Source organism: Gordonia lacunae, from assembly GCF_002149015.1.
Lineage (GTDB): Bacteria > Actinomycetota > Actinomycetes > Mycobacteriales > Mycobacteriaceae > Gordonia > Gordonia lacunae.
The window spans coordinates 57,672-115,342 of sequence record NZ_NGFO01000005.1; the positions used below are offsets into that span (position 1 = coordinate 57,672).

Annotated in this window: 19 protein-coding genes (2 of these 19 cut by a window edge); 8 read left to right on the top strand and 11 right to left on the bottom strand. The window is 70.6% G+C overall.

The window, feature by feature from the left end; translation table 11 throughout:
• The 4 genes from CA982_RS05730 to CA982_RS05745 all read left to right on the top strand — a co-directional run.
• Positions 1-21,229, top strand: the 3' portion of a protein-coding gene (locus CA982_RS05730) for a non-ribosomal peptide synthetase (RefSeq protein ID WP_086534392.1). 18,998 nt of this gene lie to the left of the window's left edge; only the last 21,229 of its 40,227 coding nucleotides appear in the window; the start codon falls outside the window, past its left edge; its stop codon occupies positions 21,227-21,229.
• 93 nt (positions 21,230-21,322) lie between these two features.
• Positions 21,323-35,173, top strand: coding sequence for a non-ribosomal peptide synthetase (locus tag CA982_RS05735; RefSeq protein WP_086534393.1), 13,851 nt, complete (start codon positions 21,323-21,325; stop codon positions 35,171-35,173).
• Positions 35,174-35,294: 121 nt separating this feature from the next.
• Positions 35,295-35,522 carry an MbtH family protein gene (locus CA982_RS05740; protein WP_086534394.1) on the top strand — a complete coding sequence of 76 codons (228 nt, stop codon included), beginning with the start codon at positions 35,295-35,297 and terminating at the stop codon, positions 35,520-35,522.
• A gap of 304 nt (positions 35,523-35,826) precedes the next feature.
• Positions 35,827-36,144: a hypothetical protein gene (locus CA982_RS05745; RefSeq protein WP_086534395.1), complete on the top strand. Its 318-nt coding sequence runs from the start codon at positions 35,827-35,829 to the stop codon at positions 36,142-36,144.
• A gap of 107 nt (positions 36,145-36,251) precedes the next feature.
• Here the strand turns inward: CA982_RS05745 and CA982_RS05750 are convergent, their stop codons facing one another.
• Positions 36,252-36,887 (bottom strand): hypothetical protein, encoded by a 636-nt coding sequence (locus CA982_RS05750; protein ID WP_086534497.1) that lies wholly within the window; start codon positions 36,885-36,887, stop codon positions 36,252-36,254.
• Between the two features lie 80 nt (positions 36,888-36,967).
• Complete coding sequence (locus CA982_RS05755; protein ID WP_086534396.1) at positions 36,968-37,501, bottom strand: MTB12 C-terminal domain-containing protein; 534 nt, start codon at positions 37,499-37,501, stop codon at positions 36,968-36,970.
• A gap of 119 nt (positions 37,502-37,620) precedes the next feature.
• On the opposite strand from CA982_RS05755, the gene CA982_RS05760 reads away from it, so the two are divergent.
• Positions 37,621-38,751: an LLM class flavin-dependent oxidoreductase gene (locus tag CA982_RS05760; protein WP_086534397.1), complete on the top strand. Its 1,131-nt coding sequence runs from the start codon at positions 37,621-37,623 to the stop codon at positions 38,749-38,751.
• On the top strand, positions 38,748-39,422 hold the full coding sequence (locus tag CA982_RS05765) for a CE1759 family FMN reductase (RefSeq protein WP_086534398.1): 675 nt from the start codon (positions 38,748-38,750) through the stop codon (positions 39,420-39,422). Before CA982_RS05760 ends, CA982_RS05765 begins: the two co-directional genes overlap by 4 nt.
• Positions 39,423-39,438: 16 nt before the next feature.
• Here CA982_RS05765 and CA982_RS05770 read toward each other — a convergent pair whose 3' ends face one another.
• Together CA982_RS05770 and CA982_RS05775 are read right to left on the bottom strand one after the other, a co-directional pair.
• Positions 39,439-40,452, bottom strand: coding sequence for a pirin family protein (locus CA982_RS05770; RefSeq protein ID WP_086534498.1), 1,014 nt, complete (start codon positions 40,450-40,452; stop codon positions 39,439-39,441).
• A 67-nt stretch (positions 40,453-40,519) separates the two neighbouring features.
• A complete protein-coding gene (locus tag CA982_RS05775) occupies positions 40,520-41,275 on the bottom strand; it encodes an acetoacetate decarboxylase family protein (RefSeq protein WP_086534399.1) in 756 nt (251 codons plus the stop codon).
• Between the two features lie 327 nt (positions 41,276-41,602).
• On the opposite strand from CA982_RS05775, the gene CA982_RS05780 reads away from it, so the two are divergent.
• Both CA982_RS05780 and CA982_RS05785 read left to right on the top strand, forming a co-directional pair.
• The gene (locus tag CA982_RS05780) at positions 41,603-42,319 is read left to right on the top strand and encodes a DNA-binding response regulator (protein WP_086534499.1); all 717 of its coding nucleotides are present in this window, start codon (positions 41,603-41,605) and stop codon (positions 42,317-42,319) included.
• Positions 42,320-42,605: 286 nt separating this feature from the next.
• A complete protein-coding gene (locus CA982_RS05785; RefSeq protein ID WP_086534400.1) occupies positions 42,606-42,968 on the top strand; it encodes a response regulator transcription factor in 363 nt (120 codons plus the stop codon).
• A gap of 58 nt (positions 42,969-43,026) precedes the next feature.
• Here CA982_RS05785 and CA982_RS05790 read toward each other — a convergent pair whose 3' ends face one another.
• The 7 genes from CA982_RS05790 to CA982_RS05820 form a co-directional block, all read right to left on the bottom strand.
• Positions 43,027-44,079 carry an alpha/beta hydrolase gene (locus CA982_RS05790; protein ID WP_425269035.1) on the bottom strand — a complete coding sequence of 351 codons (1,053 nt, stop codon included), beginning with the start codon at positions 44,077-44,079 and terminating at the stop codon, positions 43,027-43,029.
• 142 nt (positions 44,080-44,221) lie between these two features.
• On the bottom strand, positions 44,222-45,166 hold the full coding sequence (locus tag CA982_RS05795) for an anti-sigma factor (RefSeq protein WP_086534401.1): 945 nt from the start codon (positions 45,164-45,166) through the stop codon (positions 44,222-44,224).
• A gap of 7 nt (positions 45,167-45,173) precedes the next feature.
• A complete protein-coding gene (gene sigK, locus CA982_RS05800) occupies positions 45,174-45,782 on the bottom strand; it encodes an ECF RNA polymerase sigma factor SigK (protein WP_086534402.1) in 609 nt (202 codons plus the stop codon).
• 91 nt (positions 45,783-45,873) lie between these two features.
• Complete coding sequence (locus tag CA982_RS05805; protein ID WP_086534403.1) at positions 45,874-46,656, bottom strand: ABC transporter permease; 783 nt, start codon at positions 46,654-46,656, stop codon at positions 45,874-45,876.
• Complete coding sequence (locus tag CA982_RS05810; protein ID WP_086534404.1) at positions 46,646-47,899, bottom strand: ABC transporter ATP-binding protein; 1,254 nt, start codon at positions 47,897-47,899, stop codon at positions 46,646-46,648. Before CA982_RS05810 ends, CA982_RS05805 begins: the two co-directional genes overlap by 11 nt.
• Complete coding sequence (locus CA982_RS05815) at positions 47,877-48,134, bottom strand: MbtH family protein (protein WP_004020520.1); 258 nt, start codon at positions 48,132-48,134, stop codon at positions 47,877-47,879. The genes CA982_RS05810 and CA982_RS05815 overlap by 23 nt, the downstream gene beginning before the upstream one ends.
• Positions 48,131-57,671, bottom strand: partial view of a non-ribosomal peptide synthetase gene (locus CA982_RS05820; protein WP_086534405.1) — the 3' portion only. It continues 4,343 nt past the right edge of the window; only the last 9,541 of its 13,884 coding nucleotides appear in the window; the start codon falls outside the window, past its right edge; its stop codon occupies positions 48,131-48,133. The genes CA982_RS05815 and CA982_RS05820 overlap by 4 nt, the downstream gene beginning before the upstream one ends.

Sequence of the window (57,671 nt, forward strand, 5' to 3'; positions counted from 1 at the left end):
CGAGCCCGGCGCACGCCTGTACCGCACCGGTGACCTCGTACGGTGGCGTGCCGATGGCACCTTGGAGTACCTGGGCCGCACCGACTTCCAGGTGAAGCTGCGCGGTCAGCGCATCGAGCTCGGCGAGATCGAATCGGTGATCGCCACCGTGCCGGGTGTCGTGCACACAGCGGTGACCGTGGCCAAGGCGCCCACCGGCGCCGACCACCTCGTCGGCTATGTGGCGCCGGAGGACGTCGACCTCGACGGGATCAAGTCGACGGTGGCCGCCGAACTGCCCGAGTACATGCGACCCACCATCTGGGTGCGGTTGCCTCACCTGGAACTCAACACGGCGGGCAAGATCGACCGGAAGGCACTGCCCGAACCCGACTTCGGGGTCCACACCGACGTCCACGTGGCACCCGCCACCGCGACCGAGGAAGTCCTGGCCTCCATCGTCGCCCACCTGATCGGGCTCGACCGGGTGTCCGTCACCGAATCCTTCTTCGCGCTCGGCGGCGACTCGATCATGTCCATCCAGCTCGCGTCCGCGGCCCGGGCCGCCGGACTCGACCTCTCGCCGCGCGAGATCTTCGAACACCGCACGATCCGCGCGATGGCGGCCGCTGCCGACGACGACGCCGCCCGGCTGCCGATGCTCGAGGAGTCCGAGGACGCCGGCGCCGGTTCGCTCGCCGTGTCGCCGGTCGTGCACTGGATGATCGAACACGCACAGGACGCGTCGGACTTCGCCGACTTCGTGCAGGCCGCGGTTCTGCGGGCACCGGACGGACTCGACGTCGCGTCCCTGGCGAGTCTGCTCTCGGCGGTCGTCGAACGCCACCCGATGCTCAGTGCGACGCTGGAACTCGTCGAGGGGCAGTGGCGATCGTCGGCCGGTGGCCGGTTCGACGCCCCGGATGCGGTCATCGAGGTCACGAGCACCGCCGCGACCGGTACCGAAGCCTTCGCCGCCGATGTCCGTACCGCGTTCGAGACCGTCTCGGCCACCTTGGATCCGAGCGTCGGGCGACTCGTGCGCGCTGCGCTGATCCACGACCGGGACGGCGTCGGCCGGGTGCTGCTGGTCATTCACCACCTCGGCGTCGATGCCGTGTCATGGCCCATCCTCATCGAGGATCTGATCACCGGGTGGGCACAGCTCTCCGGTGGCCGGGGGATCGAGCTGCGCGCCGAACAGACCAGTGCGCAGGCGTGGACGAACACCCTCGCCGCGAGGTCCGCGTCCTGGGCTGACCAGGTGGATCACTGGTTGGACCGGTTGCCGTCCCGACCGACTCCGCTCGGCGTCGCGCTGGACCCCACGCAGGACCGGATGTCCACCGAGCGTCACATCTCCCACGAGATCTCGCCGATGGTCACCCGATCGGTGCTGACCGCGGTGCCGGAAGCGTTCGGCGGCAACGTCAACGACGTGCTGCTCGGCGCATTCGCCCGGGCGGTCCGATCGTGGCAGGCGCGCCGGGAGATCAGCGATTCGGCACCGATCACCGTCCTCACCGAGGGACATGGCCGGTACGAGGAGGTGCTGGCCACCGGTGAGTCGGCGCGACGCGCAGACCTGTCCCGGACGGTCGGCTGGTTCACCGCGCTCGTCCCGGTGCGCCTCGATCCCGGTGTGGACGTCGTGCACGCGGTGAAGGCGGCCAAGGAGGAGCGACTCGCGCAGCCGGACAACGGTATCGGTTTTGGTTGGCTCCGGTACGGACAGTCCGCCGAACTGGCCGCACGTCCGCTCCCGACCATCAGTTTCAACTACTTCGGGGCCGGCGGCGCTGCGGCTGCCGACTCCGAGCCGCTGCCGTTCACCCACGCGCCGGACGCGCCGATCCTCGGGTCGTCGGCATCCGGACGGATGGTGGCGCTGAGTGCCCTCGGTGTCAGCGTGACCACCGCGCACGACGAGCAAGGCAATCGCCGGCTCGTCGCCGGGGCGAGCTTCCCGCGGGCGCTGTTCGCGGCCGACGAGGTCGCGGACCTGTTGGATCTGTGGGCGGCCGAGCTGTCGGCGCTCACCGACCTGGTGACCCGCGGTACCCGCGTCGGCCTGTCCCCGTCGGACGTGCCGGGCACCCATGTCACGCAGCGCGACCTCGACGATCTGGCCCGCACGTACCCGGGTTCGGCGGTGTGGCCGCTGACCCCGTTGCAGCAGGGTCTGTACTTCCAGGCCCAGCTGGCAGCCGCCGGCCAGGACGCCGGTGCGGTCGACGTCTACGTGACGCAGGTCGTCCTGACTCTCGGTGGCCGGGTCGACGGCGAGCGCCTGCGCGGCGCGGCCGAGCAGTTGTTCGCCCGGCACCGGGTCATGCGGTCGGCCTATCTCCGCACCGGTAGCGGTGCGGTCGTCGCGGTGATTCCCGCCGCGGTCGAGATCCCCTGGCGGGTCGTCGATCTCCCGACCGGCGAAACGGACGGGACGGTGGCCGACGAGACGGGGGCCGCGGAGATCCAGCGGATCGTCGACGCCGAACGTCTCACGCGTTTCGACCTCGCGCGGCCGCCTCTGGTGCGATTCGTGCTCGTGTGGCACGGCGATCAGGCGCACCTCGTGGTGACCAACCACCACATCCTGATGGACGGCTGGTCCGGTCCGCTCGTCCTGGCCGACCTCCTCGCGCTCTACGCGACCGGTGAGACCTACACCGGTCAGACCGGCGCCACCGGCCTCGACTTCGCCGCCCACGTCCAGCGACTGGCGGCCTCGAATCGCGATGCGGGACTTGCCGCATGGCGCACGGTGCTCGCGCCCGTCGAGGGGCCGACGCTCGTGGCCCCCGGCCTGGAGGCGACCGACGACGAGCTCCCCCGTCAGTACCGGGTGTCGCTCGACGAGGAGACCACCGCGGGGCTGGAGGAACTGACCAGGACCGAGGGCGTCACCGTCGCGACGGTGATGCAGTTCGCGTGGTCCGTGCTGCTCTCGCGCCTGACCGGCAGTCGCGTCGTCGTCTTCGGCGAGACCGTCTCCGGACGTCCGGCCGACCTGCCCGGCGTCGAGACGATGGTCGGGTTGTTCATCAACACGCTGCCCAGCGTCGTCGACGTCGACCCGGCGTCGACGATCGTCGAGGTGCTCCGCCGGTTGCAGGCGTCGAAGGTGGCGGTGATGGATCACCAGCACCTCGGTCTGGCCGACCTGACCGCGCTCACCGGGACGAACCAGCTGTTCGACACGCTGACGGTCCACGAGTCGTTCCCCATCGACACCGATGCGCTGTCGTCGCCGGACACGGTGCCCGACGGACTGACCGACGGCCTGGTCGTCGCGGACGTCGACTCACGCAGCACCACGCACTACCCGATCAACCTGATCACCGCCGCGGCGGGCGGTCGCGTGTCGCTCCAGCTCAAGTACCTGCCCGCGGCCTTCGGCGACGACCAGATCCGGGTCTTCGGCGACGTGCTGGTGCACATCCTGGAGACGGTGGCCCGCAGGCCCCGCGACCTCACCGCCGACATCGCCCTGGTGGCCGACACCGAGGGTCTGGATGTCGCGACGTTCGCGCGCGGGACCGATGTCGAGATCGCCGGCGACCACACCGTTGTCGACCTGGTCGCCGACGCCCGGGCGCGCGCGGCCGACCGGCCCGCGATCCTGTTCGACGATCGTGTCGTCGACTACACCGAGTTCTCCGCTCGCGTGAGTGCGCTTGCGCGCGAATTGATCTCGCAGGGAGTCGGTCCCGACGTCGCGGTCGGCGTCTGCATCGACCGGTCGGTCGAGGTGATGGTCGCCGTGCACGCGATCGTGGCGGCCGGCGGCCAGTACGTGCCGATCGACACCGAGTCGCCCGTCGAGCGGACCCGGTACATGCTCGACACGGCCGGTGTCGCCCTGGTCCTCATCGGTCGGGAGCGTCCGGATGCGCTTGCCGACGTCGACCTGCCGGTGGTCGTCGTCGACGCCTCGGGACCCGTCGACCTCACGGTCACCCCGGTCGGGGACACCGAGCGCAGGCAGCGGGTGCTGCCGGGTCACGCCGTCTACACGATCTTCACCTCGGGTTCGACGGGCCGTCCCAAGGGTGTGACCGTCACCCACGGTGCACTCCGCAACACCCTGGAGTGGTTCAGTGAGTCGAACGGACCGGGGGAGCACGTCTTCCTGCTGAAGACGCCGTATACCTTCGACGCCTCCGTGTGGGACTACTTCGGCGGCGTCCATGCGGCGTCACCGACAGTCGTCGCCGAACCCGGCGGGCACCGGGATCCCGTCTACATGGCGCGGCTCATCGAACGTCACCGCGTCACGACCGCCAAGTTCGTCCCGTCGATGCTGGCGGCGTTCCTGGACGGCGCCACCGGTGCCGGCGATGCCGACCTCGGGTCGATGCGACGGATCTTCTCCGGCGGCGAGGCGCTCAGCCCCGCTCTGGCCGGCGGCCTGCTGCGACTGCTGCCGGATCTGGGGTTGTACAACCAGTACGGCCCCACCGAGGCGACCGTCGACATCACCTACGGACGCGTGGACGCGCCGGCGCCGAACATCCCCATCGGTTCGCCGGTGTGGAACTCGACCGTGCATGTCCTCGACGACCGCCTGCGGCCTGTTCCGGCCGGCGTGCCCGGCGAGATGTACCTGGGCGGACCGCAATTGGCACGAGGCTACGCCTCCCGTCCGGGACTCACCGCCGAGACCTTCGTCGCCGATCCCTTCGATCCGGACGGTGGACGGCTCTACCGCACGGGTGACCGCGCGCGGTGGAACGCCGACGGCGTCCTGGAGTACCTGGGGCGCGCGGACTTCCAGGTGAAACTCCGCGGACAGCGGATCGAGCTGGGCGAGATCGAGTCGGTGCTCGCCTCCGCACCCGGTGTCGTCCACGTCGCGGTCGTCGTCGCGAGCGCGCCCGGCGGGGGAGAGCAGCTGGTCGCCTACGTCGCCGGCCGTCCGGGAGACGACGTCGATCTCGACGCCGTCCGGTCCGCCGCGGTACGCGGACTGCCGGAGTTCATGCGTCCGACGGTGTGGATGGCGCTGCCCGAGATGCCCCGTACGACGTCGGGCAAGGTGGACCGGCGGGCGCTGCCACAGCCCGAGTTCGCCGCGGGTGAGTACGTGGCCCCCGAGTCTCCCGAGGAGACCGCGGTCGCCGACGTGTTCGCCGAACTGCTGCAGGTCGATCGTGTCGGTGTCACCGACAGCTTCTTCGAGTTGGGCGGCAACTCACTGTCGGCCATGCGGGTGAGCGCCCGCGTCGGCGACGCCCTGGGGGTCGAGGTGTCGGTCCGCGACGTCTTCGAGGCGCCGTCGGTTCGCGAACTGGTGGCGGCGCTGACCGGCCGCGGTTCCCGGATCGCGCCCGTGGTGGCGGTGTCGCCACGGCCCGAACGGATCCCGCTGTCGTTCGCCCAGCAGCGCATGTGGTTCCTCAACCGGCTGCACCCGAGTGCGCCGACCCACAACATGACCATCGTGCTGCGACTGTCCGGCGACCTCGACGTCGAGGCGCTGCACACCGCACTGGGCGACGTCGTGCGCCGGCACGAGGTCCTCCGGACGACCTTCCCCGACGTCGAGGGTGTCCCCTTCCAGCTCGTGCATCCGCAGGACTCGGTCGCCGACCGGCTCGACTGGCAGGTCGTCGACTCCGAGGACGAGATCTTCGCAGCGGTGACACGGGGATTCGACGTCACCGAGGAGTGGCCGTTCCGCACGCGGCTGTGGCCGGTGGAGCCCGGCGAGTTCGTGCTCGCCGTCGTGTTCCACCACATCGGCGCCGACGGCGAGTCCATGGCGCCGCTGGTCGCCGACCTCGTCACCGCCTACAGCGCCCGCGTCGCCGGACACGAGCCACAGTTCGCGCCGTTCGCCGTGCAGTTCGCGGACTACGCGATCTGGCAGCACACCGTTCTCGGCTCGGTCGACGACCCCGATTCGGTCGTCGGTCGTCAATTGGCCTACTGGGCAGAGCAACTCGCCGGTGTTCCCGACGTACTCGAGTTGCCGGCCGACCGTCCGCGACCGCCGGTCGCCTCCGGGCGCGGAGCCCGCGCCCGGGTCGACATCCCGGCCGCGATCGGCGAGCGCGTCACCGAGGTGGCACGCGGCGCCGACGTGACGCCGTTCATGGTGCTCCACTCGGCCGTCGCGGTCCTGCTGGCACGGCTGTCGGCCACCGACGACATCGTGGTCAGCACCCCCATCGCCGGCCGTGGCCAGGCCGAGCTCGACCCGCTGGTCGGCATGTTCGTCAACACCCTGGTGTTGCGCACACTGATCGACGGCGCGCAGCCGTTCGAGCAGCTCCTGTCCGCGGTCCGAGACGTCGACCTGAACGCGTTCGCGCATGCCGACGTCCCCTTCGAGACGGTGGTCGACCGGCTCAGTCCCGTGCGCTCGGAGGCCTTCGCCCCGCTCGCCCAGGTCATGTTCTCGTTCAGTCCGTCGGCCACCGCCGCCGAGGCGCTCGGCGACGCGGCCGGGATCACGGTGACCCCGTATGCCGACGTGATGGTCTCCTCGCAGATCGATCTCTGGATCACGGTCTCCTCCCGTCCCGCCGGGCAGGCCTGGCCGGTCAATCTCGACTACGCGACCGATCTGTTCGACGAATCGACGGTGCTCGAATTCGGTGAACGCTTCATCCGCCTGCTCGACGCCCTGACCTCGGCGCCCGAGCGGTCGGTGGGCGACGCGCCGTTCGTCGCCGCCGACACGACGGCCGCCATCGAGTCCGCCGAGTGGGGCGAGCATGTGGACCTGCCGCCGGTGCAGACCGTCAGTGACGCCGTCGCGGCACAGGCCCGGCGCACCCCCGATGCCACCGCGCTCGTCTTCGGTGACCGCGAGGTCTCCTACGCCGAGTTCGCCGCCCGGGTCAACACCCTGGCCCGCGATCTGATCGGCGCCGGAGTCGGCCCCGATGTCGCTGTCGCGCTGTGTGTTCCGCGTTCGGTCGAGATGATGGTCGCGATCCACGCGGTCATCGCGGCCGGCGGCCAGTACGTGCCCGTCGACGTGGCCGCCCCCGCCGATCGCGTGCGGTACATGTACGAGACCGCCGGTGCCGCGGTGCTGCTGGTCGCCGACGCGGACGGGGTTCGGAACGCGGTGGGCGCCGCGACCGAGGCCGGTGTGCGGGTCATCACCGTCGACGCCTCGGCGCTCCTGGACGTCGACTCGGCAGCCGCGGCCCCGGTGTCCGACGACGAGCGGCTCGCGCCGCTGCGCGCCGACGACGCCGCCTACACGTTGTTCACCTCGGGGTCCACCGGACGTCCGAAGGGCGTGACGCTGTCCCACGCGGCCGTGCTGAACCGACTGTGGTGGGGCCTGGACGCCCTGCCGATCGGTCCGGACGACGTCGTGATGCAGAAGACGCCCTACACCTTCGACTGTTCGGTGCCAGAGCTGTTCGCGCCGTTGGCGATCGGTGCGCGCGTGGTGATCCTCGCCGACGGCGGTCACCTCAACCCGCGGCAGGTCGCCGACGAGATCGCCCGGACGGGTACGACGATGGTGCACTTCGTGCCGTCGATGCTCTCGGTGTTCCTCGAGGTCGTCGATCGCGAGCAGCTCGCCGCGCTCGACACCATCCGCATCGTGTCCACCACCGGCGAGGCGTTGCCGCCGGCGGTCGCGGCGCCGGTGCGGGAACTGTGGCCGGACGCCTGGTTCTTCAACCTCTACGGGCCGACCGAGGCCGCGGTGGAGATCACCTTCGAACGCATCCATTCCGCCTCCCCGGACGACCCCACCGTGCCGATCGGCATCCCGGTGTGGAATTCGTCTGCGGTGGTGCTGGATTCGCGTCTTCGCCGGGTGCCGCCCGGGGTGCCCGGGGAACTCTACCTCGGGGGTGTCCAGCTGGCCCGCGGGTACGCCGCGCGTCCGGATCTGACCGCCGAACGGTTCGTGGCCGATCCCTATGGTGAGCCCGGTTCACGTCTGTACCGCACGGGCGACCTGGTGCGCCGCCGCCCAGACGGCGTGCTGGAGTACTTGGGCCGCACCGACTTCCAGGTGAAGCTGCGCGGTCAGCGCATCGAACTCGGCGAGATCGAGGCGGTCATCGCCTCCGCGCCGGGCGTCGTGCACGCCGCGGCCACCGTGGCGACCGTCCCCGGCGGCGGTGAACACCTCGTCGGCTACCTCGCCGGCGTGCCGGGCGAGAGCATCGACCTCGACGCGGTCAAGGCCGTTGTCGCCGAATCGCTTCCCGGTTACATGCGGCCCACGGTGTGGATGCCCGTCGAGGACATCGCCCTCAACACAGCGGGCAAGATCGACCGCCGCGCGCTGCCCGAACCCGTGTTCACCGCGGGTGAATACGTCGCGCCGGCCGACGAGCCGGAGGCCGCGGTCGCGGAGGTCTTCGCCGACATCCTCGGCGTGGACCGAGTCAGCGTGACCGACTCGTTCTTCGACCTCGGCGGCAACTCGCTGGCGGCGATGCGCCTGGTGGCCCGCGTCGGTGAGGTCACGGGTGCCGAGATCTCGGTACGCGACCTGTTCAACGCGCCGAGCGTCCGCGAACTGATCCGTGCCAGTACCGATCTCGGTGCCGCGCGCGCTCCGATCGTCGCGGTCGCGCCACGACCGGAGCGGGTGCCGCTGGCATTCGCCCAGCAGCGGATGTGGTTCGTCAACCAGGCCGACACCACCTCGTCGGCGTACAACCTCCCGGTCGTGCTGCGGCTGTCCGGGGCACTGGACACCGAAGCGCTGCACGCCGCGCTGATCGACGTGGTCTCGCGTCACGAATCGCTGCGGACCACGTTCCCGTCCGCCGACGGCATGCCGTACCAGAAGATCAACCGCGCGTCCTCGGTCGCCGCACGTCTGGACTGGCAGGAGGTGTCCTCGCAGGCGGAGATCGAGGCCGCGGTGTCCGCGGGCTTCGACGTCTCCACCGAGTGGCCCATCCGCGCGCGGATCTGGGAGGTGGCCCCGGACGAGCACGTCTTCGCCGTCATCACCCACCACATCGCCTCGGACGGTCAGTCGATGATGCCGCTCGTGCGCGACGTGGTCACGGCCTACCTGGCCGAGTCGGCCGACACCGATCCCGACTTCGCGGAGCTGGAGGTGCAATTCGCCGACTTCGCGATCTGGCAGCACGAGGTGCTGGGCTCGCCGGACGACCCCGAGTCGGTCGTCGGGCGTCAGCTCGCCTACTGGACCGACCGTCTCGCCGGGCTGCCCGACGTGATCGAACTGCCGACCGACCGACCGCGCCCGGCACGCGCCAGCCAGCGAGGCGGGCGGGTGTCGTTCACCGTGCCGGCCGACGTCGGCGACCGGATCGTGACCGTCGCGCAGGAAACCGGCACGACCCCGTTCATGGTCGTGCACGCGGCCCTGGCCGCAGTGCTCGCGCGGCTGTCGGCGACCGAGGACATCGCGATCGGCACGCCGATCGCGGGTCGCGGTCAGCGCGTGCTGGATCCGCTGATCGGCATGTTCGTCAACACACTCGTGCTGCGTACCCGCGTCGACCGCGACCGCGGCTTCGCCGACCTGCTCGAGGCGGCGAAGGACGCCGATCTCGAGGCCTTCGCCAACGCCGACGTCCCCTTCGAGGTGGTCGCCGACGCAGCCGGGGCGCAGCGGTCCGCGGCCTTCGCGCCGTTCACCCAGGTGTGGCTGACCTTCGATCGTTCCACCCTGCCCGAACTGGCCGGATCCGATCTGTCGGTGGGCGAGATCGCCGGCCTGCAGGTGAGTCCGGTGACCACCGAGCGGATTCCGGCGCGCGTCGACCTGCTCGTCGGGCTGTCCCAGCCGGAGGGGACGGGTACGGACTGGTCGGGCACCATCACCTATGCGGCCGACCTGTTCGACGAGTCGTCGATCTCGCGGATGGCCGACCAGCTCACCGCCCTGCTGGACGGTGCGCTGACCGACCTGGAGACCCCGCTGGCACAGATCGCCCTCGGCGACACCGTGTCGCTGGCCGAACTCGCCCGCGCGGCAGCGCAACCCGAGCCGGAGCGCAAAACGGTGTCGATCGCCGACTCCGACGCGGTCGTCACCGGGGGACCGGGAACCGAGCCGGTCGTCCTGGGCGATCTGTTCGCCCGGGCCGCCGCGAAGTGGGGTCCGCGTCAGGCCGTCGTCGACGCCGACAACGTCTGGCTGTCCTACGCCGATCTCGACGGGCGGTCGAACCGCCTGGCGCGCTGGCTGATCGGTCAGGGCATCGGCCCGGAGAAGCTGGTCGCCCTGGCGATCGGCCGCTCGGCGCAGCTACTCACCGCGATCTGGGCGGTGGCCAAGACCGGTGGTGGGTATGTGCCGATCGACCCGGACTATCCCGCCGAGCGGGTGGCGAACATGGTCGAGGACTCGGGCGCGATCCTGGGCCTGGCCGTCGAGGCGTCGGGAACCCTGCCCGGGGAACGCTTCTCGTGGCGCAGTCTCGACGATGCCACGCTGTCCGCCGAGATCGAGGCGCTGTCCGACGCGCCGATCACCTCATCGGATCGGCGTGGGCCGGTACGGGTGGACAACGTCGCCTACGTCATCTACACCTCCGGCTCCACCGGGCGCCCGAAGGGTGTCGCCGTGACCCACTCGGGTCTGGCGAACTTCGCGGCCGAGGAGATCCGCCGGTCGGGCGCCGACGAGTACTCACGGGTGCTCGGCTTCGCCTCGCCCAGCTTCGACGCGTCGGTGCTCGAGTACCTGCTCGCGATCGTGTCCGGCGGCGTGTTGATCTATCGTCCCGCCGACGCGGTCGGCGGTCCGCCGCTGCAGGACCTGATGATGCGGCAGGCGATCACCCACACGTTCCTGACTCCGACCGTGCTCGCGACCATCGAACCGCAGGCGGTCCCGGCCCTTCGGGTCGTCTACGCCGGCGGCGAGGCCGTGCCGCAGGCACTCAAGGACAGCTGGGCGCCGTTCCGTCGCATCCAGAACCTGTACGGCCCCACCGAGACCACGATCGGCGTCACCATCAGTGCGCCGATGGCGGTGGGCGAGCCGGTCTCGCTCGGCGGCCCGCTCGCCGGCGTGGGCCTGATGGTGCTCGACGCGCAGTTGCGTCCGGTCCCCGTCGGTGTCGCCGGTGAGCTGTATGTCAACGGCGGCGCACTGTCGCGCGGATACCTCGACCGCCCGGGCCTGACCGCCGAGAAGTTCGTGGCGAATCCGCACGGTCACCCGGGCGACCGGATGTATCGGACCGGCGACATCGTGCGCTGGAGGCAGGACTCCACCGGCGCGCCGGTCATCGAGTACTCGGGCCGTAGCGACGACCAGGTGAAGCTGCGTGGTCTGCGCATCGAACTCGGCGAGATCGAGGCAGTCCTCGCCGACCATCCGGCGGTCCGCTCGGCCGTGGTCGTCGGTGTCGGCGGTTCGGTCGCCACCGCGCTGGCCGCCTACGTGGTCTCCACCGGCGCCGAGGTCGATCCGGCAGAGTTGCGAACATTTGTCGGCGAACGACTTCCGGCCCACATGGTGCCGGCGTCGGTGGCGGTGCTCGACGAGCTCCCGCTCACCCCGGTCGGCAAGCTCGACAAGGCCGCACTGCCCGAACCGGTCATCGAGGTCGGCGAGATCGTAGCCCCGGAGACCGAGCAGGAGGCCGCGGTCGCCGCGGTGTTCGCCGAGGTCCTGGGCATCGACCAGGTCAGCGTGACCGAGTCCTTCTTCGACCTCGGTGGCAACTCGCTGTCGGCGACGCGGGTCGCCGCCCGGGTGGGCGAGGTGCTCGGCGTCGAGACCTCGGTGCGCGACCTGTTCGAGGCGCCGACGGTGCGTGCGCTGGTGGCCGAGGTGTCCGGACACGCCGAGGCGTTACCGCCGATCGTCGCCCGAGCCGATCGTCCGGAACTCGTACCGTTGTCCTTCGCCCAGCAGCGGATGTGGTTCATCAACCAGTTCGATACGTCGCTGCCGACCTACAACATCCCGTTCGTGCTGCAGGTGCGAGGCACTCTGGACACCGAGGCGCTGCGGCTGGCGATCGTCGACGTCGTCGAACGCCACGAGGTCCTGCGGACCACCTTCCCGTCTGTCGACGGGGTCGCCCATCAGCTGGTCCATCCGGCCGAGCAGACCGCCGACCGCCTGGACTGGGGGATCGCCTCCGACCAGCGCGCCTTCGAGCGTGCGGTGGTCTCCGGGTTCGACGTCGCCGCCGACTGGCCGATCCGCGTGCGGGTCTGGCACGTCGACGCCGAGCGTGCGGTGGTCGCGGTCGTCGTCCACCACATCGCCGCCGACGGCGAGTCGATGAACCCGCTGCTCGTCGACGTCCTCACGGCGTACGACGCCCGGGTCTCGGGGAACGAGCCCGACTTCGAGCCCCTCGAGGTCCAGTTCGCCGACTACGCCCTCTGGCAGCACGAGGTCCTCGGCGACGGATCCGATCCGACCTCGGTCATCGGCTCCCAGCTGGCCTATTGGACAGACAAACTCGCCGACCTTCCCGAGGTCCTGAACCTGCCGTTCGACCGGCCCCGGCCGCTGGTGGCCTCGCAGCGCGGCGGCCGCGTCGGCGCCGCGATCCCGGCCGAGATCGGGAACCGGGTCCGCGAACTCGCCCGCGAGGTCGATGCGACCCCGTTCATCGTCGTGCATGCGGCGCTGGCCGTGTTGCTCGCGCGGCTGTCGGCCGGCGAGGACGTGGCGATCGCCACCCCGGTCGCCGGACGCGGACAGCGCGTACTCGACCCGCTGGTGGGCATGTTCGTCAACACCCTCGTCCTGCGGGCGCAGGTGGATCCGTCGATGTCGTTCGCCGAGTTGCTGGAGCAGGCCCGCGACACCGACCTGGAAGCGTTCGCCAACGCCGACGTGGCCTTCGAGATGCTCGTCGAGAAGCTCAACCCGGTCCGGTCCGAGGCGTTCGCGCCGCTGGCCCAGATCATGCTCACGTTCGGTCAGACGGCACTGCCCGAGATGGCGGAGACCGCGCCGGCCGCGGTCGCGGGCCTGGAGATCGAACCGATGCCGCCGGCCGATCCGCCGGCGAAACTGGACCTGACGATCGGTGTGTCCGTTCCCGACGGGGACGGGGACTGGCCGCTGTCGCTGGTGTTCGCACGGGATCTCTTCGACGAGGACACCGTCGCCCAGCTGGCGCGCAGGTTCGTCGGGCTGCTCGACCAGCTCACCGCGCACACCGACGACCCGGTGGCCGACGCCGCGCTCCTCGAACCCGCCGAGGTCGAGGAGATACTCCGGCGATCACGGGGCACGGAGACCGCCATACCGGCGGGATCGGTGGCCGATGCGCTCTCGTTTCGCGGGGCGCGGTCGCTCGACTCGATCGCGCTGACCTTCGCCGACCGTGAGCTGACCTACCGCGAATTCGGCGCTCGTGTCGCCGAACTCGCCCGGGAACTCCTCGCGCTGGGCGTGGGACCCGATGTCGCGGTGGCGGTCTGCATCGACCGCGGCGTGGACATGGTCGTCGCCGTCCACGCGGTGACCGCGGCGGGTGGCCGGTACGTGCCCATCGACACCGCGGCCCCGGGCGACCGGGTGCGCTACATGGTCGAGACCGCGGGCGCGCGCGTCCTGCTCGTCGGACCGCGGCCCGTGGCCGCCGATCTGTCCGGACTGGACGACGGCGTCCGGCGCGTCACCGTCGATTCGACCCGTCCGGTGGATCCGGCGACACCACCGGTCACCGATGCCGAACGCGTCCGGCCGATCCGCGGCGACGACGCGCTGTACACGCTGTTCACGTCCGGCTCGACCGGACGGCCCAAGGGCGTGACCGTCTCCCACGCCGCGGTGGCCAACCGGCTGTGGTGGGGACTCGACGAGTACCCGTGGACCGTCGGAGACCGGATCATCCAGAAGACGCCGTACACCTTCGACGTCTCGGTGCCGGAGCTGTTCGCGCCCTTGCTGACCGGTGCGACGATGGTGATCGCCGAGCCGGGCGGCCACGCCGATCCGCTCTACATCGCCGACCTGATCGCGTCCAGCGGTGCCACCTCGGTGCACTTCGTCCCGTCGATGCTGTCGGTGTTCCTCGATGTCGTACCGGCCGAGACGATCTCGCGCCTGGGTACGCTCCGCTGGCTGTTCGCCTCCGGTGAGGCGCTACCGCCCGCGGTGGTGGCCCGTGCCCACGAGCTGCTGCCACACGTCCGGATCGTGAACCTGTTCGGTCCCACCGAGGCGGCTGTCGAGGTGGCCTACGCCGACGTGACCCGGGCACCGTCGATCGTGCCGATCGGCGTGCCGGTCTGGAACACGACCACCCATGTGCTCGACGCGCGACTGAATCCTGTCCCGACGGGAGTCCCGGGCGAGCTCTACCTCGGTGGCGACCAGGTGGCACGCGGGTATGCCGCGCAACCGGGATTGTCCGCCGAGCGCTTCGTGGCCGACCCGTTCGGCCGGCCCGGCTCGCGGCTCTACCGAACCGGTGATCTCGTGCGGTGGAACACCGACGGGGAGATCGAGTACCTCGGCCGCACCGACTTCCAGGTGAAGCTGCGCGGCCAGCGCATCGAACTCGGCGAGATCGAGTCCGTCGTCGCGGCCGCGCCCGGCGTCGTGCACGCCGCGGTGACGGTGGTCGACGCGCCGGGTGGCGGACAGCATCTGGTCGCCTATGTCGCGCCGTCGACCGTGGACCTCGAGGTCCTGCGCGACGCGGTGACACAGGCACTCCCGGAGTACATGCGTCCGACACTGTGGATGCCGATCGACGACGTCGTGCTGAACAGCGCGGGCAAGCTCGACCGCCGCGCCCTGCCCGCCCCCGACTTCGCGGGGCTCGACGCCGATCACGTCGCGCCCGCCAACGCGACGGAGGAGACCCTGGCGAGCATCGTGGCGGGTCTGCTCGGACTGGAGCGGGTCTCGGTCACCCAGTCGTTCTTCGCGCTCGGCGGCGACTCGATCATGTCGATCCAGCTCGCCTCGGCGGTTCGCGCGGCCGGGTTCACGCTGACACCGCGAGACATCTTCGAGCAACGGACCATCCGGGCGATGGCCCGCGTGGTCGCCGGCGAGGCCCACCGCCTGCCGGCGCTCGACGAACCCGCGGGCGGTGCGCACGGCGCTCTGCCGCTGCTGCCGGTGATGTCGTGGATGATCGAACACTCTTCGGAGCCGGGCGATTTCGCGGACTTCTCGCAGTACCGGGTGCTTCATGCACCGTCGGGGCTCACCGTGGACGCGTTGTCGGAGTTGCTGTCCGAGCTCATCGCGGTGCACCCGATGCTGTCCGCGCGTCTCACCCGCAACGGTGACCGCTGGCAACTCGTCACCGGATCGGACGAGAACCCCGATGGTTCGCACATCGACAGTCCGGGCGCAGCGCCATACGTGTTCGCCCGGTCCTCGGCCGCACCGGTGGGTACCCCCGGCCACGACGCCGATGTGCGCGCCGCGCATGCCGAGGCGCTGGCACATCTCGATCCGTCGACCGGTGTGCTCGTCGCGGCCGGCATCGTCACCGACGTCGACGGCCTCGGTCGGGTCGTCCTGGCGATCCACCATCTCGGTGTCGACGCGGTGTCCTGGCCGATCCTCGTCGAGGACATGGTCACCGGATGGGCTCAACGGGCAGCAGGGCAGCCGATCGCCCTGCGTGCCGAGGCGACGTCCGAGCGGGCGTGGGCCCATGCGGTCGGCGCACAGGCCGACCGGCGCGCCACCGAGCTGCCGTACTGGCTCGAGCGGCTCCCGGCCCGGCCCACCGATCTCGGGATCGACTTCGACGCGTCACGGGACCGGTTCGCCACCGAGGTGTCGGTGATCCACGCGTTCGACGCGCAGGTGACCGAGGCGGCGCTGACCTCGGTGCCGGAAGCGTTCCGCGGCAACGCCAACGACGTCCTGCTCGGTACGTTCGCACGTGCGGTGCGCGCGTGGCAGGCCGCGCGCGGCATCGCCGACGTCGCACCCGTGACGGTCCTGGTCGAAGGTCACGGTCGCAAGGACGAGATCGACACCGCCGACGGCGAACGCGCAGTCGACCTGTCCCGTACGGTCGGCTGGTTCACCACCATCGCCCCGATCGCCGTCGATCCGTCCACCGACGTCACCCATGCGGTGAAGTCGGCCAAGGAGGAACGACTCGGGCAACCCGACGGCGGGCTCGGTTTCGGTGTGCTGCGCTATGGCGCCGACACCGAGCTGTCCCAGCGTCCGCTGCCGACCATCGGGTTCAACTTCTTCGGCGCCGGACGTGCGGGACGCCCCGCGGCCGAACCCGCGCACGACGTCATCCCGTTCACCGGTGCGCCCGGCGCGCCGGGGATGCCGCCGTCGGTGTCGGGCGCGATGGTCGCGCTGAACCCGTTGAGCGTCAACGTCGGCACGCGGAGCGACGGCGATGCCCGGCGCCTGACGGCCAACTTCACGTTCCCGTCGGCACTGTTCGGGACCGACGACATCACCGCGCTCGCCGACTTGTGGGCCGATGAACTCGCCGCGCTCGCGCAGCACGTGGCCGTCGTCGGCGATCCGGGCCGCTCGCCGTCGGACGTGCCCGGTACGCCCGTCACCCAGACCGAACTCGACGCACTGGCGGTGCGATTCCCGGGTGCGGACGTCTGGCCGCTCACGCCGCTGCAGGCCGGTTTGTACTTCCAGTCGCAGATGGCCGACCGGGCCGGCTCGGCGGGGGCCGACGGTGTGGACGTCTACGTCACCCAGGCGGTGCTGCATCTCGGCGGTGAGGTCGACCGGGCGCGATTGCGTTCGGCGGCCGAGGAACTCGTCGCGCATCATCGCGTGCTGCGCAGCGGGTATGTGCGCACGGCGGGCGGTGCCCTGGTGGCCGTCGTACCGCCGCGCGTCGACCTGCCGTGGTCCGAGGTGTCCCTGGAACCGGGCCTCGACGGTGACGGCGCAGCGCGACGAGTGCGCGAGATCGCCGACACCGAACGGATCGAACCGTTCGATCTCGCGGAGCCGCCGCTGGTGCGGTTCGTGAGCGTCGAGCACGGCCCCGGGTCCGACACGACGCTGAGCCTGATCGTGACCAACCACCACATCCTGCTCGACGGCTGGTCCGGTCCGCTGGTTCTCGCCGACCTCCTCGCGCTCTACGCCGGGGTCGGTCCGTACACGGCGACGATCGCCGCGGACACCGACTTCGGCGACCACGTCCGGCGTCTCGCCGCCGCCGACCCGGCCGCGGGTCTCGCCGCCTGGCGGGATGTGCTGGCGCCGCTGGCGGAACCGACGCTGGTGTCCGGCGCCGAGGAGGCCACGACCACGTCGTTGCCGCGCGACCACGAGGAGTGGATCGATGCCGAGACGACGGCGGCGATCAGCCGCCTGGCGCGCGAACGCGGTGTCACCGTCAGCACGATCCTGCAGTTCGCCTGGGCGGTGCTGCTGTCGCGCATGACCGGCAACCAGGTGGTCGCCTTCGGGGAGACCGTGTCGGGACGCCCGTCGGACCTCGACGGTGTCGAGGGCATGGTCGGCCTGTTCATCAACACGGTCCCGAGCGTCGTCGACGTCGACCCGGCTGCCCCGATCGGCGACGTGCTCGCCGCGATGCAGGCCGACAAGGTCGCGGTGCTCGACCACCAGCACGTCGGTCTCGCCGACCTCACCGCGCTGGCCGGGATCGGTGCGCTCTTCGACACGCTGACCGTGTTCGAGTCGTTCCCGGTGGACTCCGACTCGCTGTCCACGGCGGACACGTCGCTGGCCGGCGGGCTGCAGATCGTCGGCGTGGACGCCGGCGACTCGACGCACTATCCGCTCAACCTCGCGTCCTCTCCGTCCGGTGACCGCCTGCTGCTGAAGCTGAAGTACCTGCCGTCGGCCTTCGCCGACGACCAGGTGCGGGTGTTCGGTGCGGCGCTGCGCGAGATCCTGCGGACGACCGTCGACGACGTGGATTCGCCGACCTCGTCGATCGCGCTCCTCGACGTCGCTACAGCTGCCGAGCTCACGCCGGTGAACGGTCCGGCGGCGCCGGAACCGCGTCTGCTCGGCGAGGTGTTCGCCGACGTCGCGGCGGCACACGCGGGGATCGTCGCGGTCACCGACGGCGACGGCGCGTCGCTCACCTACGCCGAGCTCGACGAGCGCTCGAACCGGCTCGCGCGGTGGATGATCGGCCGTGGGATCGGCGTGGACTCGGTCGTGGGGCTGGCGCTCGGTCGCACTGTCGACCGTCTCGCGGGGCAATGGGCCCTGGCGAAGCTGGGCGCGGCGTACCTGTCCATCGACCCGACGCTGCCCGCCGACCGCATCGCGCACATGGTCACCGATTCCGGTGTGCGCCTGGTGATCGCGTCGGCATCGGGAAGTCCGGAACAGGGCGGCCCAGGGCCGGAAGCGGGTGCCCGCGGTGACGTCGAATGGATCGACGTGTCCGCCGTCGCCGACGCCGTGCGCGGCATCGAGGGCACCGCCCTCGCGCCGGACGAGCTGGTGGGCACCCCGCGTCTGGACGCACTCGCCTACGTCATCTACACCTCCGGGTCGACCGGTGTGCCCAAGGGCGTGGCCGTCACCCAGCGCGGTGCACACGCCTTCGCCGTCGCCGAGGCGCACCGGTTCGGCATCGATCCGGGCTCGCGCGTACTCGGTTACGCCTCACCGAGTTTCGACGCCTCGGTGCTGGAGTGGCTGCTGGCCTCGACCTCGGGTTCGACGCTGGTGTACCGGCCGGACGACATCGTCGGCGGCGAGGCGCTGACGGCCTTCCTCCGCGAGCACGAACTGACGCACGTGTTCCTCACGCCGAGTGTGTTGGCGACCGTCGACGCCGACGACCTGCCCGCACTGCGGATGCTGGCGTCGGGTGGCGAGGCGGTCTCCACCGCACTCGTCCGCACCTGGGCGGGCCGGGTCGCGTTCCACAACGCGTACGGGCCGACGGAGACCTCGGTGGCGGTCACGATCAGCGGTCCGCTCGATCCCGACGAGCCGGTGACGATCGGCGCCCCGGTCGCGGGTACCGGCCTGCTGGTCCTCGACGAGCGGCTGGCCCCGGTACCGGTCGGCATGGCCGGTGAGCTGTACGCCACCGGTGTCTCGCTGGCCCGCGGCTACCTGCGGCGCCCGCAGCTGACCGCCGAACGCTTCGTCGCGTCGCCGTTCGGCGGACCCGGCGATCGCATGTACCGCACGGGCGACCGCGTCCGGTGGGTGCGCTCGGCATCCGGCGAGCTGGTGCTCGAGTACCTCGGTCGTTCCGACGACCAGGTGAAGCTGCGCGGCCTGCGCATCGAACTGGGCGAGATCGAGAACGCGCTGTCCACGCATCCGGCGGTGAAGACCGCAGTGGTGCTCGGGGTCGGCGGGTCGGTCGCGTCGTCGTTGGCCGCCTACGTGGTGCCGGCGTCGGAGGCGTCTGCCGTCGACACCGGTGCGCTGCGGGACCATCTGGCGGATCGACTGCCGTCGTACATGATCCCGGCGACGGTCACGGTCCTGGCCGATCTGCCGCTCACCGCGACGGGCAAGCTGGACAAGCGGGCGCTGCCGGCTCCGGACATCGAGGCCGACGACCTCGTCGCACCGGAGACGGCGGCGGAGGCGCGCGTGGTCGCCGTCTTCGCCGACCTGCTGGGCGTCGACGCGGTGTCGGTGACCGGTGACTTCTTCGCCCTGGGCGGCAACTCGCTGTCGGCGACCCGGCTGGCGGCCCGCGTCGGCGACGCACTGAACGCCGACATCGGCGTGCGGGACGTGTTCGAGTCGCCGACTCCGCGGGCGCTGGCCGCTCTCGGTCAGCACCGCGGCGGGTTGCGTGCGCCGGTCACCCGGGTCGAGCCGAGGCCGGCGGAGATCCCGCTGTCGTTCGCACAGCAGCGGATCTGGTTCATCAACCGCCTCGAGCCGGCCTCGGCCGCCTACAACCTGCCGATCGGTGTCGAACTCGGTGGGCAGCTGGATGTCAAGGCGCTCGGTGCGGCGATCGGCGACGTCGTCGCGCGGCACGAGATCCTACGGACCACGTTCCCCGCCGTCGACGGCCGGCCGACCCAGGTCGTCCACGACGCGGACGGCCCCGCGGCACTGCCCCGCCTCGTCGAATGTGCATCGGAGGCCGAGCTGCTCGACGCGCTGTCCGCCGGATTCGACGTGACCACCGAGGTGCCCGTCCGGATCCGGTTGTGGCAACGCGGCGAGGGGTCATGGGTCCTGCTCGCGGTACTGCATCACATCGTGGGTGACGGTGAGTCCATGCGACCTCTGATGGCCGACGTCGTGACGGCCTACCGGGACCGAGCCGCGGGCCGGGCACCACACCTGCCGCCGCTGCCGGTCCAGTTCGCCGACTACGCGCTGTGGCAGCACCGAGAGCTCGGCGCGGTCGACGACCCGACGTCGGTGGTCGGACGGCAGCTGTCGTACTGGTTGCGTCAGCTCGCCGGGGTGCCCGACGTGCTGGAGCTGCCCGCCGACCGCCCGCGCCCGACCGTGGCGTCGATGCGGGGTGCGCGGGTGGACTTCGAGATCCCGCACGAGGTCGCCATGCGGATCTCGGCGCTGGCGCGCGACCGCGGGATGACGCCGTTCATGGTGGTGCACGCGGGCCTGTCGGTGCTGCTCGCCCGGGTCACCGCGACCGACGACATAGCGGTTGCCACTCCCATCGCGGGCCGGGGACGCGCCGAGATCGACCAGCTGATCGGCATGTTCGTCAACACCCTGGTCCTGCGGTCCGAGGTGGACCCGGCGATGAGCTTCGCGGAACTGCTCGAGGACACCCGGGTCGTCGACCTCGACGCGTTCACCAACGCCGACGTGCCGTTCGAGACACTGGTCGAGCGGCTGAACCCGACCCGGTCGAGGGCGTTCTCGCCGCTCGCCCAGGTCATGCTGACGCTGACCAATGCGGGCAACGCCGCGCCGGTGTTCGAGGCGGAGGGTCTGCGGGTCGCGGCGCTCGAGTCGCCGGTGACGTCCGCCCAGCTCGACCTCACCGTCGCGGTGGTCGCCCGTCCGGATCGGTCCTGGTCGGCGTCGATGGTGTACGCGACGGACCTGTTCGACGAGGGGACCGTCGAGCTGCTCGCGCAGCGCCTGGTTACGCTCCTCGACGGGCTCACGGCTTGGCCGGACGCCGCGGTCGGGGAGTGTCCGCTGGTGACACCGGCGGAGCGGGATCGTGTACTGGCATGGTCGGCGGGTGCCGCGACGCGGCCGACCCGCGGCACCCTGCCGGGCATCGTCGGATCCCGGCAGTCCGGCGCGGGGGAGCCGGGAGTCGGCGAGAACGGTGTGGCCGACCGCGAGGTCGGGTACAACGGTCGCGGTGGGGACGAGAGTCGCTACGGTGACGATGGTTCCGATGGCAGTGGTCCCGGTGGGGATGACTGAGCGGAGAGAACACCCGGGGAGCAGCGAACACACGGGGGGAATGGGGAACGCAGGACGAGACGGCAGGCGACGAGGCGAGATGGAGGCCCAACGGTGACCGATGTGGTGCATGTGGCGACGAGGTCCGACGTACCGGCCATCGTGTTCGGTCCGCGTCGCGTCAGCTACGCCGAGTTCGGGGCACGGGTCGACGCACTGGCTCGTCATCTGATCTCCGTCGGAGTCGGACCCGACGTCGCCGTGGCGGTCGCCATTCCCCGCTCGGTCGAGCTCCTCGTCGCCATCCACGGCATCGTCGCCGCGGGCGGTCACTACGTCCCGCTCGACATCGACGCGCCGTCTGACCGCACCCGGTACATGCTCGACACCGCGGACGCCCGGCTGGCCCTCGTCGCCGCCGGCTCGGCCGTCGAGCTGCCGGCGGACGTGACCGCGGTCGTGGTCGACACGACCACCGAGATCGACCTCGCCACCGCGCCGGTCACCGATGACGAACGCCGGGCGCCGCTGGCGCCCGCGGACGCGGCCTACACCCTGTTCACCTCGGGGTCGACGGGCCGGCCGAAGGGCGTGACGGTGTCGCACGCGGCGATCGTGAACCGCCTGGAGTGGATGCGGGACTGGTATTCGATCAAGGACTCGGATGTCTTCGTCCAGAAGACCCCGGTGACCTTCGACGTCTCCGTGTGGGAGTTGTTCCTGCCGTTCGCGGTGGGGGCGACGCTGGTGGTGGCCGAACCCGATCGACACGGTGATCCGCGGTATCTGGCGGAGCTGATCACGGCCGAGAAGGTATCGGTCATCCACTTCGTGCCGTCGATGCTGTCGGTGTTCCTGGATGTCCTCGGCGATCGGGTGGGTGACCTGTCGTCGCTGCGACTGACCTTCACCTCCGGCGAGGCACTGACCGCACCGGTGGCACAGGCGCTGGTGACGGCGCTGCCGCACAACGAGGTCCACAACCTGTACGGCCCGACCGAGGCGGCGGTGGACGTGACCGCCCATCAGGTGCGGGCGGGGGAGACGTCGGTGCCGATCGGCGTGCCGGTCCCGAGCACCACCACCTTCGTCCTCGACTCCCGACTGCAGCTCGTGCCCTCCGGCGTGCCCGGTGAGCTGTACCTCGGGGGCGTGCAACTCGCCCGCGGTTACGCCTCGCAGCCCGCTCTGACCGCGGAACGCTTCGTCGCCAGCCCGTTCGCAGCTCCCGCACGCGGCGATGCACCGGACGACGGGTCGGCCGGCGGCACCGAGGGCTTCGGCGATCCCGGCGAGCGCCTGTACCGGACCGGCGACCTCGTGCGGTGGAATGCGCGCGGCCAACTGGAGTACTTGGGCCGCACGGACTTCCAGGTGAAGCTCCGCGGCCAGCGACTCGAGCTGGGTGAGGTCGAGTCCGTGCTGATGTCGGCGCCGGGTGTGCTGCATGCGGCTGCCACCGTGGCGAAGGTGTCCGGGCAAGCCCACCTCGTCGCCTATGTAGCGCCGGCGTCGGTCGACATCGACGTGGTGAAATCGGTTGTCGCGCAGACGCTGCCGGCCTACATGCGGCCCACGGTGTGGATGGCGCTCGAGCAGCTGCCGTTGAACAGCGCGGGCAAGGTCGCCCGGCGTAAGCTGCCCGTTCCCGAACTCACCGTCGAGGAGTTCGCAGCACCCGAGTCCGACGCCGAGACCTCGATCGCGGCCATCGTCGCCGATGTGCTGGGCACCGATCGCGTCAGCGTGACGCAGTCGTTCTTCGACCTCGGCGGCAACTCGCTGTCCGCGGCTCGGGTTGCCGCGCGTGTGGCCGACCTGCTCGACGTCGACGTGTCGGTGGGCGACCTGTTCGACGCGCCGTCGGTGCGGGACTTGGCCGGCCTGGTGTCCGGACGCGGCCGGAGCGTCCCGCGCGTCACCGCCATGCCGCGACCCGAGCGGTTGCCGTTGTCGACGGCGCAGAGTCGCATGTGGTTCATCAACCAGTTCGACACCGCCTCGGCGGCCTACAACATCCCGATGGCGCTGCGTCTCACCGGCACTCTCGACCTCGACGCGCTCGAGGCCGCGGTCGGTGACGTGGTCGCCAACCACGAGATCCTGCGGACCACCTATCCCAGCGACGAGCAGGGGCCGCTTCAGCTCGTCACCGATCCCGACACGGCCCGCGCCCGCCTCGACTGGCGGGCGGCGGAGACCGATGAAGAGCTGTTCGTCTCGGCGACAACCGGTTTCGACGTCGCCGCCGACTTCCCCCTGCGGGTCCGGTACCTGCGGAGGGACGAGACCGTGGTGGACGTGGTCGTCACCGTGCATCACATCGCCTTCGACGGTGAGTCGACCCCGGTGTTCGTGCGCGACCTGCTCGGCTCCTACCTGAGTCGGACGAACGCCGCGCCCCCGGTCGCCGCGCCTGCAGTCCAGTATGCGGACTTCGCCCTCTGGCAGCGCGAATACCTCGGCGCCGCCGACGATCCGGGCACGCCGATGGGCCGCCAGCTCGATCACTGGCGCACAGTCCTCGCGGATCTTCCCGCGGTGACCGACCTGCCGATGGACCGGCCGCGACCGGCCGTCCTCGACACCGCGGCGGCGGTCGAGTCGGTGACCGTGGACGACGCGCTCGTCACCGCCCTGGACGACCTGGCGCGACGCCGTGACGTCACGCTGTTCATGGTTCTGCACGCCGCGCTCGCCGTCACCGTCGCCCGGCTCGCCTCCACCCGTGACGTCGTGATCGGCACACCGATCGCGGGCCGTCCCGACGCCGCGCTCCACGACCTCGTCGGCATGTTCGTCAACACACTGGTGCTGCGCACCGCCGTCGACCCGGCATCGACGATGGACGACCTCATCGCCACGATCCGCGCGACCGACCTGGACGCCTTCGCCCACGCCGACGTGCAATTCGACGACCTGATCGAAGAACTCGCGCCGGAGCGGTCGACGGCGTACCCGCCGCTGGTGCAGATCGCCTACACCCTGGCCGCCGCCGGCGGCCGGCCGGAGGAGATCGACCGGGCGGAGTTCTCGGGCCTGAGCGCAGAGCCGCTGGGGGTCGCCGCCCCGATCGCCAAGTTCGACCTCACGGTCTCGGTGACCGAACGCACCGGGACGTCGCCGATGCGGGCCGACTTCCTCTACGCCACCTCGTTGTTCGACGCCGCAACCATCCGCCGCGTCGCCGAGGTCTGGCTCCAGGTGATCGCCGCGATGGCCACCGATCCCGCGCTGCCGGTCGGCGACATCGACATCGTCGGCATCGACGCCGCGGCCCTCAGTGCACCGAGCCGCAACTCCGTCGGCGAGGTCGTGCCCGCTCCCGACGGCGGGGTGACCGAACCGGTGACCCTCACCGAACTCCTCACGCGACGCGAACTCGATCCTCACCGTCCGGCTCTGATCCACGACGGGGTCGAGATCTCCTACGCGGAGTTCGAGGAGCGAACCAACCGTGTTGCGCGCCAATTGATCTCGCGTGGGGTCGGGCCCGGCGACGTGGTGGCCGTCGGCCTCGAGCGGTCCATCGGATCGGTGGTCGCGGTGTTCGGTGTCATCAAGGCGGGTGCCGCGTACGTGCCGATCGACCCGGCCTATCCGACTGATCGCATCGACTTCATGGTGGCCGATTCCGGTGTCCGGCTCGGTGTCACCGACGGCGCGACGCGGGCCCGGCTCGGCGAATCATCCTGCGAGTGGCTCGAACTCGGTTCGCTCGACGATCCGGCCGACGCCGGCGGACCGGTCACCGACGCCGACCGTCGCCGGCCCGTCCGGCTCGACGACCTCGCCTACCTCGTCTACACCTCCGGTTCCACCGGACGGCCGAAGGCCGTCGGGGTCCCGCATCGCGGCATCGCGAACTTCGTCGCCGCACTGACCGAGGTCACCGGCACACCGGCCGAGGCCCCCGACACCCGTGTCCTACATGTCGCCTCACCGAGCTTCGACGCCTCGGTGCTGGAGATGATGTGGTCGATAGCGGTCGGGCACACCCTCGTCGTCGCGCCTGCCGCCGAATACGCCGGCGACGCACTCGGGCGCATCCTCGAACGTGACCGGGTCACCGACACCCTCATCACCCCCACGGTGCTGGCGACCGTGGACCCGCGGCGGGGCCGCACCGTCCGGAACCTCGTCACCGGCGGCGAGACGTGCCCGCCCGAGCTGATCGCGCGTTGGACCACACCGGGCTCCGGGCGCCGCATGTTCAACTTCTACGGCCCGTCGGAGGCCACCGTCTGGGCGACCACCGGACGATCCGAGCCCGGAGCGCCGGTGACGATCGGGCGACCGGTCCGCGGCTTCGCCGCCTACGTGCTCGACGGCCGTCTGCACCCGGTCCCGCAGGGCGTGGTCGGCGAGCTCTACCTGTCGACCGGCGACTCGCTGGCCCGCGGTTACCTCGGCCGCCCCGGCCTCACCGCGGCGTCCTTCGTGGCCGATCCGTTCGCCCGTGAACCGGGCCGGCGCATGTACGCCACCGGTGATCTCGTGCGGATCACCGCGACCGGTGAGATCGAGTTCGCCGGGCGCGCGGATCACCAGGTGAAGATCAACGGCCAGCGAGTCGAACTCGGCGAGATCGAGTCCGTGCTCGGTGATCAGCCGGGCGTCGGCTCGGTCGTCGTGACCGGCGTCGACGACGACCACGGGCGTACCCGGCTGGTCGCCTACCTCGTGCCCGACGACACCACCGGCGACCGGCGCCTCGATGCCGACGCGGTTCTCGCCGGGGCGGCCGACCGCCTTGCCGGACACATGATCCCGCACTCGGCGATGGTGCTCGACGAACTGCCCGTGACACCGGGCGGCAAACTGGACCGGCGTGCGCTGCCCGCGCCCGAGTTCACCACCCCCGCCGACGGATACGTCGCGCCGGCGACGACCGCCGAGGAGACCCTCGTCGCGATCGTCGCGGGGCTGCTGGGCCTCGACACCGTCTCGGTGACCGAGTCCTTCTTCGCACTCGGCGGCGACTCGATCATGTCGATCCAGCTCGCCTCCGCCGCTAAGGCGGCCGGGTTGCCCCTGTCGCCCCGAGAGATCTTCGAACAGAAGACCATCCGCGCGATGGCGCGCGTCGCGTCGGCGGGCGGGGATCATGCCCCGATGCTCGCCGAACCCACCGGCGACCCCGCCGGACGGGTCGACCTCCCGCCGATCGTGTCCTGGCTCGTCGACGCCGCGCCGACACCGGCCGACCTCGCCGACTTCAACCAGTCGATGGTGCTGACCGCGCCGGCCGGGCTCACCGTCGCCCACCTCGGCGACGTGCTCGGGGCGGTCGTCGACGCTCATCCGATGCTCGGCGCACGCCTGGAGTCCGCCGGTGACCCCCAGACCGGGTACACCTGGACCCTCACTGCCGGAACGCCGTTCGACGCCGACGCCTCGATCGTCGCACTCTCGACCGACACGGCGGCCGGCGAGCCCGGGTTCGCCGACGCGCTGGTCGAGGCGCACGCCCACGCCGCGCGCCGCCTCGATCCGGCCGCCGGGCGGCTGGTCGCCGCGACGATCGTCACCGGCGCCGCGGAAGAGCCGTCCCGGGCGGATTCGGGCCGAATTGTTCTGGTGATCCACCACCTCGGCGTCGACGCGGTGTCGTGGCCGATTCTGATCGAGGATCTCCTCACCGTCCACGCCCAGCTGACCGCCGTACAGCCCGTGGCGGTGCGGGCCGAGGAGACCTCGCAACGGGCGTGGCAGGGCGCACTCCGCGCGCAGCTCGACGCCCGCCGGGCCGAGGCCGGGTACTGGCTCGACCGCTCGCCGGCCCACCCGACCGACTTCGGTGCGCCGCTCGACCCCGACCGCGACCGGTACGGCACGCTGACCTCGATTGTCCACCGCGTCGAGCCGGCCATCGTCGATCCGCTGACGACGACTGTGCCCGAGGCGTTCTCGGCGTCCGTCGTCGACGTCCTGCTCGGTACCCTCGCGCGGGCGGTGCGATCCTGGCAGCGCGATCGCGACATCACCGACGCGGCACCGGTCACCGTGCTCACCGAGGGGCACGGTCGATACGAGGACGTGCTGCTCGCCGGCCCGGAGCCGCGTCGCGCGGACCTGTCGCGCACGGTCGGCTGGTTCACCTCGGTCGCCCCGCTCGCCGTCGACCCGGCCGACGACGTCGTCCACGCGGTCAAGGCGGCCAAGGAAGAACGCCTCGGCATGCCCGACTCCGGGATCGGTTTCGGTCTGCTGCGTTACGCCGGACACTCCGGTGACACCGCGGGTGACGCTGCGGCACAACTGCGTTCGCGTCCGCTGCCCACGATCGCGTTCAACTACCTCGGTACCCGCGGCGCGACCGGGCGCACCGACGCCGAGCCGTCGGTGTCCGGCCGGGACGACACCGCCGCACCCGCTGAAGCGGCGTTCCTGCCGGCACCCGGGGCGCCGTTCCTGCCCGCGACCGTGTCCGACGGGGTGGCCGCGATGAGTGTGCTGACGGTCAACGCGAGCACCGGCGCCTCGCCCGAGGGCCGCGTGCTCTCGGCCGACCTGCAGTTCCCCGAGGCGATCCTGTCGCCGGAGGACGTCCGCGACATCGCGGGACGCTGGACAGCCGAACTCGCCGACGTGGTCCGCCTCGTCGCCGAGGGCGTCGACGTCGGCCGGTCGCCCGCGGACGTCCCGGGTGCCGAGGTGACCCAGCTCGACCTCGACACGGTGGCGGAGCGGTTCCCCGGCGCCCAGGTCTGGGCACTCTCGCCGTTGCAGCGCGGACTGTACTTCCAGTCGCAGCTCGCCGGTACCGACCAGCTCGACGTGTATGTGACACAAGCGGTCCTACACCTCGACGGTGATGTCGACCTGGAGCGACTGCGGACCGCTGTGGTCGCACTGCTCGATCACCACCGCACGCTGAAGTCCGGCTTCGTACGGGTGCCCAGCGGACACGTGGTCACCGTCGTGCCCGAGACGGTGCCCCTGCGCTGGCGCGTGATCGACGTGCCGGCAGCCGGTGACGAGGATCTCCGGGCAGCCGTCGACGAGGTGTCGGCGGCCGAGCGCACCGAACCGTTCGACCTCGCCGACCCGCCGCTGCTGCGTGCGGTGGTGGTGCGGCACGCGCAGGGGACGAGCGTGGTCATCACCAACCACCACATCCTCTTCGACGGTTGGTCGGGGCCGCTCGTGCTGGCCGACCTGCTCGCGCTGTACGCGACCGGGTCCCCGTTCACCGGTCAGGGGACGGGCGAGCGCACCGACTTCGCCGACTACCTCGCCCGCATCGCCGACACCGACCTCGACGCCGGACTCGCCGCGTGGGCACGGGTCCTCGAACCGGTCACCGAGCCCACCCTGGTCGCCCCCGGCCTCACCGGCACCTCCGTCGAGGACGGCGAGAACGACACCGCGGCGGCGCATCTGCCGCGCGAACACCGCTGGGTCCTCGAACCCGAGCTCGTCGCGGCGCTCGAGCGCACGGCACGGCAGTCGGGCTCGACCATGGCCACGACGCTTCAGCTCGCGTGGGCGGTCTTGCTGTCCCGCCTCACCGACAACCGGGTGGTCACCTTCGGTGAGACCGTGTCCGGGCGGCCCGCCGGCCTCGACGGGGTCGAGTCGATGGTCGGCCTGTTCATCAACACCCTGCCCGCCGTCGTCGACGTCGGTCCGGACGCCACGATCGCCGAGGTCCTCGGCCGGTTGCAGTCGGACAAGACCGCCGTCCTCGATCACCAGCACATCGGCCTGCCCGAGATCCTCACCGCCGTCGGTCATCCGCAGTTGTTCGACACCCTGACCGTGCACGAGTCCTATCCCGTGGACAACGATTCGCTGGCCGGCGGTGCCGCCAGTGCCGCGGTGGGACTGGCGATCCGGGACGTCGAGGTGTCCGACGCCACGCACTATCCCCTCAACCTGGCGACCTCGCCGACCGCGTCGGGTATCGCGGTCCGGTTGACCTATCTCCCCGACGCCTTCGCCGACGACCAGGTCGCCGTCTTCGCGCGGTCGCTCGTGCGGATCCTGCAGACGATCGCCGACGACGCGCAGACTCCCATCGCCGACATCCCGCAGATGTCGCCCGACGACGAGGCCCGCCTCGACGCGTGGTCGGCCGGCCCGGACCTCACTCCCACCGGCACCCATGTCGCCGACCTCCTCCTCGAACGCGTGGCCGCGTCTCCCGACGCGATCGCCGTGCAGGGTCCGGCCGGGCAGTCGACCTACGCCGAACTGGGCAGCCGGGTGAGCGTTCTGGCCCGGCGGCTGGTCGGTCTGGGTGTCGGGCCGGAAGTCGCGGTCGGCGTGTGCATCCCGCGGTCGACGGAGATGATCGTCGCCGTCCACGCGATCCTCGCCGCCGGCGGGCAGTTCGTGCCGATGGACCCGGCCGCCCCGGCCGACCGCATCGACTACCTGGCGCGCACCGCCGGGGTCGCGGCGGTGCTGGTCGGTCCGGGACCGACCCCGGCGGGCATCGAGGCGCTCGATCCCGCCGTCCCCGTCGTGACCGTCGACGACGCCGCGGACGCGAGGGCACCGCTCTTCGGACCGGCCGAACGTGTGTCGGCAGTCGACGGCGCGAATCCGGCCTACACCATCTTCACGTCGGGCTCGACCGGCCGCCCGAAGGGCGTCACGGTCAGTCACCACACACTGCGCGCGCATCTCGAGCACGACCGCGGCGCCTACGATTTCGGGCCCGACGACGTCTTCCTGCAGGTGCTGGAACTGACCTTCGATCCGTCTGTCGGTGAGATCCTGCGTCCGCCGCTGTCGGGTGGTCGCCTCGTGGTCATGGAGCCGGGCGCGCACCGGGACCCGGTCGCCGTGCTGCGCTACCTCGCCGACTTCGGCGTCACCTCGGCGACGCTGGTGCCCTCGATGCTCGCCGTGCTCACCGAGGTCGCCGATCCCGAGCAGCTGCGGGGGCTCACACGATTGCGTCATCTGCACACCGGTGGCGAAGCCCTCCCACAGAGCGTTGCCGAGACCGTGCGCGAGCTCATCCCGCATGTCCCCGTCAGCAACCAGTACGGACCGACCGAGGCGACCATCTACGCGACCGTCGCCCGGGTCGCGGGCGACTCGGTCTCCATCGGACGGCCCGTCGCGAACACCACCGCGCTGGTGCTCGACCATCGGTTGCGTCCGGTGGCGCCGGGATTCACGGGCGAGCTGTACCTCGGCGGCATCCAGCTGGCACGCGGATACACCTCACGGCCCGCCCTCACCGCCGAGCGCTTCGTGCCGAACCCCTACGGCGCGCCGGGTTCTCGCCTGTACCGGACCGGTGACCTGGTCCGCTGGCGAGCCGACGGTGAGTTGGAATACCAGGGGCGCACGGACTTCCAGGTGAAGCTGCGTGGTCAGCGGATAGAGCTCGGCGAGATCGAGTCGGCCCTCACGTCGGCGCCGGGTGTCGTGTACGCCGCGGCAGCGGTCGTCGAGACCCCGGCCGGTCAGCAACTCGTTGCCTATCTGACCCCGGCGTCGGTAGACCTCGACGCGGTCAAACACTCGGTGGCGCAGGCGCTTCCGGAGTTCATGCGCCCCGGCATGTGGATGCTGCTGGCGGAGATGCCGCTCAGCAGCGCCGGCAAGATCGTGCGGCAGCAGTTGCCCGCACCGACCGTCGACACCGCCGCGATCGTGCCGGTCGCCGGCGCACGGGAGACGGCCGCGGCGGCGGTCTTCGCCGACTTGTTGTCGATGTCGGCGGAGAACGTCGGCGCCACCACCAACTTCTTCGACATCGGCGGTAACTCGCTGTCGGCGATGCGGGCGGCCGCCCGTCTCGGTGACGCCCTCGGTACCGACGTGACGGTGCGTGACGTCTTCGAGGCTCCGACGCCGCGCCTGCTGGCCGAACGCCTCGGCGACCGGACCGGCGGACTCCCGCCGATCGTCGCGGTGACGCCGAGGCCCGACCGGATTCCGTTGTCGTACGCCCAGCAGCGGATGTGGTTCATCAACCGGTTCGATCCGACGTTGGCGGCCTACAACATCCCGGCCGTGATGCGCCTGACCGGCGACCTCGACGCCGCGGCGCTCGGTGCCGCGATCGCCGACGTCGTCGCCCGGCACGAGATCCTCCGCACCACCTATCCCGAGGCCGATGGTCAGCCGGTGCAGGTGATCGCCCCGGTGTCCGACATCGCGTCCCGGCTCGACCACGAGTTCGTGCCGGCGGCCGAGGGTCGTGATCCGGGGGCGGTCGTCGGGTCCGCGGTCACCGCAGGCTTCGATCTCACCGTCGACTGGCCGGTGCGGACCAGGCTGCTCGAGATCGAGACCGGCTCCGGTGCAACGGAATACATCCTGGCTGTGGTGCTGCACCATGTGGCCTCCGACGGTGAATCCCTCGGCCCGCTCGTCACCGACCTCACCACCGCCTACGTCGCGCGGACGGCCGGGGAGCAGCCGCGATTCGCGCCGCTGCCCGTCCAGTACGCCGACTACGCCATCTGGCAGCGCCGAGCCCTCGGCGATGTCGACGACGCGACATCGGTGATGGGGGCCCAGCTGGATTACTGGGCCGCCCACCTGGCCGGCATGCCGGATCTGCTCGAACTGCCGACCGACCGACCGCGCCCGGCGGTCGCGTCGCAGCGTGGCGCGCGGGTGTCCTTCACGATCCCGGCGGACGTCACCGCCCGGATCGACACCGTCGCCGACGAGTTCGGGGTCACGCCGTTCATGGTGCTGCACGCGGCGCTGGCGGTCCTGCTCGCCGATCTGTCGGGTACCGACGACGTGGCCATCGGCACGCCGATCGCCGGTCGGGGCGCCGCTGTGCTCGATCCGCTCGTCGGGATGTTCGTGAACACCCTCGTCCTGCGGACCGCGCATGCGGGGGCAGACACGTTCGCCGACGTGCTCGATCGCGTCCGACGCGTCGACCTCGACGCCTTCGCGCATGCCGACCTGCCGTTCGAGACCCTCGTCGACTGGCTCAACCCGGTTCGTTCCGAGTCGTTCGCACCGCTCACCCAGGTGTGGCTGACCCTCGACCGGAGTGTGGTGCCCGAGCTCGCCGGACAGTCGCTGTCGGCCGATCTCGGCAACATTGCGGTCACCCCGCTCGACGCGGGGGAGGTGCCGGCCAAGGTCGACCTGCTGTTCTCGGTCGCCAAGGCCGGTGCTGGCGAGACCTGGACGGCTGCACTGCAATACGCCACCGACCTGTTCGCGGAGTCCACCGCCGCCGGTTTCACGGCCCGGTTCGTCAACCTGCTGGACGCGCTCACCGCGACCCCGGGCGCTCCGGTCGCCGCCGCGCCCGTCCTGCTGGCGGGGGAGGCCGAGTCCCTGGTGCCGGTGCACGGTGGCGAGGCCGCCGAGCCCGTGTTGCTCGGCGAGTTGTTCACCGAGGCCGGCACGCGATATCGGCGTCGGACCGCGGTGGTCGACGCCTCCGGCGCGACCTTGTCGTACTCCGCGCTGCATGCCCGGTCCAACCGCCTGGCCCGCTGGCTGATCGGCCGCGGCGTCGGGCCGGAGACGCTCGTGGCACTGGCGATTCCCCGATCCGTCGACCTTCTTGTCGCGATCTGGGCGGTCGCGAAGACCGGCGGCGGGTACGTCCCGATCGACCCGGACTATCCCGCCGAACGCGTGGCGACGATGGTGGCGGATTCCGGCGCCCGGCTGGGTCTGTCGGTCACCGCCGTCGGGACGTTGCCGGATGAGGGTTTCGAGTGGCTCCGGCTCGACGACACCTCGGTGGTCGCCGAACTCGACGCCACCTCCGATGCCACCGTGGAGCCGGGTGAGCAGGCCGGCCCGGTTCGCACGGACAACGTCGCCTACGTCATCTACACCTCGGGCTCGACCGGTCGTCCCAAGGGCGTCGCGGTGTCGCATTCGGGACTACGCAACTTCGCCGTCGCGAAGTCGCGGGCGCTGGCGATCGAGGACGGGGCGGTGGTCCTGGGATTCGCGTCCCCGAGCTTCGACGCCTCCGTGCTCGAATACCTCCTCGCGACGATCAACGGCGGGACGCTCGTCTACCGGCCGTCGACGGCGGTCGGCGGTGGGGAGCTGCAGGAGTTCATGCAGCGACACGAGGTCGCCACGACCTTCCTCACGCCCTCCGTGCTGTCGACGCTCGACCCCGCCGGGCTGCCCAGCCTGCAGGCCGTGTCCGTGGGCGGGGAGGCGGTGCCGCAGTCGGTGATGGATGCCTGGGCACCGCACACCCGCATCCACAACGGTTACGGCCCGACCGAGACGACGATCATGATCGCGGTCGGCGACGCCGCGACCCCCGGCGATCCGGTCCGCCTCGGCGGTCCGCTGCCCGGCGTCGAGTTCCTCGTGCTCGACGCCCACCTGCGGCCCGTTCCGGTCGGCGTGGCCGGGGAGCTCTACGTCCTCGGACCGGCCCTCTCGCGCGGCTACCTCGACAAGCCGGACCTGACCGCCGCACGGTTCGTCGCCAGCCCGTACGCGGGGGCCGAACGCCGGATGTACCGGACCGGTGACGTCGTGCGGTGGCGAGAGACGCATTCGGGCGCACTCACGCTCGAGTACTCCGGTCGCAGCGACGACCAGGTCAAGCTCCGCGGCCTCCGCATCGAGCTGGGTGAGATCGAAGCGGCGCTGCGCTCGGCGCCCGAGGTCCGCTCCGCGGTCGTCGTCGGTGTCGGTTCGTCGGGGACACCGGGCTCGGTGGCCTCCAGCCTCGCCGCGTATGTCGTGGGCGACGGCGTGCAGGTGGACACGCTGCGTGGCCTGCTGGCCGCGCAGCTCCCCGCGCACATGGTGCCCGCGTCGATCACGGTGCTCGACGAGTTCCCGCTGACCCCGGTCGGCAAGCTGGACCGCGCGGCGCTGCCCGCACCCGAGGTGGCGCCCACCGAGTTCGTCACCCCGGGCACCCCGGTCGAGCAGGCGATCGCCGATGCCTACGCCGACGTCCTCGGCGTCGAGCGGGTCGGCGCCACCGACAGCTTCTTCGACCTCGGCGGCAACTCGCTGTCGGCCACTCGCGTGAAGGCCGCACTGCGCGACCACAACGGTGTCGACATCGAGCTCGCCTGGCTGTTCAACGATCCGACCGTGCGTGGTCTGGCCCGTCGCCTGGCCGACGGCAATGCGGTGAGCAGCGACGTCGTGATCACTCTTCGCGGTGAGGGATCGCGGGCCCCGCTGTTCTGCGTGCACCCGGCCGGTGGCCTGGCCTGGTTCTACGGCGGACTGGCCCCGCACCTGCGGGACCGGCCCATCTACGGGCTGCAGGATCCGCACGTGGTGACCGGAGAGCCGAGCGTCACCGATGCCGGGGCGCTTGCCCGGCGCTATGTGGAGGAGATCCGCCGGGTCCAGCCGCACGGCCCGTACCACCTGCTCGGCTGGTCCGTCGGCGGTGTCATCGCACACGCCATGGCCACCCATCTCGTCGAACTCGGTGAGGGCGTCGCCTACCTGGGGATCATGGACTCGCGTCCCGAGGACGAACCCGTGATCACCGGGCACAACCGGCCGGCGAGCGGCGACGACACGTCCGTGGACGTGGCCGAGGCCGCCGCGCCGGGACCGACCGTCGCCGAGACCATCGAACCCGATGCGTCGGCGGTGGTCGACGTCCTCGGGGGCTGGCGCGATCTCTTCGATCTCGGCGACGACGTGCAGGCGTCCACCTCCGAGGAGGTCACCGCCATCATCCGGCAGCAGATATCCGGCATGGGTCTGCTGGCGGAGGACCAGGTCGAACGGATCATGGACAGCTTCGATTCCTCGACCCAGGTGGTCCTCGACTACCGCCCGGACGTCTTCGCCGGCGACATCCACGTGTTCACCGCGACGGAGGACAAGGACGACCCATCGCAGCTGTCCGGTGCCTGGCGTCCGTTCGTGACCGGCGCGATCGACAACGTGGACGTCGCCACCCACCATCTCGGGATGGCGAACGCCGACGCGCTGGCGGTGATCGGGCCGACGCTGGACGCCCAGCTGTCGCGGGTCGACGGCACAGACGAACGGGAGGCGGAATGAGGGGATTTGCGTGACATCATCGACCTGACCTCGCCGACGTCCCGGCCGAGAGCCACTACGTTCGACAACAACAAAGCAGGCGGGCGCCGACAGACGCCGCGCCACCGGAGAAAGGACACCCATGACGAACCCATTCGATGACGAGGACGGCCGTTTCTACGTGCTCGTCAACGACGAGAACCAGCACTCGCTGTGGCCGACCTTCGCGGATATCCCCGCCGGATGGACCAAGGTCTTCGGTGAGGACAGCCGTGCGGCGTGCCTGGAGTATGTGGAGCAGAACTGGACCGATCTCCGGCCCAAGAGCCTCATCGAGGCCATGGAAGCGGACAAGAGCAGCGAGGTCTGACCTCGGCCCGGAGGTCGACACGCGCGATCCCCGAAGTCGGACCTGCTCGAATGTCGGGACTGTTGCATGTGGATAACAGGTAAAGAATCGACCCACTGGTGTCCTGTTGCAACTGCTGTCTCAGCCGTAACATCGAAGTGCAGCATAGTTACGGAAAATGTTGTGGAATATCCCACACATGTTGAGCCAGTGTTCTACTACTTGAATGAGGTAGGGCACACTGGGTTGAAGGATCGCTGAGTACCAACGTCAGGGGAGGCGGGGACACGGCGATCGACGCTCCACGGGCGGGAAGGCAGTAATCATGGACCAGCTACTTCTGGATGACATCCAGACCCGAGGGGCGATCACGCCCCACCTGACAGCAGTTCGGCTGGGCGATGACGCTCTCACCTACGGTGAACTCGCCGATCGCGTCGACGACTACGGAAGCGTGCTCGCCGAATACGGTATGTCACCGACCTCCGCGTTCTACGCCGCACTGATGCACTGCATGCCGTCGCTGGTCGACATCGACCCGGTGGATGCTCGGCTGCAGGTCATCGGCGAGATCCAGGCCTGGCTCGGGCGCGAGCGCGGCGAGGTGGCCTCGGCCCGGCCACGGCTTCGCGCAGTCAGCTAGTTCCCGACACACGGACATACACGACGAGACCCGCCGAACGGCGGGTCTCGTTGTTTCTGCGGTGGTGCCATCGCGTGGCGACGGACCTCGACGGGTGAGCCTGGCGGCTACAGCCCGGCGAGGAGAAGGACGAGGAACAGGATCGGGCCGCCGACGACCATGCTGCCGGCGCCGGTCACGATGCCGGTGATCGCGCGACCGGTGCCCTTGCGGTCGGCAGGGGTGCGGCGGACCTGCTTGACGGCGACGGCGCCGGACACCACCGCGACCAGGCCGAGAATCGCGCCCAGGCCGAGTACGAGGGTCAGCGGAATCGAGATCAGCCCGGTGGTCAACGCCAACGATGCGGCCGGAGCAACGGGTCGGCCGCCGACGGGCCGGGTGAGATAGGGCGCCGGGGACGACGGAATCACGCGAACCGGCGCGGGTGTCGCGACCAGGGGTGTCCGGTCCGCGTGCGCCAGGTCCCAGAAGTCACCCACCGGAGGAAGCGCGGCGTGCTCGCGCGCGGGCAGTCTTGTCGCCGCACGAGTTGCCGACCGCGGCGTCGGTCCCGCCGAAGTGTCGACCCTGGTCGGCGCAGGGGAGACGGGCGCGGGAGTCTTCGCGACGGCGGCGGGTGCCTCGGTCGGCTCGAGCGTGGCGGGTAGCTGCGTGTCGTCGAGATCATTGACGAGCGGCCACCGCGCGTGACGCCGAGTCACCGGCGGAGCGAACGGATGGGTGGGATGGTCGGTACGCACGTACACCTCCTCGCCGCCCGGCTCCGGGGCGGAGCCGCACCCGTCCGAGTGTAGGCGAGGAGGCGACGTGAGTCGGGGGTCTAGTTGCCCTCTTGCTGGCCGCTGCCCATGCTGATCAACTGCTGAATGGCGTCACCGCTGAGCTTCCAGTCGCCGTCGACCTTCACGAAGCCGAGCTGGATGTCGACCGGGGTCGGCGAGTGCGGGCTCTTCACGGCGACGGTCGCGGTGGCCTTGTCTCCGTTCTCGGTGACCTCTTTGACCGAGAACGCGTCCGGGGTGTATCCCGCAGCGGATGCACCCTTCGCGAACGCCATGGCGGCCGGCTTGGTCGCGGGGTTGGTGACGTCGATGACGTCGTCGAGCTCCTCGGACGAGGTGGCCGGGTCGATGGCCTGGCGAAGGGTTTCCTGCGCGTCGCCGTTGCTGAGCCCGGTGACCTCGTCGACCGCGTCACTGGCGGCGGTCTCGACCTGGCTCGCGGCGGACTCGACGGCGGTCGACACCGCGCTCGTGGCCTCGTCGACGGTGTCGGTGGACTCCGAGCAACCGGTGGCGACGAACAGCGCGGCCGCGGCGAGGGTGACGGCAGCGACGGACTTCCGGATCTTCATGCGACTCTCCTCAGTTGGGTGCGTTCTCCGCAGTGAGCCAACACTAACTCACTGCCCTCCGGAATTAATCGGACCGCGGTCCGGTTATGGTCTGTGTAACCACGACAAGGAGGCGCGACATGCAGTTCGGACTCTTCAGCGTCAGCGACATCACCGTCGACCCCACCACGGGCACGACGCCGACCGAGCATGAGCGGATCAAGGCGATCGTCGAGATCGCGAAGAAGGCCGAGGACATCGGACTCGATGTGTTCGCGCTGGGCGAGCACCACAACGAGCCCTTCTTCTCGTCGTCGCCGACCACGACCCTGGCGTACATCGCGGCCCAGACACAGCGCCTGCAGCTGAGCACCGCGACCACGCTGATCACCACCAACGACCCGGTGAAGATCGCCGAGGACTTCGCGATGCTGCAGCACCTCGCCGACGGGCGCGTCGACCTGATGCTCGGACGCGGCAACACCGGCCCGGTGTACCCCTGGTTCGGTCAGGACATCCGGCAGGGCATCCCGCTCGCGATCGAGAACTATCACCTGCTGCACCGGCTGTGGACCGAGCACGTCGTCGACTGGGAGGGACAGTTCCGTACCCCGCTGACGTCGTTCACCTCGACCCCGCGCCCGCTCGACGACGTGGCGCCGTTCGTCTGGCACGGCTCGATCCGCAGTCCCGAGATCGCCGAGCAGGCCGCCTACTACGGCGACGGCTTCTTCGCCAACAACATCTTCTGGCCCAACGAGCACTTCCAGCGCCTGATCGACTTCTATCGCGAACGGTACGAGCACTACGGACACGGCAAGGCCCATCAGGCCATCGTGGGGCTCGGCGGGCAGTTCTTCATCCGGCCGAAGTCGCAGGACGCGGTGCGCGAGTTCCGTCCGTACTTCGACAACGCGCCGGTGTACGGACACGGGCCGTCGCTCGAGGACTTCACCTCGCAGACGCCGCTGACGGTGGGTAGCCCGGCCGAGTTCGTCGACAAGACGCTCACCTTCCGGGAGACCTTCGGCGACTACCAGCGTCAGCTGTTCCTCGTCGATCACGCCGGCCTGCCGCTCAAGACCGTTCTCGAGCAGCTCGACCTGCTGGGTGAGGTCCTGCCGGACCTGCGTGCCGGTTTCGCCGACGGGCGTCCCGCGGACGTGCCCGAGGCGCCGACGCACTCCTCGCTCGTCGCCGCGCGCCGCGAATCCCAGGAGAGTGCGGCCCAGGAGATTGCAGCCGAGGAGAGTGTGGAGGTGTCGTCATGACAGCACTGCGCATCGTCGCGGTGAATGCCGGCCTGTCCGAGCCGTCATCGACGCGGCTGCTCATCGACCGGATGGTCGCGGCGGTCGCCGGACGGCTCGGCGAGGGGCGTGCCGAGGTCGAGATCGTCGACCTGCGTGACGTCGCCGTCGACCTCGGGCAGGCGATGACCGTCGGCTTCGCCTCGGGCGCGGCGCGGGCTGCGCTCGACGCGGTCGAGGGGGCCGATGCCCTGATCGTGGCGACGCCGGTCTTCAACGCCTCCTACAGCGGCCTGTTCAAGATGTTCTTCGATCTCGTCGACATCGACGCGATGGCGGGCAAGCCGGTGCTGATCGGTGCGACCGGCGGAAGTCCACGGCATTCGATGGTGCTCGATCACGCACTGCGACCGCTGTTCGCCTATCTGCGTGCCGTCGTCCTGCCGACCGGTGTCTATGCCGCGTCGGCGGACTGGGCCGGCGCCGGCGGGGACACCGCGTCGCTGAACGACCGGATCGACCGCGCCGCAGCCGAACTCGCGTCGCTCCTCACGCCCCGGGGTGGCCCGGGGTCGGCGGACGTCGGCGGCGGCCAGGAGCCGTCGAGCGCGTCCACCGGCACCGGCGGTCGGCAACACGCGGTCGAAGCCGCGGGGATCGCGAACTTCGCGAGGTTGCTCGGCACGGCGTGATCGCCTCCCCCTCGTGTCAGGGAGTGGCGCGACCGGGGGTGTTGCTGCGGGCCCGCAGCCGGGAGTGCGGCAGCGGGGGTGCGGGTAGGTGCTGGGTCGATCCGACGTACCCGTGTACCTGCCCGAACCGCTCGCTGTGGGCCTCCCACTGCTCCCGGTAGGACACGATCTCCTCGTGCGTGCGACCGATGAAGTTCCACCACATCACGATGTCCTCGGACAGCGGAGCGCCGCCGAGGAAGACGACCCGGGCATCGGTGTCGGCGACGTTGGTCAGCGTGATCCGTCGCGCGCCCAGTCCGACGTAGCCCAGCTCGGTCCGGGACAGCGGCGCCGCGTCGGTGCCGGCGACCTCGACCGTCCCGGTGTCGACGAGGATGCCGTGCTCGTGTGTGGGATCGACGTCGATGTCGACCGCGGCGCCGGGTTCGAAGTCGAGCTGGGCGCCGGTCAGCGGCGTGAACGTGTGCACGGGCGAGCGGGTGCCGAACAGTTCTCCCAGGAAGACCTTGGCGGTGACCCCGCCGAGATCGAGCGGATCGGGCCGGTGGTGTGCGAAGTCGCGCGGGGTGTCGGCCTTGTCGGCCGGTAGCGCGACCCACAGCTGCACGCCGTGCAGGGTGGTGGTGTCGGGTGTCGAGACCTCCGTGTGCGCGATGCCGTGTCCGGCGGTCATCAGATTGATCTCGCCGGGGCGGACCATCGCGTGATTGCCCATCGTGTCCCGGTGCTCCACTTCGCCGGTGAACAACCAGCTGACCGTCTGGAGTCCGGTGTGCGGGTGTGGCGGGACGTCCATGCCGCCGCTGCTCGCGACGTCGTCGGGACCGTAATGGTCGACGAAACACCAGGCCCCGATCAGCGATCGGGACCGCTGCGGCAGAGTCCGGTGCACGGTCATCGCGCGCGGACCGCCCAGGGGCACGTCGCGGGCGGTGAGTACGTCCATGTGGAGGTGGCCCGAACCCGAGGCGATGCCGGCGTCGGCGTGGCATTCGACCTCGACGGGGTCCGTTTCCAGATTGCTCATGACCACATTGTCCGCGACCGCGGCCGCGACGTCTGCCGACCCGCGTGCACGGACGCGACCGGCCCGGTCAGACGAGGGTGGGGTCCTCGAAACGCATGGTGATCCGATCCACCGAGCTGGACATCAGAGCATGCCGGCCCAGTCGCAGCGACCGCAGTTCGTCGGCGATCGGGTGCTCGCCGAGTGTCAGACTCGCGCCGCCGATCCGGGTGCGGGTCCCGGTGGTCGAGGTGAGTCGCCAGGGTGTCATCCGGGTGATCCCGTCGAGCTGCGAATAGGCGTGCAACACGGTGTCGGCCGTGGAGTCGGGGACCTTGATCCCCGGCTTCACGCGCAGGTCGGCGACGAGCGCACCGTCGGCGACGAGTCGGCCGTGCTTCGTGGCGGCGGAGTGGTCCACCTCGAACTCGGCGAGCGTCTTGGGGAACCCCCAGATGCCGCGGCCGGCCGCCAGGGTGAAGTCGCCGTCGACGGGGAGCCGGTGGACGAGCGCCCGTGCGTCGCCTTTCAGCAGGGAGCGCACTGCCCGGACGGGTGAGGCCGGCGGCGCCGACGGGTCCTCGACGAGGAAACACACCCCGAACTCGTTGTACGGTCCGAGGTCGCCGTCGACGTAGTCGACGAAGACGAGCATGCACATCGTGCGACCCGGCCGGATGCGCAGCGGCCGGAGGGTGCCGGGCCGCGCCGACTCGGCGTCGATGGCCCGCGCGACGGCTGCCGTGTCGGCGGTGAAGCCGGCGACGAAACACCGCGCGTGCCGGATCTCGACCGGCATCGTCACCGGGGTGCCGAGGACGTCGTGGGTCGAAGGTGCGCTCACCTGTTCTCCTTCTGCGAGTCGGAGTGCGATCGACGGCCGGGAGGGCGTCCGATTGCGATTTCTAGAACATGTTCTAGTCTTGCACGTATCCGGCGCTCAGGGAGTGCCGTGCAGCGATGTCCCCAAGAAAGTGGACACATCTGCGTGCAGATTGGGACAGATCACGGCTGGTGGCGCGATGACGGGGGCTGGTGTCCGAGTCGTCGGATACCGTTCGCTGAGTACACGGTCGCAAATCGCTGTGTAATTGCTGAGAGTTGTCGACCACGTGCAGCCCACCACGGTCGACGTCGATCGCGGGGGGCGGGATCCGAGGGGGTGAACGCGATGACGGGAGAGGTCTCGGCGGACGGCGCATCTCTCGTCCGCGTGGGGATGGTCGACGACCATCGGTCCCCGATCTGGGGGATCGAGCGCGTACTCGACCCGATCCCCGACATCTCCCTGGTCTGCGCGGCCTCCACGGTCGACGCCGTGCTGGGCGGGATGCCGCTCGACGTCGTCCTGCTGGACCTGCGTCTCGGCGACGGCACGACACCTCGCGAGAACGTGAACGCGCTGACCGCGGCCGGGGTCGCCACCGTCGTCTACACCTCCGGTGAGCACCCGGCGCTGTTGCGGTCGGCGGCGCGGGCGGGAGCGCTCGGTGTGGTACTCAAGTCGGCCGACGAGTCGGTCATCATCGATGCGATCCGGGCTGCGGCCCGAGGGCGGGCGGTCCTCACCACGGAGTGGGCCGCGGCCATCGACGGCGATCCCGAGCTCGCGGCCGTGGATCTGTCACCGCAGCTGCAGAAAGTGCTGGCGCTCTACGCATCCGGGGAGACCTCGGCGCGTGTCGGCACCGCCTTGGGGGTGTCCGCCGAGACGGTCAACGAGTACCTCAAGCGAATCCGCCAGAAGTATGCGGATGCGGGGAGGCCCACGCGCACCAAGGTGGACCTGTTCAAGCGGGCCGTCGAAGACGGCTGGCTGCCGGTGCCGCAACGGTATCGGCGGACGACCGGGGTGGTATCCGACGACGCGCGCGGACGCCGACGATGAGCGGGTGTGCACCGTCGACGAGAGACTCGGGCGCGCAGAGACGGTGCCGCGCAGAGACGGTGCCGCGCAGAGACGGTGGCGCGATCATGCCGGCGCCGACCGGGAGGCAGCGGAGGGGAGCGATGGGGAATCGGATGAGAGATCGGATCGAGCGACGCCGAGGTCCCCAGTTCTGGGTCTACCGACCAGTAGTCGGCCGACCTACCGTTGGGGCAACGATGAGAACGCGTGAAGCGTGCGGCGTCGGGGACGTGAGCGATGCGCCGATCGAAAAGGGGATGGATCAATGACGGCGACCACAGAATTCTTCACGACCGGGGTGTCGTCGGCGCCACGCCGTGATACTTCGGACATGGTGGCGCACAAGCCTGTTGCGCGTCTCGCCGACTATCGGGGGAGCGGGGAGGTGACCGCTGCGATCCCGCGGCCGAGCCTGTCCGACCGGGAGATCGAGGTCCTGCTGGCGTGGCTGGCCGCCGACTCCAAAGAGGACGCTGCGGCGCGCCTGTTCATCTCGGCGTCGACGGTGAGCACCCACCTTGCACGAATCCGTGCCAAATACACCGCGGTCGGCCGTGGTGCCCCGACCAAGACGCATCTCTTCGCGCGCGCGCTCCAGGACGGATACACCGGCCTCGACTCGTGGTGAGTTCCCGACCGGCCGGTCGCGTCGCGTGTGGTGGGTGGCGGTACGCGGCCCGGGGTGGTCAGCGCAGGTCGCGCTCGATACGCGGCCAGGTCTGGTACAGGTCGTCCTGCCAGTAGCCCCACGAGTGGGTGCCCGTCGGCCGGAAGTTGACGTGCACCGGGACATCGAGCGAACGCATCCGCTGGACCATCTGCCGGGTGCAGAGGTCGATCGCGACCTCGATGCCGCCGCCCACGATCGCCTGGTTGGCCAGCGTGAACCCATCGCCCTCGATGCTCGGGTCGCTCAGTTGTTCGTGGACTCCCGGCGCACCGGTACCCGTGGTCATGTAGACCTTGCTGCCGCGTAGTTTCGCCGCGTTGAGATAGGGGTCGTTGGCCCGCCAGCCGGGGCCGTCGAGGGGTCCCCACATGTTGGTCATGTCGGCCTGACCGCGGTCCTCGACCACGAGACGGATGTACTGCTGACCGGCGGGATCACTGGTCCGGGCACATCCGCTGAACGCGGCGACGGATCGGTAGAGACCGGGGGCGGCGATGGCCAGGTTGAGCACCGATGTCCCGGCCATGGAGATGCCGGCGATCGCGTTGACCCCGGTGGTGTCGAATTCGTCGTCGACGATCGGCGGGAGTTCTTTCGTCAGAAAGGTCTGCCACTTGTTGCGGCCGAGGGTGGGGTCGTCGCGTTGCCAGTCGGTGTAATACGAGTAGGCGCCGCCGATGGGGGTGACGACGTAGACGTGCTTGTCGTCGAAGTAGCGCTTGTAGGTGGTCCGCGCGTCCCAGGTGGCGGAGTCCTCGCCGCCGCCGGCGCCGTTGAGGAGGTACAGCGTCGGGGCCGGCCGGGAACGATCCCGTGGCGTGAGGACGGTGACCGGGATCGTCCGGTTCATCGCTGCGGAGTGGACGAGCAGCGTCACCTGTTGCGGGTCGTCGGTGTACGAGTCGACGATGCGGGAGCCGTCGGAGGCCGACGGCGGTGCCGCGGAGGCCGGCGCCCCGGGACCGGTCGCGAGGCCCGCGATGACCGCACCCACCGTCAGCAGACCTGCCAGCAGGTGCCACCCGCGGCGCCGCCCGTGCCGCTGTTCCCGACGACCGATTCCGTTCACACCGCACCCACTCGTTCTCGAGACGCACTCGTTCGCCGACGCACTGACCGGCTTCTCACTCTATGGATCGTCCCCCTGGTGGAAAACGATACGAGAGGAGAGCGCCACGACTGTCACCCGAAGGATCGAATCCGGCCCGGTTCTACAGGGCGACCTGGGCGAGGATCGGCGTCGTCGGCTGCGGCGAGCCCCCGGCCGGCTCGATGGTCACCGCGAGCACGCTCGACCCACTCACGTCGTTCACCACCACCGGGGCGGTGTCGTCCCCGGGGATCAGTCCGGCCGGTACGGGTTGGTCGGCACCGCCCACCAGCCACAGCTGGTATGTGCTGTCGGCGGGGATCGGCGTGCGCAGATCCCGCAGCAGGGCGACCGCACGATCGGCGGACTCGGAGGTCACCACCGCGATGGTGCCGCGGTCGTCGGCGAGCGGTTCGACCGTCACCGACGCGTCGGCAGCCGTCAGCACCCCGAGCACCTCCCGCTGGGAGTCGCTGAGCGCCGTCGAGGAGGTGGACGTCTCGGGTGCGGTGGTGCGGCCGATGAGCACGCCTGCGCCGAGCGCCACCGCCACGGTCACGGCCGCGGCCGCCAGGATCGCGGTGGCGCGTGCCGGACGCGGTGCGGTGCCACCCGATCGGTGTTGCCCGGGAGAGGAGTCGCGGGGACGCAATTCGATCGGTGGCGGTGGTGCGAGGTCGGTCTCGCCGGAGTGGTCCGGTCCGGCCGGGGCCGCGGGCTCGACACCGGCCGTGTGGCCGATCGGGGCCTGCGGGCCGGGATCGGTGCCGGCGGGCACATAGGCGTCCGGGGTCAGCGCCGCGCCCTCGAAGACGTGGTGCAGCACCCGGTCCCGGAGTTCGGGGGGTGCGTCGAGTGCGTAGGTCGTCGCGAAGCCCGCCATCGCCGCCTGGATGTCGGTGATCTGCGCGTCGTAGACCGCGCGCTCCTGCGGTGACAGCACGGCGAGTTCGCGCTCGGCGCGCGCCGTCTCGTCGGGCGTCAGCGCGCCGACCGCGAAGAGTTCGACGTGATCGTCGAGCCAGGCGGCCCCGCGGTCCCCGGACGTCGTATCGGATGTCGTCATTGTGGGATCAGGCGTCCTCGTGCGTCCGCATGCAGGTTCTCAAACGGCGCAGGCCATCTCGAATCCGAGACTTGATGGTGGGTAGGGGAGTGTCGGTGTGCCGGGCGACCTCGGGATAGGTCAGGCCCCCGAAATACGACATCTCGATGCAGCTCCGTTGCAGTTCCGTGAGCGTACCGAGACATGTTCGTAGGGTACGCGCCTCGTCGGTCTGCACAACGACCTCGAGCGGTATGTTTCGTGGGGTCTCCACCGACACGGCTCCGTACTGCGACATCCGCTGTTGCTGCAGTTCCTCGGAGCGCACGCGGTCGACGGCCCGCCGATGGGCGATCGTCATCATCCAGGTGATGACCGAACCTCGCCCGGGCTGGTACTCGCCGGCCTTCTGCCAGTACTGCAGATACGCCTCCTGGACGATCTCCTCGGCGTACTGACGGTCCCGCACGACCCGGAACGCGAGTCCGTAGATCCGTGAACTCGTGCGGTCGTACAGCGTGGAGAACGCGGTCCGGTCGCCCGCCGCGGCTGCGGCCAGCAAGTCCCGCAGCACCTGTGCTTCGCCCCCGCGTCCGTGGTGCGCGTCGGCGGCCGCGCTGCCATCGTCCGGTGTCACTGTTCCACGGTAACGAACACGTGGGGATTTCTCGGGTGATCGTTGATCCCGGGAGTACCGATCGCGAATTCATGAATCACCGACCTACCGGTCACCGGTTGGCGGCGCGGCGGTACAGGACGAGCGAGGCGGGTATGCACACCGCCAGTATGACCAGGGCCGAACCCACCGAGTACGCGACCGCATGGTCGGCGACCCATCCGGTGGCCTCGGGGAAGGTCGGCGGCGCCTCGTTGCCGAAGAGCTGGCGGGATGCGGTCGCCACCGCGGTCACCGGGTTCCATTCGGCGATCGCACGCAGCGGTCCGGGCAGACTCTGGGCGGAGATGAAAGCGCTCGAGAGGAACGTGACCGGGAACATCCACAGGAAGCCGATGCTCTGCGCGGCTTCGACATTCGGGGCGGCCAGGCCGGTCACGGCTCCCACCCATGCCATCGCGAGCGCGAACAGGCCGATGATGCCGAAGGCGAGGGCGGCGTCGCCGGCGCTGCCCTGGACGCGCCAGCCGATCGCCAGACCGCAGGCGACCATCACCGCGAGGCCGACGACGCCCAGCAGCATGTCGGAGGTGACGCGTCCGCTGATGACGCCCAGTCGGGACATCGGCAGGGACCGGAGCCGGTCGACGATGCCGTCGGAGGTGTCGTTCGCCAGGCCGACAGTGGTGAAGGCCGCGTTGAAGACCACCGTCTGGGTGAAGATGCCCGCCATCAGGAATTCGCGGTAGGAACCCCCGCCGAAGGTCGCGCCGAAGACGTAGGCGAACAGGAACACGAACATCAGCGGCTGGATGGTGGCGCTGATGAGCAGGGTGGGAATCCGCTTGACGGTGAGCAGGTTCCGCTCGACCAGGACTGTGGTGTCAGTGAGCATGGAGTCGGTCCGATCGGGTCGTCGGGGCGTGGGAGAGGTCGGGATCGGCGTCGGACACCCGCGGGATGACGGTGGTCTCGGCATCGGCTCCGGCCGATGTCCCGCCACCGAGGTCACTGCCCCCATCGCCTCCCGGCGCGTCCCGCTCCGTGAGCGTCAGGAACACGTCGTCGAGGGTCGGGGTGGCGACCGTGGCGTCGACGACGTCGATGCCGACGGCGTCGAGTGCGCGGACGGCCTCCACGGCGCTGCGCGTTCCGTTGTCGACGGGAATCGACCATCGGGTGCCGGTCGAGCCCGGGTGGGCGGTGGTCTCGCCCTCGAGTCGTTCGGGCATGCCGAGACCGATCTCGGCCAGCGTCGTGGCGACGAGCTCGTCCTGCGGTTCCGACGACCCCGAGCGCATGTCGACCTCGACGGTGAGGATCGATCCGCCGGTGGCGGCCTTGAGATCGGCGGCGCTGCCCTGGGCGCGGATGGTGCCGTGATCGATGACGGTGATCTCGTCGGCCAGCGCGTCGGCCTCTTCCAGGTACTGGGTCGTCAGCAACACCGTCGCACCGCCGGCGACCTGCTCGGTGATGACCTCCCACATCTGGCGGCGCCCACGGGGATCCAGCCCGGTGGTCGGCTCGTCGAGAATCACCAGCGACGGACGGTTGATGAGGGCGCCGGCGAGGTCGAGCCGCCGGCGCATGCCGCCGGAGTAGGTGCGCATCGGTCGGTCGGCGGCGTCCTGGAGGGCGAGGTCGGCGATCAGCTCACGGGCACGTGCGGAGGCCTCGCCGCGCGAGAGCCCGTACAGCTGCCCGACCATCCGCAGGTTCTCGAAGCCGGTCAGGTTTCCGTCGACGGCCGCGTACTGGCCGGAGACGCCGATGATCTTGCGAGCCGCGCCGGGGTCGGCGATGGCGTCGACGCCGTCGACGAGGACGCTGCCCTCGTCGGGCCTCATCAGGGTCGCAACCGCTCGGACGGTGGTGGTCTTGCCCGCGCCGTTGGGGCCGAGCAGCGCGTGCACGGTGCCCGCGGGCACCGTCAGGTCCAGCCCGTTGAGGGCGTGCACGCGACGGCCGCGGCCGAACAGGCCGGTGCGGAACGTCTTGCGCAGACCGCGCAGTTCGAGCGCGTTCCGCGTGGACGCGGCCGGGTCGGGGGTCGACCCGCCGGGACCCGGAGCCGGAGTCGTTTCTGCCGCAGTCACTTCCGCCGACGTCGTGTCAGCCATACTGTGCCGCCCCATGTGTGACCTCCCTTTCACTGTCCTGCGAACGTTCCATGGCGCGGATCAGGCTGGCGGGCCGCATGTCCCGCCAGTTCTCTTCGACGTACTCGAGGCACTCGTCGTGCCCCGACGGGCCGAACACCACGCGCCAGCCGTCTGGGACGGGAGCGAAGTCCGGCCACAAGGAATGCTGGTTCTCGTGGTTGACGAGGACGCGGAAGGTCCCCTCGGTGTCGTCGAACGGGTTGGTCATGATTCCTCCTCCTGTGCTGCGATTCCCGGTGTGCCCGGGTCTGTGTCGATTGCGGTCAGCCACTCGGAGACGTTCTCCGGCAGCAACATGCGTGCGTGGGTGCTGGTGGCCTCGACCTCGACGACGCGCCCGGTGACCTTGCTGTGCCAGTCCGCGACGGCCGGCGGGCCGTCGTGGGCGTCCACGGTCGCGGTGACGAAGGTGAGGTCGCCGTCGAAGACCCGGGGTTGCCAGTTCCGCGCCAGCGGTGAGGCGTGGCGGAAGACCTCGTGCACTGTTGTGAGCGTGTCCTCGGACAGTCCGCCGAGCGCGCCGCCCGCCGCGGAGATGACCCGGAACGCGTCGGCCACCGAGGGCTCGGCGGCGTCGCCGGTGCCCTCCTCGGGGACGTCGAGCCCGAACTCACGCATCAGTTCCGCGATCGACGCCTCGGTGTCGAGGTCGGGACGTTCGGCGACGACGTAGCTGTCGAGCAGGACGAGACGATCGACGGTCTCACCGGCATCCTGCAGCTGCACGGCCATCTCGTGGGCGATGAGCCCGCCCAGCGACCAGCCGAGCAGGTGGTACGGCCCCTCGGGTGAGACCGACCGCAGGCGCGCCACGTACACCTCGGCGAGGTCGGCGATCGTCTGCGGGCACGGATCGCCGGCGAGCGCCGGATGCTGCAGCCCGTAGACCGCCCGGTCCGCGGGCAGGTGGGGCAGCAGCGAAGTGAAGCTCCAGGACAGGCCGATCGCCGGGTGCACCACGAACAGCGGTGCGGGGGTGTCGCTTCCGGCGTGGTCCGGCCGGCGGCGCAGCGGCAGCAGGGTGCTGAGCCCGGATGCCGACGCCTCGTCGCCCTCATTCGGGTCCGTCCCGCCGTCGAGCAGGTCGGCGAGTTCGGCGGGACTCGGGGCACCGAACAGCGTCTGCGCCGCGACGTGCTGCCCGGTGAGCTCGGTCAGCCTGCTCGTCACCGCGGTGGCCATCAGCGAGTTGCCGCCCAGGTCGAAGAACCCGTCGTCGGCTCCGACGGCGTCGACGTCGACCTCGAGGACCTCGGCGAAGACGCGGGCGATGGTCGCCTCCGTCCCCGGCGCCGGTGCTCGGCCCGATGCGGACGCGGCCGGAGTCGGCAGTGCCGCGCGGTCGAGTTTGCCGGTCGGGGTCAGCGGGATGTCGTCGAGTACGGACACGGACACCGGCACCATGTGCCGCGGCAGGCGGCGCCCCACCCGGCGCCGCAGATCGGCGGGATCGGGATCGGAGCCGCGCGTCGCGGTCACGTAGCTGCGCAGGATCGCCTGCGTTCCGGTGCCGTCCACCAGCGTGACCGCGAAGTCGACGTCGGGTTCGGCGGCGAGCGCGTCGTCGATCTCGCCCAGTTCGATGCGGAATCCGCGGACCTGGACCTGGGTGTCGCTGCGGCCGACGTAGACGATCTGTCCGTCGCCGGTCCAGCGCACCAGGTCGCCGGTGCGGTACATCCGCTGCCCGGCGAACCGCGGCCCGGTGACCATCGGAGCCGGGACGAACCGGACGGCGGTGAGCCCGGGCCGGCGGTGATAGCCCCGCGTGAGTTGCACGCCGGTCAGGTACAGGTCGCCGGTGACTCCCGGCGGCACCGGGTGCAGCCGATCGTCCAGGACGAGTGCGCCGACGCCGTTGTTCGGCGTGCCGATCGTCAGCGGCGTGTTCGGCGTGAGCGAACGGCTGCCGGTCGTGATGATCGTCGTCTCGGTGGGGCCGTAGACGTTGATCATCGTGCGACCGGGCGACCAGCGCCGCACGAGATCGGTTCCGTAGGCCTCGCCACCGACCGCGAGAGCGCGCAGGGACGGCACGGCGGCGGGATCCATGCTGGCGACCGCGGCGGGGGTGATGAACGCATGCGTCGCCTGGCGCGCACTGATCACGTCGCTGAGCGCGGTACCGCCGTAGACGTGCGGTTCGACGATGGTCAGTGCCGACGAACCGGCCAGCGCGAGCAACATCTCCAGCACCGAGGCGTCGAAACTCGGTGAGGCGAAGTGCAACACGCGGGAGGTGGGCCCGGGGTTCATCCGCTCGGCGAGTTCGTCGTGCACGGCGCGCAATCCGCTGTGCGGTACCAGGACGCCCTTGGGCTTACCGGTCGAGCCGGACGTGTAGATGATGTACGCCAACTGGTCCGGGCGGATCGTCGACTCCCGCTCGGCGTCGGTGATCGGTGCCGGCGACGAGTGCTTCATGCGGGTCCGCGTCGACGCGGCGTCGAGTACCAGGGTCGGTACGTCGTTGCCGGCCGAGCTCTCCCGGATGCGTTCCCACGAGGACGAGGTCGTCACGACCAGTTGCGCGCCACTGTCGTCCAGCATGTGCGCGATGCGATCGGCCGGATACTCCGGGTCGATCGGAACGTACGCGGCACCGGCCTTCACGATCGCCCAGATCGCCACCAGCGAGTCGAGGGAGCGGCTGATCGCCATCGCGACCACCGGTTCCCGGGACGACCGGACGTCGGGGCCGGCGGTCCCCGGTTCGTCGTCCGCGCGGGCGTGGGCCCCCACCCCACGGCCGAGCAGCACCCGTGCCAACCGGTTCGACCGGGCGTCGAGTTCGGCATAGGTGAGCGTCTCGGGGGCGTCGCCGTCCCCGGTGGAGCCGCCGATGGCGGCGAGACCGTTCGGGTGGCGTCGGACGGCGTCGGCGATCAGCACGTCCAGCGTCGTCGGGGCCTTGCCACGCGGCCCCAGAGCGGGGGTGCGCTCGGCGACCTCGAGCGGATCCGTGATGCGGATGTCGCCGATCGCGCGCCCGGGGTCGCCGAGCATCCCGCGCAGCACACGCATCAGACGCGTCCCCAGCATGAGGGCGTCGTCGTGGCCGTATCGGGCGGCGTCGTAGGTGATCTGGACGGCGGCGTCGGTGTCGGCGTCGGTCGCGCCCAGGCCGGTGACGGTGAACTGGAGGTCGAACTTGGCTGCGAGTGAGTCGAATTCGGCGACCTCGGCGAGGAGGTCGTCGTCCATCGGAACGGCGGTCCCGGCAAGGGAGTCCGTGCCCCCGACCGGAGTCGGTGCGCCGCCGGCGAAGTCGTGCACCGACAGCGCCACCTGGAAGATGGGGTGTCGGCCGTGCGCCCGTTCGGGATTGAGCGCGGTCACCACGTCGTCGAAGGGCACGCCCCGGTGATCGAGGGCGTCGATGTCGCTGTCGCGGGTCCGGCGGACGAGCGCGGCGACGGTCTCCGCGCTCCGCAACCGGCTGCGCAGCGGCACCATGTTCACGAACATGCCCACGACGCCGCTGTAGTCGCGGTCGACGCCGGTCATACCGGTGCGGTTGTCGACCGGACTGCCGATGACGAGATCGTCGCCGACACCGAGACGGTGCAGCAGGATCGCGAGCGCGGTGTGCAGAACCGAGAACGGTGTCGTCGACTGCTCGCGGGCGAAGGCGGTCAGGCCCGCTCGAGTGTGGGCCGGGAGTGGCAGGCTCACCGACCGGGCGCCGGAGCCGGCCGATCGTCGCTGTCCACCGGTGACCGGTTCGACCGTGGTCTCGGCGGGCGCACCCGCGAGATGGTCGGTCCAGAACCCCAACTCCGCGGCGGCCGTGATCGCCTGCGCACTCTCGACGGCGTGATCGCGGTAGTCGAGTTCGGCGGCGGCCCAGGTCCCGATCCGACCGGAGCGTCGTTCGCGGTAGGCCTGTGCCAGGTCGCCGACGAGGATCGGCAACGACGCACCGTCGGCGGCGATGTGGTGCACGACGAGCATCAGGATGTGGTCGGCGCCGTGCTGGGTACCGGCGTCGTCGGGGTCGACGAGGAGCGCTGCGCGCAGCGGCGCCTCGGTGGTCGGATCGATCGGCGTGGACGCGAGGCGCGCGATGTCGCTCATCAGCGCGTCCGAGTTCGCGGGAGCGATCGGGGTCAGCGCGCCGACGACCGCCTCGATGTCGTCGAGCACCCGGCCGGTCGGGGTGCCGTCGACGGCCTCGAAGACCGTCCGCAGGCTCGTGTGCCGTCCCACCACGTCGGTCAGGGCACCGCGGAGCGCCTCGAGGTCGATCTCGCCGGACAGTCGCAGGACGAAGGGCATGAGGTACTCGGTCGACGCCGGGTCGGCCGCGGCGAGCGACCACAGCCGGCGCTGGACCGGTGCGAGCGGGAACGCCTCCTGTCGGGCCGGGCGGTCCGCAGAGGCGTCGGCCGCTGCGGCGGATTCCCAGTCCTCGGGCAGGCTGATGAGGTCGGCGAGGGCCTCGGCGGTCGGGTTGTCGAACACGTCCCGGACGCGCAGGCGGCCGTCGATGGACGCACGGTTGATCCGGCTGACCAGTGTGGTCGCCTGGAGTGAGGTGCCGCCCAGCAGGAAGAAGTCGTCGGTGGCCCCCACCTCGTCACGGGCGAGCCCGAGCACGTCGGCGACGATCTCGACGAGCGCGGTCTCGGCGTCGGTCCGCGGCGCGCGGCCGGTGGACGAGACGCTGCTCGCCGAGGGCTCCGGCAGTGCCCGCCGGTCGAGCTTGCCGTTGCCGGTCAACGGGATCTCGTCCAGCACGACGATCGCGGACGGGACCATGTGGCGGGGGAGCCGGCGGCGCACGGACTCGAGAACCGTTGCCGTGTCCAGTGTCCGGTGCTCCGGCGTCTCGGCGTCCGGGCTCCCGGCAGAACGGGTGACGTAGCCGACCAAGGTGGCCGAGGCGCTCTCACCGCGCACGACGGTGGTGGCGAAGTCGACCCCGTCGACGGCCGCCAGCGCGGCACTCACCTCGTCGAGTTCGATGCGGAAACCGCGGACCTTCACCTGGTTGTCGCTGCGTCCGTGGTAGGTCAGCGCGCCGTCGGCGCCGCGGTGGACGATGTCGCCGGTGCGGTACATGACGGTCCCTCGGCCGGTGGGGGAGGCCACGAACCGTCCGGCGGTCAGGCTCCGCCGGCCGAGGTAGCCGCGCGCCACTCCCGGCCCGGCGAGGTAGAGCTCGCCGGGGACGTGGTCGGGCAGCGGGCGCAACCGGTGGTCGAGGACGAGCGCGGTGCACCCGTGGACCGGTGTACCGATGGTGATCGGCTCATCCGGGTGCAGCGGGGTCGACATCGCGGCGACGATCGTCGTCTCGGTGGGTCCGTAGGAGTTGATGTAACGACGGCCGGTTCCCCAGCGCGACACCAGTTCCGGCGTGCTCGCCTCCCCGCCCACGCCCAGGGTCCGCAGGTGCGGCAGGGGATGCGGCGCGGCGGCTGCGAGAGCTGACGGGGTGATGAACGCGTGGGTCACCGCGCGGTCGTCGAGGAACTCCACGAGTTCGTCGCCACCGTAGATCGTCGTCGGGGCGACCACCATCGTCGCGCCGGATTCGACCGCGAGCAGGAACTCCAGCATCGATGCGTCGAACGAGGGGGACGCGAACAGCAGGGTGCGGTCACCGGGGCCGACCTCGTACCGTTCCCGCTGGCTCGCCGCGAACGCGGCCAGGCCGCGGTGGGTCACGCTGACGCCCTTGGGCTTTCCGGTGGATCCCGAGGTGTAGACGATGTAGGCGATCGAATCGAGGTGCCGGGTCGGGGACGCGAACGCCGAGCGCTCGCCGGCGCACAGGTCCGGCGGGGTGAGCCACCAGATGTCCCGTGGCACATCGCGTCGATGGCCGGTGCCGCTGATGCCGAGGATGGCGCCGGAGTCGGCGATCATGTGCGCGATGCGCTCGGCCGGATAGCGCATGTCGACCGGCAGGGCGGCGGCGCCGGATTTGGCCACGGCCCAGGTCGCGATGACCGACTCCAGGCTGCGATCGACGGCGATCGCGATCACGTCCTCCGGGCCGACCCCGAGATCTCGCAGCGATCGTGCCCAGCGAGCGGACACCCGGTCGAGCTCGGCGTAGGTGAGCGTGCGGTCTCCGTCTTCGATCGCGACCTGATCGGCGTGGTCGATGACGGTGTCGGCGATGATGTCGGCGAGGTGCCTCGGCTCGACCACGTGGCCGCGGTCGGTATGAGCGCCGGGGGTGCCCGCGTCGTCAGCGGTGTCCGAGCGGCCGTCGCCGAGGGCGAGGTCGTCGAGAGGTGTGGACGGGTCCGCGGCGACCGTACGCGCGAGGTCGACGAACATGCGGGCGAGTTCGGTGACACGCTCGATGGTGTGGACGTCGGTCGCGTAGGTGAATCGCGCGCGCCCGTTGCGGATTCGCAGCTCGAGGTCGAACCGCACGCCGTCGGTCTCGATCTCCTCGGCGACGATCTCCAGGCCGGGCAGGTCCACCCGGGAGTGATCCGGCTCGAGGGTGTCGGAGACCCCCGCGTCGAAGGCCAGGGCGATCTGGAACACCGGATGACGATCCGTACGAGGCGGATTGAGCATCGAGACGATCTGCTCGAAGGGCATGTCCGCGGCCGACAACGCCTCGAGATCCCGGTTGCGCACCGACTCGAGCAGCGCGGCGAACCCCTGACTCCCGTCGACCGGTGTCCGGAGGACGACGGAGTTCACGAACATGCCGACGATCTCGGCGAGACGGGGGTCCGCGCGTCCGGCGACCGGGGTGCCGATGACGATGTCCGACGCCGAACCGGCGACATGCACCTGCGGATCGGCCGTCAACCGGTGGAGTAGGGCGACGAACACCGCATGCACGCACATGAACTCGGTCGCCCGACCGTCGCCGAGTGCGCTGAGGCGGCTGCGCAGGTCGGCGTCGAACTCGATGTCGACGACCCCGGCGGTGCGGGTTGACCCGGCCGGCGCATCGGGTAGGAGGATCGGTCCGACATCGAGGCCGTCGAGGTCCTCACGCCATCGGTCGGCCAGGTCGGGCCGGGAGTCGAGGTGGTCGGCCTGCCAGCGCAGGTAGTCGCGATAGTCCAGGGTTGCCGGGGTGGCGGTGAGCGTGGGCTCGGCGCCGTTCTCGGCGGCGGTGCGCAGTTCGGCGTATGCGTGGGTGATGTCGCGGTGCAGCGGCACCATCGACCAGCCGTCGGCGGCGATGTGGTGGATGACGAGGGTCAGCTTGTGATGCGTGACGTCGCCGTCGATCCGGTGCAGCGCGACGCGCAGCGGCACGTCGACCGTGAGGTCGAACGGACGACGGGCCAGTGCCTGTGCCTGCGCCGCCCAGTCCGCGGCGGTCGTCTCGTCGACGGTCAGGTCGGTGTGGACCTCGTCGGCGGGACGGACGTCGAGGACGGGACGGCCGTCGTGCTCGGGGTAGACCGTGCGCAGCATCTCGTGGCGCTCCACGGCGTACCGGAGTGCGCCGGACAGGGCGGCCACGTCGAGGTCGCCGCGTAGGTCCAGGGCAAAGGCGATGGCGTAATCGGCGGTCGGCGAGCCGTTCTCGGTCCCCGAGCCGTTGCCCTCGGCATCCGGGATGCCGGCGAGCTGGTTGAGGAACCAGAGCTGCTGCTGGGCGGGTCCGGGCTGGGCCGGGCTGTCCGGATCGTGCCGGAGGTCGGGCAGAGTCCGCGCCTCGACGAGCGCGGCCCGACCGTCGTCGGTGCCGGCGAGACGGGCGATGCCGGCGACGGTCGAATGGTCGAAGACCTCGCGGACGGGGATGCGCTGCCCGGTGAGATTCTCCAGCGCGCCGACGATCTGGGTCGCCAGCAGCGAGTTGCCGCCGAGATCGAAGAAGTCGTGATCGCGCCCGATCGTGCCGGGCTCCAGCTCCAGGCGCTCGGCGATGAGATCGGCGACGGCCTGCTCGATGGGCGTGCGGGGTGCGACGAAGGCGACGCCGTCGCCCACCGCGGCCGGTTCCGGCGCGGGGAGTGCGCGGAGGTCGACCTTGCCGATGGGCGTGGTCGGGATCTCGTCCAGTTCGATGATGGTGGACGGGATCATGTGCCGCGGCAGGCGTTGCGCCAACCGGTCGCGCACGGCCGCGGCTTGGCCGTGGCCACCGTCGGTGACCGTCACGTACGACACGAGATGGGCGCGATCGCCCTCGCCGTGGGTGGTGGTGACCGCGGCCCGGACCGCCTCGTCGGCGACGAGAGCGGCGTCGATCTCGCCGAGCTCGATGCGATGGCCGCGGATCTTGGTCTGATGGTCGGCGCGCCCGCGGAACTCGAGTTCGTGATCGGAGGTCCAGCGGACGAGGTCGCCGGTGCGGTACATCCGCTCGCCGGGATCGCCGTACGGGTTGGCGATGAAGCGCTTCGAGGTGAGCGGCCGGACGCCGTGGTACCCGCGGGCGAGATGCTCACCGGCGATGTACAACTCGCCGATCGCGCCGGGGGCGACCGGACGCAGGCGCTCGTCCAGCACCACCGCGGAGATGCCGCGGATGGGTCGACCGATCGTCAGTGTCGTGTAGTCCGGGCTGATCGGCGCAGACACCGCGGCCACGACGGTGGTCTCGGTGGGACCGTAGGCGTTGAACAGCTTCGGTCCGGTCGACCAGGTGCGCACCACCTCCGAGTTCGGGTGCTCGCCGCCGATGACGAGCGCCTCCAGGTCGGGGACGTCCTCGGGGGACATGGTCGTCAGCACCGACGGGGTGAGGAACGCGTGCGTGACCCGCGCGTCGCGCATGAGCTCGGCGAGTTCGACGCCGCCGACGATGCCCGGCGGGACGATGTGCATCGTCGATCCGGCCGAGATCGCCATCAGGATCTCGAGCACCGAGGCGTCGAAGCTCGGCGACGCCATGTGCATGGTCCGGCTGCCCGGGGTGATCCCGTACTGCGTGACCTGTTGCGCGCCGAAGTCGGCGAGTCCGCGGTGACTGACCACCACCCCCTTCGGCGTGCCGGTGGTGCCGGAGGTGTAGATCAGGTAGGCGGGCTGATCGACGTCGAGGACGGCTCGGCGGTCCGAATCCGTCACCGCGGCCGATGAGTGGGCGTCGATGCGGGCGCGGGTGTCCGGGTCGTCGAGCACGACGGTGGTGACCTCACCCCCGGCGCGGGGATCGGACGTGCGGTCGGTGACGAGCAGTCGCGTTCCCGAGTCGGTCAGCATGTGGTCGATGCGGCCCGCCGGGTAGGCGGGGTCGATCGGGACCCAGGCGGCCCCGGTGCGGGCGATCGCCCACATCGTCGTCATCCACTCGACGCCGCGCGGAAGTGCCACGGCCACATGACGTTCGGGGCCGGCGCCGCCGTCGATGAGCAACCGCGCCAACCGATTCGACGCAGCGTCGAGTTCGCGATAGGTCAGCGAACGCGTGCCGTCGGTGACGGCGATGCGGTGCGGCGAGGACTCCGCGGCCGCCGACAGCAGCCGGGTCAGGTGCTCGACCGGGCGGCGGCCTTCGCCGACGGCCGGCACCAGGTCGAGACGCTCGTGCAGGTCGAGAACGGGGAGGTCGCCGACGGGTGCGTTCGGGTCGGCGGTCGCCGCCTCCAGCATCCGGATCAGGCGTGAACCGAGCCCGGCCACCGTGTCCCGGTCGAAGAGTGCGGTGGCATAACCGATCTCGAGGGTGAGCCCGGTCGGTTCGCCACTCGCCCCGCGCACCTCGGTGAAGGTGAACTGCAGGTCGAAGGTGGTGCGGCCGGTGTCCACGCGGGACGCGGTCGCCGCGAGTCCGGCGAAGTCGAGTCGGATCGCGGAGCGGTCC

Excerpts from the sequence above, each read along its gene's own strand:
- CA982_RS05805 (WP_086534403.1), bottom strand. The coding sequence starts at position 46,656 with ATGCTCACTGACACCACAGTCCTGGTCGAGCGGAACCTGCTCACCGTC.
- CA982_RS05740 (WP_086534394.1), top strand. The coding sequence starts at position 35,295 with ATGACGAACCCATTCGATGACGAGGACGGCCGTTTCTACGTGCTCGTC.
- CA982_RS05795 (WP_086534401.1), bottom strand. The coding sequence starts at position 45,166 with ATGACGACATCCGATACGACGTCCGGGGACCGCGGGGCCGCCTGGCTC.
- CA982_RS05745 (WP_086534395.1), top strand. The coding sequence starts at position 35,827 with ATGGACCAGCTACTTCTGGATGACATCCAGACCCGAGGGGCGATCACG.
- CA982_RS05780 (WP_086534499.1), top strand. The coding sequence starts at position 41,603 with ATGACGGGAGAGGTCTCGGCGGACGGCGCATCTCTCGTCCGCGTGGGG.
- CA982_RS05810 (WP_086534404.1), bottom strand. The coding sequence starts at position 47,899 with ATGGGGCGGCACAGTATGGCTGACACGACGTCGGCGGAAGTGACTGCG.
- CA982_RS05765 (WP_086534398.1), top strand. The coding sequence starts at position 38,748 with ATGACAGCACTGCGCATCGTCGCGGTGAATGCCGGCCTGTCCGAGCCG.
- CA982_RS05770 (WP_086534498.1), bottom strand. The coding sequence starts at position 40,452 with ATGAGCAATCTGGAAACGGACCCCGTCGAGGTCGAATGCCACGCCGAC.
- CA982_RS05785 (WP_086534400.1), top strand. The coding sequence starts at position 42,606 with ATGACGGCGACCACAGAATTCTTCACGACCGGGGTGTCGTCGGCGCCA.
- CA982_RS05815 (WP_004020520.1), bottom strand. The coding sequence starts at position 48,134 with ATGACCAACCCGTTCGACGACACCGAGGGGACCTTCCGCGTCCTCGTC.
- CA982_RS05755 (WP_086534396.1), bottom strand. The coding sequence starts at position 37,501 with ATGAAGATCCGGAAGTCCGTCGCTGCCGTCACCCTCGCCGCGGCCGCG.
- CA982_RS05760 (WP_086534397.1), top strand. The coding sequence starts at position 37,621 with ATGCAGTTCGGACTCTTCAGCGTCAGCGACATCACCGTCGACCCCACC.